Genomic DNA, 56,687 nt, shown 5'->3' with positions numbered 1-56,687 from the left:
CTGTTTGAGTTCCTGTTCGTCAGGATTTGGTTTCAATCTTGGATAAGCGGTGTCATGAATTGCTGTCATTGTGAATTTAAGGTATCTTTTGTGGCGGCCGAAAACAGTAGTTTATGGCCATGTAAAAATCAAGGCTTTCGATCCTTATATTTAAAGGGTTTTAGACGGACGAGTTTTCAGGGGTTTTTGGCCAGGTATGAAAGCAGGAATTTATGCCAGAGTTTCAACACATGATCAGCATACTTTAGATATGCAAATTGAAGCGATGAAAAAATATGCTAGAGCTCGTGATTGGCAAATTGAAATAGAAGTTGCTGAAATTGGATCAGGTGCAAAAGATTCTCGACCTCAACGTGAAGAACTTATCAACCAAGCAAAACGACGCCAGATCGATGTAATTATTGTTTGGAAGTTAGATCGCTGGGGTCGTTCAGTCAATGATCTTTTTCACACACTGAATGAATTAAACACTCTTGGTGTTGGTTTCATTTCATTAACTGAAGCCTTAGACTTAACCACCGCAACAGGCAGAGCTATGGCAGGTTTGTTAGCAATTTTTGCTGAGTTTGAAAGAGAAATCCTTCGTGAACGGGTTAAAGCAGGTATTGCACACGCAAGAACTAAAGGGAAAAATCATGGAAGACCACCTACTGCTAGTTTACTTTCTGAAAAAATTAAAGAGTTAGATCGCCAAGGAATGAGTAAATCGGAAATTGCTAGACAATTAAAAATAGGTAGGACATCTGTTAGACGAGCGCTCATGGTTAAGTGAAAAAATACACTGAAGTATTTTTATAGGATAATAATTAAGAATAAAAGGGAGAGAATGTGGAAACAAATGAGCTATATATTACAATTCCTGATGGCAAAATATATGTGAAAAAATGGACTCCTGCAACCGTTACGGAAGAAACTCCCATTATTCTATTGCATGACTCATTAGGCTCTGTTGACTTATGGCGAAATTTTCCAAAAGAATTATCTGAAAATCTTTCTCAACCAGTTATTGCATATGATCGGTTAGGTTTTGGAAAATCAGATTCAAGAGAAAAACTACCTTCTATAGAATTTATACATGAGGAAGCTTCCAAGTATTTTCCAATAATTAAAGAAAAGCTTAATATTCAAGAATACATACTTTTTGGACATAGCGTTGGTGGAGCAATGTCTATATGTATTGCAGCACTAGATCGATATTGTAAAGGAGTGATTACTGTTGCTGCACAGGCATTTGTAGAGGACAAAACGATAGACGGAATAAAAAAAGCTAAAGAGTTTTTTGAATCAAGTGGGCAATTACAAAAATTAGAAAAATGGCATGGAGAAAAAGCTTTATGGGTACTTCGTGCATGGACAGATATTTGGTTATCCTCCGAGTTTTCTTCTTGGAGTCTGCAAAACTGTATACAGCATGTTAAATGTCCGGTGTTGGCGATTCACGGTGAAGATGATGAGTATGGTTCGATCGCTTTTCCTGAGTTTATTGCTAAAAATACAGGTGGAGTGGGTCAGTTATCAATAATTAAAAATTGCAAACATATGCCTCACAAGGAGCAATCGGAAAAAGTAATAAATCTTACAAAACACTTTATACAAAAGCATATCCTTTCTTCAAAATGAACTTTAATTACAGACAACTGTCTGATAAAAAATTACACATGACCCTTTTTTACCAGGATCCCGGCCGAGGGTCTTTTAATGGTGAAGCCGCTAATTGAATTTCTCCGTTCACCCCAGACATCATAAACCATTGTCGTGACCATGTTGCATAAAGAGAATAACTAGCCGAAGCAATAAAGGGTGAAAACAGGAGGACAAGAATGCCTAATTTAATTCCTACCATGTTTGTATTTTTTTCGGTAAGTAATGAAAAAAGTACCAGCCAAGTTATGACAATCCCCAGTAGAATAATTAGGCTATTCGTAATAGTTAATTCCATGATTCTTTATTCATATTGATTAATGTGCTAAATATTATAACTTACGGAACAAATAACATCATCTGAAATCCTTCTGTATTAGCTGTTTGGGTTTTATTTCGTTTATTATCATATAGTAGATTACAGTTTTCGCAGTAGCGCATCGCATTATAAAACGCTAACTTTTTGTTATATACAGCCTGTATGTTTTTATTTTCTCTTTCAATTTGGTTATCTTTTTCACGATTATCTTTGATTAAATCAAAGAGGAATGAAATAAATCCAGCAAGAAAAATAACAGGCATCATTGTCGGGGAATAGTAGTGTTGTAAATTAAAAATTATTTTTTCCAGCGGATTAAAGAGAGTATTTGAACTTGGATTTGAAGTTACAGTTGTTAACCATATGAGAATACATAGCGCAAAGCAGCTCCGTGTGAGCGGACCTATCGACACCCCTTCACTTATTTGCGTAGGTGCGTCAGGTTCGGCAAAAACCAATGCTCTTTTTGTAGCTTGAGTACCCTTATCCTCATATGTTCCGGAAGCAATTCCAACACCCAAGCCAATTATTAGGCCTGCGCTTGCTCCTGAAAATTTTCCATGGTTTTCTGAAATACTATACTCTTTGTTGTGCAAGGCAGCAACGGAATAACCTTTATCCAAACAAAGAGGGCAGTCGTTATCTACATCTTTAGTGATGGACATGCTGCTCTTTCCCATTATGCTATTCACTCCATATTCTTGTTTGTATTACATATTAGTAGTTTATATTTCATATATGAAATATATATAGTTTATAGGTCACTGTCAATTCGAAGTTTGACGTTCACATGTCTCTTTTATAGAATAATGAAAAGCGTTAGAGACCAACTAAAGTGAAATGTAATATAGACTGGCATAGGCGAGCAGTTAACTTACTTAAATCCGAATTAATAAGAAAAGGTATGTCTTATGATGACTTAAGTCATGCACTGCTTGGTTTAGGGGTCAAAGCAACGCCAAATAGCATTAATGTTAAAATTAATCGTGGAACATTTTCTTTTGTATTTTTCCTTCAGTGCGCCGAAGCAATGAATCTTGATTCAATACGTTTAAATGATTTGTCCAGGTAAATTTGAACCTGCTACCTGGATTCAGAGAAACATGCCTCCGCCATGTTAGGCAGCGCACTTTAATTTTAGCGCTCTTATTGGTTGCGATAGGACGAAAGTTACCCTCAGGTATTACTACGTGTGTAGCTACTACGTTATTAGGCGTTGGTTATTGCTCCTCAGATGCGTCATTTTGAATATTTAAATTCCTAGTAAACATTCTATCTAGTGCCTAGTTTGTTAGCACATGGAGATTAAAGAGACCGATACTTTTGTTACCCATCAAAATCCACCGCTTCATGCTTTAAGACCAGGTAGTTGGAAGATAAAAAGCAATTTCAAAACACTCGTGTCGAACTCTAGGGAACAAAGAAATTGAGTACTATGACTGGAAATATTAGGCAATATATTTAAATTTTTTAATGCTAAATTGTAAGTATCATAAAACGGTCGTTTTTTGAGACATGAGTCTCTAATAATGTCGAGCTTTATAAAATAAGCTTCGTAATGTATTGTAAACCCATCTAATTAACATATAATCAAAAACTTATTAATATTGAATATTTATGAGATGACAGACCATATTGGCCGACTAATCGGTTATGCACGCGTAAGTACCTTAGAGCAGAATCTGAATTTACAGATCGATGCCTTAATAAAAGCAGGATGCATTCGGAAGAATATTTTTATAGATAAGGTATCGGGCATAAAAGCAGAACGGCCAGGACTTAAGGAATGTCTGGAAAATCTTAAAACAGGAGATGTGTTGATTGTTTGGCGATTAGATAGACTAGGACGTTCAATGGTTCATTTAGTCTCTTTAATAGAAACATTGAAAGAGAAGAAAGTAGGGTTTCGCTCTTTATGTGATGGTGCTATCGATACTACGACAGCCTCCGGTGAATTAGTGTTCAATATCTTCTCCTCTATGGCCCAATTTGAGAGGCGCTTAATCCAGGAGCGTACACTGGCAGGATTAACAGCCGCTCGAGCTCGCGGAAGAAAAGGAGGGCGGCCAAAAATCAGTGCAGATCACCCCAAAGTAATTGCGGCCAAAAGAATGCATCAGGATAAACATATTTCAATCGATGAAATATGTAGTGCTTTAAAGATATCCCGGCCTAGCTTGTATCGATACCTGAATATGTAGAGATTAAAATGACAAAACCATTAATAAATAGCTATGAAAATGACTTCGATGAGATCCATCGAATGATAATATTGGCCAAATCGAAAGTTTGGCAGCAAGTGAATAGTGCATTGATTTTACTCTATTGGGATATTGGTGCTTACATTAGCCAAAAAACTATAACAGGCAGTTGGGGGCAGGGTATTGTTGAGGAGTTAGCACTTTTTATAGCCTCAAAGAATCCTTCAATTCAGGGTTTCTCAGCCAGAAATATTTGGAGAATGAAGAAATTTTATGAAACATATTCGCCTCACCCAAAACTGTCAACACTGTTGACAGAAATTGGATGGTCCAATCATCTTCATATTCTTTCAAAAACAAAGACGATTGAAGAAAAGGAATACTATCTAATGCTTGCGGCAAAATGTAATTATTCTGCTCGTGATCTTGCCAGGCTAATAGATAGCTCAACATTCGAGCGTACAGTATTGGCGAATCAAAAACTGTCAACAGTGTTGGCAGAATTCCCAGAAAATACTGCCGGTGTTTTTAAGGACAGCTATGTTTTTGAATTTTTAAATTTATCCGAAGATCATCTGGAAGGTGATTTAAGGCGTGCTTTAGTGAAAAATCTAAGAAAATTTCTGCTTGAGTTAGGTCCTGATTTTACCTTGATGGGAGAGGAATATCCAATCCAAGTTGGAAATAAGGACTTCAGAATAGATTTACTCATGTTCCATCGCGGATTGAACGCCATGTGTGCGTTAGAGTTGAAAATTTCAGAGTTTCACCCATCACATGTAGGACAACTACAATTTTATTTAGAAGCCTTGGATCGCGATATTAAAAAACCACATGAGAATCCCAGTATTGGGATCCTCATCTGTAAAAGTAAGGACGATGAAGTTGTTAAATATGCGATGAGTCGTAGTATGTCTCCGACTATGATTGCTGAATATGAAACAAAACTCATCGATAAAAGGCTCTTACAAGAAAAGCTACACGAGATTTCTTTAGCTTTTGAGAACTTTAATGAGGAGGACTAAATATGAATGTCATGGAGTTATTAGATCTTTGTAATTATTCACATAATGAGAAATTAATTTAGCTGGCTTGATTCATTTAAATGGCAATCTTATATTTGAAATAATGCGCGACAGTTTTTTTGTATTTAGGATTTAGTCAAAAACTATTTATTAAAAAAATTACAGAAAAAACACCTGCATGGTGGTGCTGTATAGTTTTTAACATCATTATATAAATTCTCAAAATGCTCATAGAACTTATTATCATTTGTTTCAGACCGCCTCATTTCAATAAATGGTTTAAATATATCAAAATAATAAATAATTGAGTTTCCTAATAACTCTCTAGCTTCAATTAAATCAATTGCCTGGGTTGAGTTTAAGTACCCTGTAAACCTCCCCTTATTAGTGCCAACCGAAACTAGAGTTTTCCGACTTATTTTTAATCAATCTATAATCAAATGGTGACAGATCTCCCAGTGATTCATGCGGTCTTTCTTCGTTATATTCTTTCATCCATTTCCCGGTTATTTCCCGAACTTCATTGAGATTTCTGAACAAATAAAAATCCAGTATTTCATTGCGATAAGTTCGATTAAACCGTTCAATAAATGAATTTTGAGTAGGTTTTCCGGGTTGAATAAACTCAAGAGTAACTCCGTGTTTTTCAGCCCAGTCAGCCAATACCAGAGAGATAAACTCAGGCCCATTATCAAGACGCAGTTTTGCCGGATATCCTCGACTGGCAGCAATGCTGTCAAGCACCCGGGTAACCCGTCGGGCAGGCAGGCTCAGATCCACTTCAATGGCCAGTGCTTCCCGGTTGAAATCATCAACCACATTAAATGTCCTGAATCGTCTGCCACAGTTCAATGCGTCGCTCATAAAATCAGCAGACCAAGTATGGTTAACTGTAGCGGGAACCGCAAGAGGCTCTGGGTTGCGTGTAGGCAATCTCCGCTTTCCTTTACGGCGGATATTCAACTGCAATTCACAGTAAACCCGGTAAACCCTTTTGTGATTCCATGTAAACCCCGCCTGCCTCAGTTTGACAAACACTTTCCTGAAGCCATAACGCGGATAGCGTTCGGTAACTTCCATCAGCTCTTTAATCACCGTCTCATCCTTATTTACTGCCGGCTGATAATAGTAACCTGTGCGACTCAGGCTTAAGGCGGCACAGCTCTGTCTAAGACTCATGCCGTATTCATTTACCAGATAATCAGCCATTTCCCTTTTCTCTGCCGGCTTTAAAGCTTTTTTTCTATCACATCCTTCAACGCACGGTTTTCCAGCGACAAATCAGCGAACATCCGTTTCAGCTTTGCATTTTCTTCCTCAAGTTGCTTCATTCGTTTAATATCTGAGGCCTCCATCCCGCCATATTTAGCTTTCCAGTTGTAATACGTGGCATCGGATATTCCATGCTCACGGCAGACATCCTTTACCAGACGGCCATTCTCTACATATTTTAAAATATTTAATATTTGATGCTCTGTAAATCGGCTGCGTTTCATCGTTTCTCCTCCTCTTGCCTATTATGCCGGAGAAACTCTATTTTTGAATGGTGCTATTTTACGGGAGGGTTACAACCCAATTGTTTCGAGAAAATCCAAAAAGTTAAGGAGCTTGATAAAATTGGGTACTTGATCTTCATTTTTATGGAGGTATTTTATTCCTTCCCCAATTATTTCTCTCCATTGTTTGTTGTGTTTTGGATCAGGATATATTTTTCTAGCATCTAAATATAAGCAATGGATCACCTCCCTTGCTGCAATTATTTCACAACTTCCCCAGCGCTCATCAATCCTTAATAGATTTTGTGTTTTGGCCTGTCGATTTGCTTCGTCGAATTTAATATAACCAATAATAAGAAAAACTGATGACACAAAAATCCCTAAAACATAATTCAGAAGTGATGCTTCTAGGGATTGCGAGTTTTTTTCGATAATTAAAAAATTATGGTTGAGTATAAACAGGACAATTATTAGGATTAAAATCGTGATAATTGATAAAATAGGATGTTTTTTAAATAATTTCATTTTGGAAATCCGTTTTTTTAAGATTATAGTGCAACTCAAAAAATGATAGAAGCCAAACGCCTCTGGCGATTGAATGATGATGGATGCCAATTCACAACGGCGATTTTGCTGATTACCAATTGGAGTTGTAGCATGTCTTTCGAGTATGATTACAAAACTCATTGATAAAGGGCCTTACAAGAAAGCTGCACGAGATTTCTTTAGCACTGGAGAACTTAAATGAAAAGGTTTTCTTATCTAGAATATAGATTTCTCGCAATTAACACATTTTGTGGTTATTTTGCAACTCCTTCTTTAAGGGATCAAACAAGAGGCCTTGTAAGTCAAAGTGGTTTTCACCATTGACATGCATAGTTAAGGACTAACTCATCCGTTTTGATAAGTATTCTTCTTTGGAAGTATATTACTATACTTAGGATATTGTAGGGATTACTGGCTATTCAAAATGGACGAATGGGAAAATCGGATATTTTTTGATAGAAGACGTGAATCAAAAGTTAGATGTGAATTTAATCGCGATAGGGCACGAGTTGTACATTCTGCAGCTTTTAGACGTTTGCAAGGTAAAACTCAAATTTTTGGTTTAGGGGAAAGTGATTTTTACCGCACTAGGTTAACTCATTCTATGGAAGTGGCTCAAATTTCCTCAGGTATTGTTGACCGACTAAATCATACTTATCAAGATAAAGAGGATCTCTGTAATATACTTCCTTCTAAAGATCTAATTGAGTGTATCGGCTTGGCTCATGATATAGGTCATCCCCCATTTGGTCATGGTGGTGAAAAGGCACTAAATTATTGCCTACATAAAATGGGCTCAGGTTTTGAAGGAAATGCTCAAAGCTACAGAGTTTGCACGGTACTGGGAGAGCACAGTGAAGAGCATGGATTTAATCTTACAAGACGGGCAATATTAGGGATAATTAAATATCCAGTAGAGTTAAATGCAGCTCAGAACCTAAGTATTTACAAACTAAACGAAGCACCATTAAGAATGAAAAGCTTTAAACCGCCTAAATGTATTTATGAAAAAGATAGGACTTTTAAATGGGCTACGGATTTATTTAGTGAACAAGATCAAAAAATATTTTCTTTCTCAGAACAACAAATTTATGATCATAATAAGCCAAAATATAAAAGCTTCGATTGCAGCATAATGGAATTAGCGGATGATATCTCATACGGCATACACGATTTAGAGGACGCAATAGCACTAGGGTTTATCGAAGAAAAAATATTCAAAAGTGATGTTTTAGACAAACTGAATGGAGTGCAGTCTGACTTAAAAAAAATGTTACAATTATCCAATTGCATTAATGATTTGTTTTCCAATTCAAGTGTTAAACGCAAACGGGTTATAAGCGATTTAATACACTATTTTATTAAAAATGTGCGCATTGTGAAACAATTGGTATTTGATCATTGGATATTGGATCATAAGGCCATGTTACCTGAGCATGTTACAAAGGAATTATCAATATTTAAGGATTTAATAGTAAAATATGTTATTAATAATAAAAATGTACAAATGATGGAGTACTGCGGAGAACAAATAATCATAAAGCTATTTGAGGCAATTTGCTCAAATCCAGACCGACTTCTACCAGATGATTCTTACGTTGAATATGTTAAAAATAACGACATTCGTATTATTTCTGATTATGTTTCTGGAATGACTGATTCACATGCAATTAGAATCTATGATCAAATTTTTTCCCCAGAGAAAGGATCGATGTTTCGAAAGATTTAATTTAAAATCGTAAATTTCGCAAAGAATGTTTGACCATGTCATTAAGTGCAGTACTTCACACGCTAACTGGGTTGAAAATAAGCTTGGGAATACGCATTAGTTTTACTTAAAAAAATTATTTCCATGTATCTGGTTCAAAGAGGTAGAAAAAGGAAGAAAACCTTGTTCAATTAAAATTGTTCGTTCTAGCCCGTGGGGCAGTGGACGAGATTTACACGTGTCCATGAAGAGTTAAAAGATGTTGGAAAAAGGATGGGACTTAAATGTCGTTGTGTCGACGATATTTGGGAGAATCCAGCTGTAATTCAAGATGTGGTATCTCTCATCGACCGCTCCAGAGTGGTCATTTGCGACTGCACTACCCGTAATCCGAATGTATTTTACGAGATTGGAATTGCACATACAATCGGTCGAGAAGTGATTCTTATTACTCAATCAGCTGAAGACATACCTTTTGATTTGAGGCATCTTCGTTATGTATCTTACCTCAACAACGGTGAAGGTCTTGAGATATTGGGCAACATTATTCAGGCCCGATTGGAAACTTTGGTTTAAACAGCGCATATAGCTAACTCTTATACTAATGTAAATTTATTATCACAGATATGCCATATTCGGAAGATGATATTAAGCACTGGTAGCCTGTTTGTGTAATGCCCCCCAAATAAACCGGTCCACCTAGTTTTAAATTAACAACTAGGAATAGGACTAGTAATATGACTATAACAACAATAGAATGTAACGAAATAATTCACTCCAGTCGTAAGCGAAAACGTTGGACAGCTTACGAAAAACAACAAATAGTTCATGAAACCTACCAAACAGGCGTAACAGTATCCTTTATTGCACGCAAACACGGTATTCCTCCCAGTCAACTATTTTACTGGCGAAAAATAATGGAGAACGGTGCATTGACCAGCGTTAAAACAGAAGAAGAAGTCATCCCTGAAAGCGAAGCCAAAGCGTTGAAAAAACGCATTAAGCAACTTGAGCAAGTTCTTGGACAAAAGACATTGGAAAATGAGATCTTGCGTGAAGCAGTTAAGTTGGGTCGAGAAAAAAAACTGATCTCGCGACAACCCTTGTATGGGATAAGCGATTTCGAATAAGAGCAGTTGCCAGGGCACTGCAGGTTTCGCGCTCCCACTTAATGCAGAGGTTGAAAAATATGGAACACCCCAGAAAACAAACGGTTAAAATACGTGATCAGGAACTACTGCCTTACATTCGTGAAATAACGGATAAACGCAGTAGCTATGGCTATCGCAGGGTTACAACGCTTCTTAATCATGAATTAAAAAAGAGAGGTCTTACCTGCGTAAATCATAAACGTGTATATCGTATTATGAAGCAAAATCAATTATTACTGCCGGCGTATGGCAAAAAACAAACACGAGTACATGATGGGAAAGTAATTACATTGCATAGTAATACTCGCTGGTGTTCAGACTGTTTTACCATACAGTGCGCTAACGGTGATAGAGTTCATGTCGCCTTTGCAATGGATACTTGTGACAGAGAAGTATTAGGCTATATCGCCTCGACAGTGGGCATTGACGGACAGGCAATCAGGGATTTATTGCTAGAAAGTGTAGAATACCGATTTGGTGCAGCAGAACACATGCCCAAACAGATACAATGGTTAACTGACAATGGCCCTTGTTATGTAGCCAGGGACACTGTTTCTTTTGCAAGAAACCTGGGCTTTGATGTGAGGACAACACCAGCATATAGTCCTGAAAGCAATGGTATGGCAGAAGCGTTTGTTAAAACGTTTAAACGAGATTATGTCGCTTTTTTTGATCTTGATGATGCGCAAACGGTTATGAAGAAGCTTCCTGAATGGTTTGACGATTACAACGAAGTTGCGCCTCATAAAGGCTTAAAAATGATGGCTCCCAGAGAATATATCAGGAGCTTATTAGCGGTGAGTTAGGTGGTTCGGTTTTATAGGGGCAACTCCAGTTTGTACAGTACTCTTTGTCAAATATTATAATTACTCTTGGATAGATAGTTTTTTGGAAACAGCAATGCCTAGCCTAGGTTAATTAGTGCAGCAATATACACCTGATAATGAGCTTTTTGCAGCTTCTATAATAGATTGTATTTCTGCAACGCAATTACTCAACTCAATGTTAACGATCTCGAAATCATATCGATTACTTTGTGACATAGTCATTTCATAAGTGGTTAATCGAAGAGCAATAGAACTCCTGTTATCGCCCCTGTGCAAAAGTCGCTCTTGTAGTTGTGTAATAGACGGAGGCTTAATAAAAATAGTAACGCAGCTTGGGAAGAAAGTTTTTAAACCCGTTAACGCCGTATAATCGAGATCAGCTATAACATCATAACCGGCAGTTAAAGTAGATAATAATTCTTTTTTATCATACCCGTAAAAGTTAGAATCGAATTCTGAGTGTTGAAGAAAATCTCCTCGAGCCAATTTCTCATTAAATTCATCTTTTGCAATGTAGTAATAAGTATGGCCTTCAATTTCGCCAGGCCTCATGGGTCGTGTGGTGTATGAAACCAATTTTTTTAGATTTGCATTGTTACTTAGCAAAATATTGATAATAGATGTCTTACCTACTCCTGAGGGGCCAGAGATGAGGTATATGTTTCCGGATGCTGTAGATGATTTAAAAAACTGAGGTTCAAATTTATTGCGCATATTATAACCAAGCAGAATCTGGTACCAATATTATCAAATAGGGCCTTTTTTTTAAATTGAATAGCATGCTCTTTTAACTATTCTAATAGTAAGAAAAATGGGGGTTTATTTAACCGAAATAAAGAAGCGATGGCAAAGCGGTAAAATATGGGCCCACCTCCGTTAAGTAACTTAATTAAGTTATCTATGTTAACTTTTGATGATATTATACGGGTTGTTTAACTAATTGAGTTTATAAATGTTAATCGGTTATGCCAGGGTTTCAACGGATGATCAAAATTTGCACCTTCAAGAGGATGCGCTTCAAAAATAGGTTGCGAGAAAATTTTCTCTGACTAATTGAGCGGCGCCAAATTCGAACGTCCCTGTCTGCAACAGGCTCTTGAGTTTGCTCGAAGCGGTGACGTATTAGCCGTATGGCGCCTAGATAGGTTAAGCCGCTCTTTGAAGGATTTAATTGATGTTGTCAATAAACTGAAGGCGAAAGGGATAGAGCTCCAGAGGATTCATGAATCTATTAACACTACTACCAATTCAGGCAAATTGATGTTTCATATTTTTGGTACTCTGGCCGAGTTTGAGCGAAACCTTATTCGTGAGCGTACGCAAACAGGACTGGTTTCTGCCCGAGCTCGTGGTCGATCAGGGAGGCGGCCAAAGAGCTTAAATGCTGAAAAACAGGCATTGGCCAAATCAAGCCTAACCCTGACAGTTGCTATTTTAAAAATGACAAATGATTGGTTTGTTATCTGAACATCAGAGGCAGCTTAATGTATAATATTTGACAAACAAATAAAGTATTATACAAATCCAGAAAACACAGATGCTTTCCATTATGATTGATTCAGTATTATTAAACCAAATCGCCCAAAATGACCCAGGCTTAACGTGGGTTAATTTGCCACATAGCAATTTAAATGCGACTGACGCCCAACATTTGGCGGACGCATTAAAAACTAATACCACCATAATTGGCATTGAACTTAGCGAAAACCAGATTGGTAATACTGCTATTCTAATGATAAATGCCCTAGTAAACAGAAATAAGCAAATCAATAAGGCCTTTATAGAAGCAAAAAAGTATATTGCCATTTTTAAGCAAGAAGCTCGAAAGGCAAGCGAATTTCAGGCTTTGGAAGTGAACAATCTTTTCGATACGCTTAATAGCCTCGAGGACAAAATTGAATCATGTTTATCCAGGATTCATGCCCTTCATCCGACTTGCAGTCAATTTCATACCTTGCAAGCGTTGTGGTTTAATTTTAAATTCTCGCAGCCTGAATACTTTAATTCGTTTGAAACCATGCATGAATTCAAAATCCTTATTCAAGCTAACGCGCGTGTATCCGCATACCAAGAGGTGCTGGCGGTCGCTATTACTCGCTATTATGGCGACGCCCTAAATGCAGCTGAAAACCCTGAACCGAATCAACCTCTGAATAGCTATTACCACGACTTGATTGCATTATGCTTAGTAGCCGAGACTCCCAATGAAGCGATATTTGCCCATTCTTTGGTCAAGTATTTTATGCTTAATATAAGCACAACAATTATGCCTAATTTAAAGGAAGTGATAGAGGCGCTGCGTGAATCACCACGAGCGCATATTGAACAACAAGCATTGCGTCAGCAAGTATTACAGGCGTACCCCGCTAAACCGGCCAACTTCACCTCCCAAGACCGCTTCTTTACTCCCATAACCGCATCAAAGCTTGCGAATGGTCCCTTAGATGTCGGCGTCCGCAATCAGATAAGTTAACTTAGAGTGCTTTTTTTTGAAGTGTCTCCTAATTTATAAATTAATAGACATTCTAATCTCTATGTAATAATATGTCTATTAAATCGTATTTAACCCTATTGATAGACAATTGTTCTATTAATCGATTTCGGAGACATTTTTAACTTATGCGACTCTTTGGGTATGCTCGAGTTTCCACCAGCCAACAATCTTTGGACATTCAAATTAATGCACTCAAGAATGCCGGTGTGAAAGCAAATCGTATATTTACGGATAAAGCCACTGGTAGTCATTGTGAACGCTCTGGTTTAAAAACCCTTCTTCTTAAAGTCGAAGAGGGTGACCTTATCTTGGTTAAAAAACTGGACCGTTTAGGACGTGATACTGCCGATATGATTCAATTAATTAAAGAGTTTGATGATATGGGTGTATCTATTCGATTTCTTGACGATGGAATTAGTACTGAAGGTCCTATGGGAAAAATGGTAGTAACCATTTTAGCTGCAGTAGCTCAAGCAGAGAGGCATCGTATTCTTGAAAGAACGAATGAGGGTCGAATAGAAGCGAAGCTAAAAGGAATAAGTTTCGGACGAAAACGTACTATTGATAGAGAAAAAATTATTACACTGTATGAATCTGGCGTAGGAGCCACTGAAATTGCCCGAAAAACAGGGATTGGGCGATCAACCGTTTATAAATTACTTCAAGAGGCTTCAAAGTGACTGAACATAATGGTACTACTCAAAAGCATGTGCTTATTTACCAAGCTGATGATGGTAGTTTTCAAACAGAAGTTCATTTACAAGATGAAACTGTTTGGTTGAGTCAGAAGCAAATGTCCGATTTATTTGATACATCCACCGATAATATTGGGTTGCATTTAAAAAATATATACTTTGAGGGCGAACTCTCTGAAGAAGCAACTACCGAGGATTACTCGGTAGTTCGACTGGAGGGAAAAAGGAACGTTAGGCGATTGATTAAACATTATAATCTAGATGCCATCATCTCTGTTGGCTATCGAGTGAATTCAAAAAAAGGTACACAATTCAGGGTTTGGGCTAATAGAATACTCAAAAAATATTTATTAGATGGATATGCTTTAAACGAGTCCAGGTTAAAACAGCACCTAAAATCAATCGAGAAGCTTAAGAAAAGCCTAGATTTGATTCAAAATGTTCAAACAGAGTCATTGAATCAAGATGAAACAAAAGGCTTATTAACAGTGTTAACTGAGTACACTCATAGTTTTATTTTATTAAATCAATATGACACAGGAAAATTTCCAAAGGGCGGACTGAATGAAGGATTAACAGAAGAAATTGACGTCAAAGAAGCTATGCATGCCATTAATAGTTTAAAGAAAAGACTTATTTTACAGGAAGAGGCAACCTCTCTATTTGGTAATTCAAAAAATGATGCCTTCGCAGGAATATTGGGGAATATAGTTCAAAGCTTTAATGGGAAGTATCTTTATCCAAGCATTGAAGAACAGGCGGCTCATTTACTTTATTTTATAATAAAAAATCATCCTTTCGTTGATGGAAACAAACGCATTGGTGCTTTTATGTTTATTTGGTTTTTACAAAAAAACAAGCATCATTTGAAAAACAATGGCAAAGAAAAAATTAATGATAACACTTTAGTTGCTCTTGCACTTCTGGTCGCTCAAAGCCTACCAGACCAAAAAGATATTATGATTGAATTGATTATCAATTTAATCAAGGATAACGATGAACCTCGTCTTTAAAGCTCTTTGCGAAGGATTGTAGCTCCTCCTGAAATGGTTAGAGAACTTAATGTTTTGATCTATTGCGCTACTCGCTCTGATGAAAGAGCGGATTTAAAAGCCATAACGCAGCCTGATACCAATGATCTTTATTACTTCGAGAAAATTTTGGACAGACTAAGCTAAAAATCTTAGCGTAAGTTTTCGTATCATTTATGATGAATATTTAATGATATTGGATTCAATGAGGAAGCATGAAAAAACTGGATAATTATCAGAACCTTTGTACTGAAGTGTATGAATTGAGTAAACCTAACGCACCACAAGCTGAATATTTGTTCTATCGAAGCTATGCTGTGGAAGCTAAAGGCTCGATTTTAGAACCCATGTGTGGCACAGGTCGATTTTTATTGCCTTTAGTTGCAGAAGGATTTGATGTTCATGGATTTGATGCCAGTCTGCCGATGTTAGAACGATTGCATGTAAAAGCGAGTAGCAAAAATCTTGAACTTAAAGTCTGGCATGGTTTTATGGAAGAATTAGATCAATCCGATAAATACTCTTTGATTTTTATACCTAGTGGTTCATTCGGTCTCATCACAGAAAAGGAGGATATTCAAAAAGCCCTAAAAATCATTTATGAGCACTTGGAAGAAGAAGGACTATTTGTATTTGAAGTAGAAACTCGCCATGCGGTTCCTAGGGAGTTAGGTATTTGGCGAGGCACAAGATGGCCGAAAGAAGATGGAACCCTCATCGTACTTAGTCAATTGGCTGTGCTTGATGAAGACGTTTGTTACTCAATTGGCAAATATGAATTGGTTGATAACAACCGTGTGATTCAAACAGAGGTTGAGGAATACAAAATTCGCATTTACCAGGATACCTCTTTCTTGTTTAATTTGCTTGCTGAGATTGGTTTTAGCGATGTACGAATGGTTAAAGCTTTTGATCGACTGGCCTCGCCTAAGGAAGCAGATAAAAGCATTGTTTTTGAATGCATAAAATAATTGAGGTGATGAATGAAATGCAAGAAATACCTAAAGAATATCAATATACTTCACCAGCAGGAGCTGAAACTCGATTGCTGATGAGTAATCATTTAGATGGAATGCTCACTCAAGTTCAATGATTTTCAGTTGGCTTGTTGAGATACTACTTGTAGATATAATACCTCAAGATTAGCTGTTTGTTTTCCTTAAGGACCTATTGATGTCTACCCTTGAAATGCAGTTATTAAACGATTTGAAACAAAAAGGTTATGCTAATTTCCCATTTCCACTTCCTCCCCAACAACTGAAGCGAGCAATAACCGCTTTTTTTAAATTTTTAGATGAACCGGAGGCTATTAAAGAACATATCAATTTTTCTATAGCCCCGAATCATCGTCGTGGTGATGTGGGTTATAAGCATCGAAGTGCCGAGGATCATCTATATAACGATAACAAGGATTTTTTTCATTTTCATCCGGCGATCTTTGATCGCTAGGATGACTTCCTACTTAATCATAAAGTAGTTGCTGATTTGATGGATGAGGCATTACCGATTTGGCAAATGGCCTATAACACGGTCCGAACTATACTCCAGATGTTGGAACCCTTTTATCCAGGGGCATTGGATAAGGTTTTCGCCACAGAGACGCCGCATATACAGTTGCGTTTTCTAAGATATTATTGGCAAAAGTCTGGTAAGTATCTTGCCAAGCCTCATTTTGATGCAGGCTCTTTCACCTTAGCTATCGCCGAGAGCAGCCCAGGGTTACGCATAGGACGAGATCCGGAAACTCTTGACGAAGTAATTCGTAAAGAAGGTCATGCAATATTCATGGTTTCCTCTAACTATAAAAATATCATCAATAGTGATGAATTATTTCCCGGTTGGCATGATGTCATTCAAGTTCATGATGAAACGATAGGGCAACCTTTTGCGCGTTGGGCCCTTGTAGTATTCATAGAGGCGCACGGCGTTAAAGCATTGCCACGAACAGAAACGCATAGATGGTATACTTCAGCCGAATGATTTTTAATAACGCTTTGATAGTCCCTCAGTCGTGAATCTGAGTAAATAAATGGAAGTTTGTAAAACCGTTGGGCACTGAAACTGATGATACACTAAGTAACGGAATGATTCCCTCTAATCGGATATCCGAGGTTTGATCGAAGGATTGACCCGAATATAGCTAATATTTTCCTGATGAAGCAAATTGAAACCCCTGATTAAATTTGTCAGGTTAACGTCTAATAGTTGACTAGATAGCGTCAGATAATGAGGATTTTACACCCTTATCTGACATTTTATTTCAGTTGATGCAGTGTCAAGTTAGCGTATACTTCATACTGACGGATATAGGATGCAGAACAACTAATGTTTTCATTAAAATAATCATTAGCCACTATATTAATAGAAAGTGTCTAGGCACTCTGATGTAACGATACAGGAGCGTTACCGTTACGTTACTCCGCTTCTTTCTTCTTCATTTGTTTTTTAATTTCATCTAATCTGGCTTTCGCTTCTACGGCCGAAATTTCTGCATCATGCTTTGCTTTATTGGCTTCACCCAGCTTTTTATGCAGCATCTCCTTTTCATTTTTCAAATAGCTTATTTCGGCTTCCAGGATGGCAAGCTTTTTGTCAGATTCAATCTTATGCTGCTCGTAATGTTTATTGGTTTCAGCAATTTTTATTTCCAGATTGAAGTTTTTCCCATTCAATTCTTTTATTTCTTTTAGAGCATCTTCCAAATCGGCAGTTTTTTCTTCCAGAGCAACATGCATTGAACTTTGCACTTCTTTGGCTATACGAACAAATTCTGACTGGATAACATCCTGCAGCTCTTTAGATATCTCAAATTCGGATGTACCAGCCAAGCTTTGTTCCTCTCTCCATTGGCGTAAGTATTCATTAATAGTGGTGAAAGATCCCCCTAAAACTGCCCTTAGCTTTCTAACCGAAGGTTTTTCGCCAAGAAGCTGTAACCTATTACATTGCTGCGCCACATCATAGAAGCTAATTTTAGCCATTTAAATCTCGCCACGTAACATTATTGTAACTAAACTCAATGTTACAACAGTGGAATTGTAGCGTCAATTATAAGGAATCCAACAAGGGTCCTTTTGATCTCATTCCTCCCTCAGAAAAGAAATAGATTGGCTCAGTGAAATTTTAAAAGAGTCACTCAGATGGAATTAATTAATATTTGTAACGAAACAGTATCGTTACATTTTAGATATAGATCGAATCCAAGTAGAAAAATTTTTCTGCTATGAATCAATATGCACTGAGGAGAATATGAACAAGATACATTTGCCAGTTAGATATTTTAAAGTTTGAGGAAACACTTTAGCCTACTAGTTGAATAAAACCACAAATTTTCTATGTTATGAAATCGCACTATCGATGGGCACCAGGGTAAACGCGCCAATTGATAGCAGTGTAATATCGGACATATCAATTGTCTCAAATTACCTGGCATGATCCGACTTGGTTTTCAGCTAATCTATCGAAAAACAAGAAATCATCTGCTCAACATCCATTTTTTTTATCTCTTCGATAGCATCAGATACAGTGAGTTTCTGGAGTTCTATCAAATCTTGAAGAGCATTAACTATCTGTTCATAAAAATCAGCTTCTGGATATAATGTGCGAAAATGATTTTTCAACTCCCGTATGTTTTCCCCTCTTAAGCCACTTGAATACAAGAGGCGCACACCCCATGCTTCATAGGTATTCAAGGAATTTATTTCAACAATGGATTGTTGAGCGGATACTCCCTGCTCACGTAAATAAATCAAAACGTCAATATGCCTTTCAAGCATACGTCTAGGCGAATTATATGGAGGATGCCATTGATTTAATATTGACCGATTAAATCCGAATGCGATTAATTTATCATATAACGATTGTTCTATTTCTACCTGAGGCATAGAAAATAACTTGTATTTATCTAAAATTTGACTGGTAAAGTGGTCCGGCATTGGTTCTCTCCAAAGCAAATCATCTATAGCGCTATTGATAAATTTTATTGAAACTTGAAATTATGATCGTTAAGGCCTAGGCTACGGCCCTGTCGATGTTATTAGGGCTATCACTATAGGAGCTAATATTAAGAACAATATTGCATTTCCCAAATAGGATGATATAAAGATGATTTTTTCTCTTTTTCCAAGCGTATTCTCAAATAGGCACCTCTTGATCCAGTAATCACACCTAATTGGCCGTTAGCGATAACTTTTTGGCCTCTTTTTGCAGGTACTTTATAATATCTGCGAATATACTGCATGCTCATTAGCACAACTCCAGATTATGATACAAATGCGTGTTACCATCCCCGCTTATTTGAATAGATTATGACTGTTTATGACATAAGGAATAATTTCCAATGAACTATCTTATTGAATTAACTGTACTAAATACAAGAGAGGAGTGGCATCGTTTTCTTTGATTCTCAGAAGAAATCATGACATTACGAAGGCGTAGGTATTTATAAAAAGTTGCTCGGGTTATTGCTAGTTGCTCACAAATTTCCGAGACACTGAGTCTTCCCTCTTTATATAAAAGCTCCGCCGAATGCGCAGTGGCTAATGCTTTTTTGGATAGTCCCTTTGGTCGTCCACCTTTTTTGCCTCTGGCTCTTGCTGCTTCAAGACCTGCTATCGTTCTTTCTTTAATAAGCTCTCTTTCAAATTCAGCTAAAGACCCGAATATATTGAATATCAAACGACCTTGAGGCGTGGTAGTGTCTATTGGATCATTCAGGCTTTTTATTCCAACACCTTTTTCAAGAAGGGTGTTCACTAAATCAATTAAATCCTTAAATGATCGTCCTAATCTGTCGAGTTTCCAAATAATCAGGACGTCTCCTTTACGAATTTCTTTTAACAGAAGTTCGAGAGCAGGGCGGTTTATTAGAGAGCCACTAATCTGGTCTTGAAATATTTTTTCACAGCCCGCTTTTTGCAGGGCATCAATTTGCAGATCTAAATTTTGACTGCTGGTTGAAATTCGAGCATAGCCAATTAGCATTTGAGATCAGTTCAATAAAAGGTTAAAGCAGTATAAATTAAACAATAATTAATTGAAACAGTTATTTGAACTCTTTAAGACCCGCAAAATCAGCTTGCGGGATAAATTTTGAAGAGTTTACAAAAACGGTGGTTTTATTGAACTTAGGCACATTGAAATATCCAATGCAAAAAAGTCACATGTAGGCATTATTTTTCATTTCCACATAGAAAAGTACACTTTTAAGGTGTACAATTATAGCAAATAGTCAATGGGGGTGTTTAGATTTGAAGCCGTGTCAGATTGAACTTACAAAAGCAGCTGAAAAAGACCTTAATAAAGTTCCACTATATATTAAAGAAAAGCTACTGCTTTGGGTTGATTCTGTTGAGCGCTCTGGTATTCAAGCGATAAGGACTATCCCTGGTTTTCATGATGAGCCTTTAAAGGGAGATAGACAGGGACAGCGTTCAATAAGATTGAATAAGGCTTATAGAGCAATTTATATTGAGAATGAGCAAAAAGAAATTATTATAATTTCGATAATCGAGGTAAATAAACATGAGTACTAATGCAAAAGAGTATTTGGAGAAGCTAGTAGGGCGCATGTCATTAGGTAAAGCTATTCGCGCAATTCGCCAAGGGGAAGGTGCAAATCAAATTAGTTTTGCTATGCGTTTAGGCGTTTCTAAGCAATATTTGTGTGATTTAGAGCATAATAGAAAAATTGTAAGCCCGAAGAAGGCAAAGCAATTTGCTGAAAAGCTAGGGTATTCGTCAGAGCAATTTATCGCATTAGCGCTTCAAGATTCTCTTGAACACGATGGTATCCATATGACAGTTGAAGTAAAGACACAATATCAGTCAGTCATTACTGCCAACTAATTGCGAACCTCTTTTAACTAGCTGAAATCTTTAAATTTAAAAATTATGAAGGTCAATTTCCTATGAATGATGTAAAACGATTTAGTACGTTATTAGACCTACTGAATTATAAAGAAAATATTCCTAGTTATCATCGTGGCAATTTAATTCATGCCATAATGGACTTTGCCGCCAGTACTGGAGATGTGGAATTAGAAGAATCTTGTCAACGGGAAATAGAACGCATTAAGGCTAAAAACAGCAGCTATTCACAGGACTAAAATTACTGATATTTTGTTTATAGCACACACCAGAGCTTCTTAATCTTTAACTAACAATTTAGCTGGTCAAACAAAATTAATAGTGTGAAGGAGTATCACCCGTTGGGATGTTGTTCTGCACATACAAGGATCATGCATTAGCTGAATATGCATTAGCAGGCATGGACAATCAAACGGTTTGTTTCCAAGTACTTATTAGAACTTCCCAATAAAGAGAAAATTCAAGAATTTTTGCAAAGCAGATTTACGAAGTAACAGAAGTAATAGCAAGATAGGGTAGAGGATAAACAAGCGCCTGGGCAAATTAAAACACTAAGCCTGATTAATCGTAGTATCAGACATTATAAAGAGCAGTATTCCACGGTTGCTAAAGGTGGCTTTACTCAAATATAACTTTCATTAAGGCGTTAGCTATTTCCTTATTACAGTTCGCAAGCAGGATTATCCTTTGTTAGAGAGATACCCTTATTGTTCTTATAAGTCCATTGCTTGCCAAAAAGTACTGGAAAATGGAACCAGCCCAATGCATATTTGGCGCTTATCATTTCTCTGCTACATATTTACTTCGAAGACAAGCTGAATCTGGAGCTTAGATAGTCATTGAGCTGAAACAGTTTGATGAACACTCGCCCTCTGCCTGCCTCGATCTTGACTCTTGGCGCTTAACTTGACGGCTATGGGGAAGCGCCCGACCTGTCTTAATATTTTGCAGGCATAAAGCGCTGCATATAGTCATACAGCGGTGGATTCCGCTTGGGTGTGGAGACAAATTTGCCGCGAAAGTGGAGTAGAAATTTAAGGCGCAGGAGAAAAGTCCTGCTGCTCATCAACTACTTGCTGATAAAAACCGCTTAGTGTATACGAAGTTCCACCTGTATTCCAAAAAGAATGAGGATTATTTGATGTCCAGTGTGTGGGTTCGTTCCTCCCATGCAGCACCTGCTGAATCTGTCCAGGAGCGGGAGTGCCTGTTCGGTATTCATTCATTATCCTGTCCTGAAGGTTTTTTATCACTTCAACCGCTTGATTAGCATCAGTGCATCGTGATAACTCATTTTCCAGTTGTCTTAATTGTTCCATTCTGGAGCCTGAACTGAACAGTTTAAAGCGAGTGACAGTTTTTCTGATTTTCTGTAAAGGATCATCAGCTAGTGAACTACGAATAGCGGCCAACTCTTCTTCTGAACAATTCAAATCACTGGCTTTGAAGCGTCTTAAAACTTTCTGCTTGTGTTCATCTTTGTTCAGGAAATTCAGTAAAAGCTGCAGATTTTCGATAGTCTTGATAAATGTTTTCAGATTAACTCTATCCAGGAAATCAGAACGGTGAAATGGAGAGATTTTCTGCCAGTATGTTTGAAACGATGCCCAGGAGGATATCACTTTCGCATTGTTGAAAATGGGCACCCAGCTCTTGACAGGCATCTTTTCTAATAATAGGTCCAGATCTTCCTCTGTCATAACCCAGTTTGCCAACTTGCTGGCATTGACTGTATTGAAGTCTAAAATTAAATCTGGATGTCGGGACCATTTATCCAATAGCGCTAGATATTCTGTGAATGAATTAACTTCTTCGCTCCAAACCCTTGCCAGGCTCATCAAAGGTAAATCCAGGAAATCCTGATATTCATTAAAATTGTCAGGGGAAAGCCATTGGCTTAAAGAGTCTAAAAACAGTTCTGCTAAACAATTTTGTGAGGTCGAATGCAACTGCTTGTATAGGCCTAGAAAAGAATCCACATTACCGTTAAAAAAGTTGCCAAGAAAGGTTTGTAATTCCTCAAATAATATGGGAATTATCAGAGTAGATGAAAACTGGTTGGCGATTCTCACTACACACGAGACATCATGAACTTCTTTTATAAGCTCCTTAACAAAACCCGTTTTGAACTTCTCCTGGAGATTGGGGGCTAATGCAAAATAAATATTGGTAAACTTACTGTGGGATGAAATATGTTTATAAATGTGAGGAAAAAGTTCTTCAGTCAGGAGCAACTGTTGCACTTGCTCTGTCATTTTCTCTAAAAGTTTGAATAGCTTATCCGAATCTTTAAATTGCTGAGTCCGCTGTCGAATCAAAGGAATCAGCCCTTTAAATAAATCTTTCGATAAATCAATGACGTCAATTAAATCCTGAAAGCTGGAAACACAATAGGCAATAATTCTCACCGCCATAAATGTGTCATTACCCTGATTTAAATAAACGGAGAAAGCAAATTCTTTGAATAAATTAGGCTCCTGGACTTCAAGCGTTTGTCCTCGTTTTTCCAGTGCTTCCAAACAATGACTGAGCAAGTCTGAAAGTGGTTCAACCCTTTGCTGAGTGTTCGCAGCGTGGGTTTTGAGGGGATTTGGGATGTTGAACAAACGGGGATGCTGTGTTAGAAACTCCTCAAGCGTGTTCGCAATGATGTGCGCACAATTAAGGATCTGGGCGCCTTTATAAGAAGAAAACTCTGCTTTTGTGAGAGGGCAATCCAATAGTCTGACAAATAATGCAAAGAAATAAAGGGGTAATGGCCTTGGACTGCCATAGTGTTCCAGTTTCATCTGAAACAGTTCTTTTTTAGTCTCTCTGGAAAGTGCCCGCCAGATTGCATAAAACTGTCTGATCGCCTCTTCAAGCAATTTCATCTCGGCGACCGTTTCGGTTCCCGCATCCTCTTTTGAAGCTTTATAAGCATGCCGAGCCAGGTTCTTGATGGCAAAGCCCAGTGTGCTGTCATCATACTGCTGTTTATGGAATCGAAATAGCTCGTCCATCAGTCTGATACTGGAATTTCCGGCTGCCTGTTTCACATTCCACAACTCAATACTTTTTAGTAAATATTGTATTTCTGCAGTTGACTCCTGAAAGTCAGGAAAAATGCTGTTCGTGTTGGCAACCCCTGCTGAATAAATATCTTCAAGAGAGAGCAGCTCCCCCTCTGAGGCGGCCAGGAGGTATTTATGGACAGGAAAGTGGCCATCTTCCTCTGTTTCATCTTTAAAAGAGAAGGGCGATACTGCCTTGCGATTGATTTTGCGGGTACCTGGCATAAGAATTTGGCACACCGCTTCATCCTTACCTGCAATTTGCTCAGCAAGCTGAAGGCAAAGCTGGTTAGCCGGAAGAAACGGATGTCGGGTATAAGCCCAATTGGTTTTTTTTATAAACTCCCAGCGCCGGTTTAGAAAATACCTGATTTGAGTAATTGCTTCTTGTTGGTCCAATCCCCGCGCTAATTCCACTGTGATGCTTTTAAAGTAAAGAAGGGTTGATGTCGATTCCGCCTTCATGATTTTTTTAGTCTCAGGATTTAAATCGGGGTGGGCGATTACGGGAGATCGTGCATGATTTGAAAAGTATTGCAGCAATTGGGAGGAAGTTAGCATATTTCGATGAATCTTTAAGGCGAATTGTTTAATATTAACACATGGTGCTGCGCTATCAAACCCTTGAAGCGACTTCCGGCGTGTGTCACAAGGCACACATCAGGGTTTTAGTTTTATAAATAGCAATTTTCCCAGATTTCGACACTCGAGAAACGGATTGCGTTGTTAACCCTGGCTTTGGTTGTATTGTGCTAAGTAATTATCGTTTTCTTTGCTGAAGAGTTTGGCGATGTTTATAGGAAATTTTTTGATAAATGAAAAAGAGGAGACTAATGACTCGGTTCAAATTTGAATTAGAAAGTGAAATGGCCACTTATAGAGGCTTCAGTCAATAGCCATGCCCTGGATTGGCAGCAAGTTTATTGGGTACTTGTGCGGTCAAGACCCGCAGAATTACTCATAAGGTATGGAGCTTATTTCAACTATAAAAATAAAGAAAATTATATTTCTCTTACGTTTTGCCTGTGAAAATGGGAACGATGAACTGTTGAGAGATTACTAAACTGCAACGGCATAGACATTAATTAGGGAGCAGAGTCATAAGACTATCCGCCCTTAGTCATCGCCGTATGTTACGTCATGCAACGATTGTAAGGCGTTTACTTAATAAAGGAGCAGATTATAGAACCCGTATGTCCTTAAGGTATTTTAACATTCGCCATCATTAATCCAGATGTTTTGAAAGTATTTAATGAGTATGGAGGTCAGTCTTACGCTAAAACAGGCTAGGAACCACGCTTTTACATCAAGATTTGATTTTCATCAATCATGCAATATAAACAAGCACATGTTTTGCCAAGAGAATTTAACAACAAATGGCTTTTTCAAAGAACCTAGAAATGATGAGAGGTCTCCTTAATTAAGAAAAGTTCAAAAATATGCGCTTTAAGTGAATAACTAGAGTTGTTAATTCGACGGCACGAAAGAAAATAGAGCAGGATGGTACATCGCCAGGTCAAAACAGGGTGCTAAGTCTGATTACTGCGATAATCAGACTTAACGCTTAAAACTTAAAGGTGGTTTCCACAAGCTAATGCAATGGCCTTTTCATCATCAACTGCCTGCGGTAAAAATAACATGCTGGTGTTTTAAGGCCTAATGTTTTTCTAGGTCTGTCATTCAATTTTTCCATGACATTTGCAAGTGTTCATATGTTATGGATTCAAAGCCTGCGCCTTTTCTTAAGTATGGGCATTCCAGACCATTGGTATTTTCATTAAGTCCGCGTTGCCATACTTCATATTGGTTGTTTCCTGGCTTTAAAGTCAGTGCATGTATTAATTCAGTTAATCAAAACCTAGATTTGCATGCACAATTGGTTGTTTAGAAATAGTAAAAGCTCTTTAATAGAAAAGATTATCTAATTCTGTGATTTAATTTGTGACTTGATTTCTAATAATCCTTGCTCTGCTTCGACAATACCTTCTTCCTCCTCACAACTGTATACTTGGGCATGTCTTAAGGCATTAATGGCATTATCGAGTTCATATTTAGAAAAAGCATCCTCGGAGATCCTTAATGCGGCGCTCTCTGTATGTGATTTAGCTGAACTTAATTCATATTGGCATTTATTAGTAGTTTGTACTTCTGCAATTGCCACTAGCTTGTTGTAGATTGCATAACATTTTTTTGCGAGAGGAACGTCAAATAAAATAGATGCGTTCGCTGAATTTATAAGTATTGCAGAAGCTGCAATAGCAATATACGCTTTTTTTTTCATAATCTTCCCCTTTAATTGTTAAAATGACTGACCACTAGAGTAGGGTGTATTTGCAGTTTTCCATTCTGCCGCCCAGTAGAATGGCGTTCCAAAAGGTCTCAATGACGAAATTGCTCCGTGTTTACGTGCAGCTTCCAATTTCACCATTGGGTAGAATTGCATTGCATATTGAGCTGAGTGACTTAAGTTGCTCTTGGGTGATTTTTGCATTGTATAAAATAGCACCAGAGAAACTAGCACCTGATAAATTAGCGCCAGAAAAATCTGAAGAGGTAAAATTGCTATGACTCATTCTTGCGTTTGTTAAATTTGCGAAGCTAAAGTTGCTATAAGAAAAGTCAGCGGTTCCTAGGGAAAACTCAACTGCCATTATCCGATTAAAGCTTGAGAATTGACGATTACCAGAGATATTCAAACTAGAACGAATTAAATTGCTGTTGTTGAGAGTGATAGCACCACTCTTTTCTGTACTATGAAAATAATCACCACTGAGATCGCAACTTTCGCAAATTCCTGTCTTTTTAAATTGCTCAATATGAGATGGATTAGAATATTGTTCTGAATAAATAACTGTAGATAGTGAAACTAATGATAAAAATAAATAACGTCTCATAACATCCTCGTTCAATGACTTCGCAATCCCTGCCATTGGATCGCATTTTACTTCATTAATTCAAAGAATTACACTGTTTTAGATAATTTTTACTTTAGACCCTTGCCTATTTTACTGTGCTTATATTGTGCAACCCGGAAAGCATAATGACATTGCCATTGGGTTATCAGATTTTGATTGGGTGTAATATGCTCTAGTTCTTTTTCATAAAAAACAAGAAATCCATGTGCAATGGCTTTCTTTTCAAGCATTTTCTTAGTAAAAAAGTATGTAAACATGCAATCAATATAATGATTGATAGTTTGTGCCCCAGAACGTAGAGCAAAAATCTTCAATATAAGCATTATTCCCAACATAATAAACATTAATACACTCATAGTTTCTGAACTCACAGTAATTTCTCCTTTTAACTTGCTGGTTATAGCCCTAACTTGGGCAACTAGGAATTTTGCTATCGAGTTTGTCCTGCCATTTTTTGCAAAAACTGCTGATAAATAGCGACTGTCATTTTTATGCGGCTCAAGAATATCACCCAATATCAAAGTAATTTCTTTTAACATGATAACGCGCTGCTTTTTGCCTGTTCTGTGCACGATCCATCATCCTGTGCCCCTCTCTAATCAGTGAATTAATCAGCTCCCAGGAAACTTTTAAATCATCAGGCCTATATAATTCTGAAATAGTCTTATAATTAATATCCCAATTACCAAAATTGCTAAAAATTACAGCATTAAAATATTATCTAAGCATTACATGCGCCCTATATTTCAGCGCCTATGTTCAAATTTATGATGAGACCTAGCTGAATAACAGAAAACGAATAACACCCCTGATCCCACAACAAAACAATGGAGCATAAAATGGAAACTAGCATGGGTATTGGTATGCAGTATCATTTTTAAAAAGTACAACAGCAAGTCTAAGTACACAAACCAGCGGATAAAGGGCCAAAATAGAATTAATACAGTTTGAATAAAAGTTAAAATAAAGTGAACGAAGGCCCCTACCCTACCCCGCTGTCTTGATTTTTGAACAGATAAGTCTCCTACCCTATTCTGTTCAATTTTTTCTGGAAATCGAATAATGTTTGTCATTTCGCTATCATCCCTGTCGTCCGTTTTTGGTTAAAGCCCCATTAACAATATGAAAATGCAGCTACAAATAATAATGAAAATAGGACGACACCTGCCGCAATGAGAGCCATCCGCGAATAACTTCTCGTTCTTCGTTCAATGTTTTTTAGCTCTGTTAAGGTGTGATTCATAATAGTTTGAATCGCGACAACTGCTTGCTCAGTACTTTGCTGTATCAACTTAGCCATCACCTCTTTGCTAGAGCTAAGTGCCGCATTCAAAATCTTCTCTGCTTTTTCCTTGGCATCATCCTGCCACTGAGCCGAAATTGCCTCTATTTCCCCTTTGAAATTCAGTAACATTTCTTCATGGGCTTTTTTACTATCCTCAATAAGCCGTTCATTGACAGTCTGCAGCATTAAAATGGGATCGTCTTCTCCAAGCAGTACGCCATGCTTTCTGGCAATATTTTGAATTAAATGATTCATTTTCTCAGACATCAGATCACCACGGCGTTATTTAATTGATCGAATAATTGGTCTCGAATAATCTTCAAGCGTTGCCTGGTCATGATGTTATTATGAGCATCATTCAATGCTTCATTAAATGTTATTCTCTTTTGCAGCATGTCCGTTAAATCACGGCCATAGGTCTCTTCTTTTAAGGCCGGAATATGTATGAGGGATGCAATACGCTCTTTATGGTCACGATAGACTTTCATTTGTTCAAAGTCTTTCCCGTCATAGGTAACAGCCCCCCAATAAGGGTTTAACCACACTACAAAATGGATTTCTTTTGAAAACTGATGAATTAATTGCGAAAAACCATGCACGGTATCTAAGAGCGCTTGTCCACCGGTAATGACTGTATGGATAACGAGATCGTGGCCCAGTTCTTTGAGCAAGGAGGGTACCTGATTACTAATCAGGTAATGGGACAATGGTACAAAGGAGCTTGCGCCATTGTCGATGACCACATCCTCTTTCGTTGGCGCAATACGTTCGATTAATAGGTCAAAATGACGGGAGTTGATTTCATCCCCTTCCATGATTTCAAGTCGCTGCACATTCAGGGCTTTAAATCCATGAAAAGTGGCATTAATGGGATCGGTATCGATACATAGTGGATTTTGTCCTTTCTGAATTTTGTATTGAGCAGTAATGGCGGATACAAATGACTTGCCTACGCCGCCTTTGCCTTGCATCGTGATGTGTATTTTCATAAGAGCTCTTCCGGATTGGGTGTAGGGTGAAAAGTAAACCCAGGTATTCCTGGTACAGTACTTTTCTGTTTTGTTCCATCCTTGGCGTTCTTAATGTCTGGTGTCACACCATCCTGTTTATCGGTTGACTTGATAAGGCGAGATACAAAAATTCTAAATGTTTTGTAACCAAACGTGATTTTGCCCTCTTCTGATAACGTTTCCCATATGACTTTCATAGACCAACCCGCTTCCAATGCGTTTTCAATGTCATTTTGCAAAGCGATAAAAGCGACCTTGTTCTTGGAGGGACTGCTTTTCTCTTTCTGAAATTCGCGACAGGCAATACGCTCGCTTAGTGATTGTTCCATAAATGAATTTAGCGTCCAGCTCCTTGGGATTGATAGTACTCAGTGTATTGTGTCCTGGTGTTAATCGCAATAATCAAAGAAAAATAATAGGTTCTTTTACGTCCCTTTTAGGATTTTTTACTTCCGTTATCTGAACTTTTTGGACTATTAACGATTATTGTTGTACGTTCTCCTTACAGCAGCCTAAAAAGAACCTAAAAAGGCCTTTATGGACTATAAAAGAACCTAATGGTATCCTCTTAAAGGGCTTCAAAAAGCAGGGCAAGATAGGTGAAGTTAGCTAACCAGTACACTGGTTATCCACTTCACAGGGCTTATTCGCACCTTCGGTGCTCAACGCCAATCTTGCTCTGACGAGACCTTCCACCACTTCATAAGGGATTGCAAACCGCTTGAAAAAGAGGGAGCTTTCCTATGCGCTCAGAAAAAAATTGTGCCACCCGAAAACACGGCAAACATTTGCGCGTGCCTGTCCTTCCCTCTGAGGAATCTGAAATTAAATCCAATGCAGGAAAAGCAGGCCTGTCTGTTGCTGACTATTTACGCCGACTTGGGATGGGGTATCGAATTGAAAGCGTTTTAGATCAAGAACATATTCTTACACTTGCGAAAATTAACGCTGACCTCGGGCGATTAGGGGGTCTATTAAAGCTATGGCTGACCAATGACGAGCGACTGTCTCGCTTTAGTCCCGCAATGATTCACGCCTTACTGCATCGCCTTGAAAATACCCAGGAGGCGTTGTTATCGGTGGTGAAAAAAATATGATCATTCGCCACATTCCAATGGATTCTATCAAGAAGAGTAAGTTTACTAACCTGGTGCGTTATATTACCAATGGGCAAGGTAAACAGGAGCGAGTGGGGAAAATCAGGATCTCAAACTGCAGTAGTGTAGATCCTCATTGGGCTGCTTTAGAAGTGGAAGCCACCCAAAGTAGAAACAAAAGAGCGCAAGGCGATAAATCCTATCACCTCTTGATTTCATTCGCTAAGGGGGAATGCCCTGAATCCGAAGTACTGAGGACCATTGAAGAGAAGGTAGTCGGATCCATTGGCTTTTCCGCCCATCAACGGATCAGCACGGTGCACCATGATACGGATAACCTCCACATTCATGTAGCCATTAACAAAATTCATCCCATCCACTTCACGATGAAAGAGCCCTATCAAGCCTATAAACAGTTTTCTAAAGTGGCTATCCAACTAGAAGATGAGTTTTCTCTAATAAAAACTAACCATCAAGGCAAAAAATCGAGAGCTGAAAATCGTGCGGATGATATGGAGCATCATGCAGGAATTGAAAGCCTGATTAATTGGGTAAAGCGCCATTGCTTAGATACGCTTCGCGAGTGTCGGGATTGGGCTTCATTACACGACACCTTGGCGGCTCATGACTTAGCGCTTCGCTTACGTGGGAATGGGTTAATTGTAGAAAGTGGTTTTGGAATTTCCATTAAAGCCAGCTCACTATCCAGAGAATTTTCCAAAAAAAAACTTGAAGACCGCTTAGGACCGTTTCAACCTCTTCATAGGGAAATATCAATAAATCAATCCTATGCCCTAAGACCACTACAGCAAGGAATCAAAGCAAACTCACTATACAAGAAATACCTGGTTGAAAAAGAAACCCATTATAAGCTGATGCGAGATAAACTAGTCGTCCTTCGAGACAAAAAAAATCGATTAATTGAGCAAGCAAAGACTAAAGGCAAGTTAAAGCGTGCCACAGTGAAGCTAGTGAACGGCAGTCGTGAAGAAAAAAAGCTCCTCTATGAATCCATTCATCAGTCGCTAAAGAATGACATCCGGCAGGTGATGAAACACTATCGCCAGGATTGTAAATACGAGGTGGAGCGGTATAAAAGCTGCACCTGGGCCGACTGGCTTCAGAAAAAAGCGGAAAAAGGGGATGAGGATGCACTCACTCTAATGAGGTACAACCCGCAAACTCATGCCCGGCAATACGCCTTATCAGGTCATACCAAGAATTCCACAATCAGCCTATCCAAAACCATCGACAGTGTGACAAAAGAAGGAACCGTTATACATAAAATCAAGACCTGCACCATTCGGGATACTGGACGTGAAATCAGTATCTCTAAAGGGGCATCGCCAGAGGGTCTCAAAGAAGCCTTGCTGCTGGCAAAAAAGCGATTCGGTAATTGTATTGCCGTTAATGGTTCAGCACTTTTTAAGCAAGCCATACTGATGGTAGCGGTTCGCTATGAATTGGATATCAAGTTTGATGATTACGGTTTAGAGCTGCAGCGCCAACATTTACTTTCAATAGCAGGAGATAGAAATGAACAATCAAGAAGAGCTGGACTTATCCATGGAAGAGGAACTGGAAGAAGCAATGAAATTGTTGCAACAACCCCTGGATCAAAGCGACACCGAATCAAACCAGTCTACAGCCTCCCTGCCACTACCCGAACAAGGACTAAGTCCAACGTTGGCCGCACTGGACAATGCCCGCCGCCCGAAAATAACAACCGCTTGCGAGTCCTGTCCGAACTCCCTGTGGTTCAGCTCACCGGAGGAAGTAAAATGTTATTGCAGACTCATGTACATGATCAGCTGGAGCGCAAAAGAACCCAACCTGATAACTCGCTGCGACGGCCAATTCCTCATTTGAGTTCGACGAAAGAAAGGAAAAAACGATAACATCCCTCTGTTAAAACAGAGGGGCTCATTTACCTTGGGTATAATCACCATAAAGCAAAACCGACTGATAATAAGCACGACCCGATTGAAAAGGAGCCTTATAGCAGCTTATTTTTTATTGCCCTCCTCTAATCAGGTACCACCTATTCGCTTTAGCGCTTTCGACCTCTTTTATTTAGAGGGGTTACGGTATTTTGCGGGATTTCTTGCCCTACTTTACGCTCCACTTTTCTAGGTTCAACGCGCTCTAACTGCCTGTCATTTAACTGAATGACGGATTGAATAGCTTGTTTAAAACCTGGCTTGTCAGGTTGATAAACCATTTGTTCCAAGAAAAAATTCCAATGGTCTTCCCATTTCTTTTCGTTCTGAAGTTGAAAAAGCGCGGTCTTTGCTTTGCCGTGGCTATCCGTCATACTATCAAACAGGGTTTGCTCTTTTTGTATGACGCGTTCAAGTACGGCGTAATACTGCTCTGATAAACAGTTTTGTTGGTGGAGCTGATGGAGATCATACAAGTGTCTCACCAAGTGTTTATCTGACTCTCTCGAAGTTTCATTGGCATCCGAAACCCTTCGAGCGAGAGCGACCCATTTTTCGGCAGCCGTTTCATCGAGTGCCACACAAGGGACTGGAAAGTACTGATGATCACAGGCATCGTCTCCCAGTGTCATTTTAACCATTGAAGAAATCGGTTTGACTTCCGGTGTTAATTCAATAGTCCCCAGAAAACAATCAATCGCAATGTGAGGTTTTAAGTACATAATCTGCTTCCCGCCATCAAACGCTGCGCGAATACTCATATACCGCCCTTCATAAAACACCTTGACGTCTTCGGCAGGTACTGTAAATCCTGCATTGATTAAGGTCTCCACTAACGTATGGCGGAAATGCCGCAACTCACGCCTTTTCGCATCTTTTCCAAGGGGTAAGCAAGAAGGTTTAGAAATGACGCGAAAGTCAACGTCTTCCGATAATCGACTGATAATTCCATATCCTTTTGAAAGGCTCGTGCCACCCTGAAAGACCAGTTCAAAATACTCGTTTTGTACTTCGGTTAATAATCGAATGGCTTTCGTAACAAAGTAATCTTTACGAATAAAATCTGCTGGAAGACCCAAGAGGATAGCAGTTTGTTTTATTTGTTGTTCATTTAACTCACCTGGCATTTACATTTCCCTCAAAAACAAGCGTTTGGTTTTGTGCATGGATTGCACCTCGGAAACGGCTCTTTAAGCGGACACTAAACACGGCAGGCACCTGAGTGGTCCTTCCCTCGTTATAGTCCCGGATGGCACGTCCAAGCTCCCATTGAACACCCAGTTTATCAAGCGCCTCAATGGCAATGGTTTCAAAGGATTCGGTAAGAACCGGACGAATGGTTTGATCAGGAAAGCGCATCGGTTCAGCCTTAGCAAATAAACCGTGTGCGATTTTAATGATAAAGCCTTCATCCATGAAAGCTCGCAAAGCGCGATTTAAACGCAGTTGCGTTTTGTTGGAGTGATCTTGAATAAGATCACTCCGCGAAAAAACGTGGGATTCCATTTCCGTAATTTTAGCTCTTAATGCGTCTCGAAACGCATTGCTGTAGTGGGTTTTATCATGCATAAGTCGTCTCTCATTCTAACGCCACAAATAGTCATTTTACTATTATAGCACAACCTTCGTCACAAATAGTCATTTTCAAGCCAAGACTTCACAAAGCCTGTACGTGTTTATGCGTTCTATTTGGTTTGGTTGTGCGTGATTTGGAAATAATTTCCTTAATTATGCCTTGGGTCTGGCGTTTTACGCCCTCTAACCCAAGCCGGCTGTTATTTGCTAAATCATTAAAATCACTGAATTGTCGAGGATTATCCAATTGCTCACCCGGTGCAAAAACAGGCACAATCATTTGACCATTGACTGCAATAGCCGCTTCTAATGCCTTTTCTTTCCCAGGATTAATACGCTTAGACGTCGTTAGCTCAAGGTGTTTGTCATCATCTGCAGCTATTAGAATTGGAGTATGGGGATAGCGTTCGTTTAAACGCTCGGCCACCGCCTTTAAATTGCCCGCGTCAAATGCCACGACGACCGGTAAATCAAGCGCCTTTTTTAATGTGGCAGCCGTAGCATAGCCTTCGGCAATGATCATAACTGAAGCTGAAGCTAGGCTTTCCATGCCGCCAATGACATGACAACATCCCTCCTTTCGGCTGTTTTTCGCAAAACGTTTTGTACCGTCTTCTCGAATGTATTGCATTGTCCAAATCTCACCGTTTTGATCATAAGCGGGAATGTACGTGGTCCTTTTTGCTTTATCAGTGAATACCCCAGGATAAACGTCAATGGCTTTGGATTCCAAATAAGGAGTTGGTGTTGAAAGCGCCTGCAGTCTTGATAGCTTTTGCTTTAATTTCATTGAGGTTTGTTGATGAAGGCTTTCTATTTCGGCTTCCCGATGTTTAGCTTTTTCAAGCGCCGTGGCTTTGAGCGCCGCTTTTTCGTCCTCAGATAGAATATAACCTTTACTTCGCCATTTCATTTCAAGACCTGTTCGATTATTCTTGAAATACCCGGCAGGCAAGCCGTCTAAAAACCCCACATAAAATCCCGCGGTTTCGCCCTTTTTATCGCCTTCTACCGAAAGACGGTGCTTTTTACCATTCATAATAGGATGATCGGCGGTCACAAAAAATCCCGCGCTAATTAACGCGTCTTTAAATTCCTCTCTTGGGTCACAGGCTGGTTTTTGTAGCCTCATCTTTTCATTGGGTAACCAGGCTTGAATTTTATCTAATGACACGCCAGGATTGGCATACCAGCATTTTTTGGCATGATCCCAGGCAATGCCTGGTGTGCCATCCGATAGCTTTCCAACGATGGATTTGACAGACTCTTTATGTTCATAAGGCAGCGCAAGCCATTTTTTTTCAGTGATACATCGCTCTTCGATTTTTGGCTGCTGTCGCTTAGCTTCAAGCCAGGGATGGAGCGCTTCAAGATTGGCTCCCTCTTTCGCATACCATTTTTTCGCTTCTTTATCCCATGCAATGGCAAGCTCCCCATTAGGCAGTGTTCCTGCAAGGGTTTTGGCAGTTTCTTTTTGATGGTAGGGGATGTTAAGCCAAATTGTATCAGGGATTGTGGGTTTTAAGACCATAGGTTCACTCACTACAGTGTTATCTTCCCTGAGATCTTCGTGTGGGTTTATTGTGTGTTCCTGCTGTTGTTCTAAAGAGTGCAAATAATAGGTAATTTTCTCAGCATCCGCCGCTGCTCGGAAAATTTCCATAGGATCATCCTCCAGCGCTTTAATCCACGACTTAATGTATGCGGTATGTTGGGACGGATCATGTCCAATCCCTAATTCATCACCGAGTAATAGGCTGGCTATTTCGGCCCGTAATTCCTCTTTCGCATACCCAACACTGCCAAAGGGATGGGCTAAATCCCGTTTCAATCGTGACTCATGCCCTGTCCAATGACCCAGTTCATGGAGTGCTGTGGCATAATAACGTGCTGGATCGTCAAATTGGCTTTTAAGAGGTAAATGGATCTCATCCGACGTAATGCGATAAAACGCTCTGTCCATTTCAGAATGATGAATGGCGGCACCTGACTTCGTTAAAAGCGCTTCCGCTTTTTCCAAAGGGGACCACTCCGGCGTTTTGTGAACGATTGGCGACAATCCTTCCATTTGCGAGGCATTAAACACGGTGGCATAAAATACCTGCGGCCGCTCCAGTTTTACCGTGAGGGTAATCGGCTCTCCCGCTTGATTTAAAATAGGATTTCCCTGGTCATCTTTTTGAACTTTTTCGTCTGCAAACTTCCAATACTGCACTAAGGTTCCCTTTTCACCTTTTCTGACCTGGGCGCCTATGGATTGTGCTTGCTTGTAGGTCAGCCATCGGTTATCTGCATGACCCATCTGCATCAAGATCAGGGTATTAATCCCCTTGTAGCGTTTTCCCGTGACCGGATTCATAGGGAGTTGACTGCCAGGCGTTCCTGGGTTCCATGGCTTTAGCCAGGGCGCGGTTCCTTCTTTCAATTGTTCGATAATCTTAATGGCTACTTTGTGATGATAAGGAATATTATCCATTGTTTGCCTCCAGGGCTGCTTCTTCGCTGAGCGCATCTTCCACGAAGGCTCCAAAGCCATCAGCTTCCTCTGGGGTAAGTTCTGCAATAAATCCTGGGATCATAAGATCGTCTAGCTTGTCTTCCAGTGCAGTGCTAGTAAGTGTTTGTTTAGGCATGAGTCGTCTCCTTTTTAAGTGTGTATTGTGGTTTTCCCTTCAGATCAGAATACGTTTGTTTGCAGGTCGGATAAGCTGAGCAAGCCCACCAATAGCCGTTCTTCCCCTTGCGTTTGATTAGTTTTTGATGACAACAATGGCACTCAAACAGGCTTAACTCAGCACCATTTTTGGCTCCCTGTAAACGGATCACTTGCTGGTTTGCGAGATGAACCTGCTCTTTGACAAAAGCCGTTTGCTTTTCCATAAAGGAGGTGAAATGAGCGGACTCCTGTTCAATTGTTTTTAAAATACGTTCAAACATAGCGGTCAGAATGGGGCTTTTCACCATCTCTGGAAGGGAGTCCACAATACTTTGACCTAGAGCCGTGCTCACAATATTTTTACCCTGTGGTTCAATAAAGCCTCTATTTTTCAATTCCTTGAGAATGGATCCTCGGGTTGCCGGTGTGCCAATCCCATCGCCGTCGCGAAGCATTTTTTTATGTTCATTATCAGCAATGAATTGGTGGATGTTTTCCATGGCGCGGATTAATGTGCCTTCGGTAAAGCGGGCCGGTGGTTTTGTTTTCGTATCAGTGCGACTGGCCTTCATGCACTGAACCGGGCTTCCCTCTGATAAGAGAGGAAGTCGCTGGACTTCCTCCTCTAGTTCACTTTCTTCACTGATTCTTGGATAAACGTCAAGCCAGCCGTTTTGAACAATAGTCTTTCCTTTTGCTATAAAATGCAAAAAGTCCACTTCAATATTGATCAAGGTGCTTTCGAACTCATGCAATGGATAGAATTGAGCGATATAACGCTTAACGATTAGCTTATACAGTGTTTTTTCACGTGGTGTTAAACCCTCGGTAGAGCCCGGGTGCATCGTCGGAATGATCCCAAAATGCACCGTCACTTTTTTATCATTCCAGGTCTTTGACTTAACGGATGGGTTTGCTTTTTCAATCAATGGAAGCAGTTCCGGATTAACGCGACCCAGAATATCCAAGATGGTGCTTGCATCGTTAAATTGCGATTCGGGTAAGTAACCGCAGTCAGTTCGAGGATAAGTGGTTAACTTGTGGGTTTCGTACAGGGCTTGGACCACTTCCAGCACCTCTGCAGCAGAATAACCATAGCGATTTGAGCCCTCCAATGTCAAATCGGATAATGAATAGGCCCGAGGATGCTGCTTGACTTGGAATTCGTTTTGATATGACGTCACAGTCCCTGGTCGATTGCTCACTCGCTCCACTAAGGAGTTGGCAATAGATAGGTCGATTAAGCGGTTGTCTTCATCCAGTCCTGGTTGAGACGCATTCGGTTTGAATTCAGCGAGAAAGGTTTGCCCCTGATCACTAAATACTGCTTGGATGGTATAAAACGGTTTGGATTGAAAAGCAGTGATTTGCCTGTCTCTATCCACAACAAGTTTTAAAGTAGGCGTTTGAACCCGCCCGACTGTCACTAGCGCGCGGGCTCCATTTTTTGAGGCGTTAAGCGTATAGGCGCGACTCAAATTCATACCGATGAGCCAATCCGCCTGGCTTCTTGCCAATGCGGCTTGACCAAGGCCGAAATAGACCTGATTATCTTTCAGGGATGCAAGGCCGCGTTGAAGAGAAATGGCGTCATGTGCGGCCACCCAAAAACGTTGCACGGGCTTTTGGTTGTTAAAATACCTTAGAACCTCATCAATCAAAAGCTGCCCCTCTCGATCTGCATCGCCTGCATTAATGATCAGAGTCGCTTCTTTAAGGAGAGCGCCTATAAGGTTTAGCTGTTTTTTGGTATCCGCTTTGGGCTCAATGATCCATTGCTCAGGGATAATCGGGAGATCTTCTGCTCGCCATAATTTTTTACCGGTTTTTGAGCTTTTGGGAATGTCCTCTGAAAGATAGCGATCGGGTTCTGCAAGCTCCAGCAAATGGCCAAAACACCAGGTGATTTTATCCTGTCCGCAAATAATATACCCCTCCTCCTTCGCCGTTACCCCAAGCTCATCGGCAATGGCCCTTGCGACCGACGGTTTTTCTGCAATAAATAGCCTCATGGTTCCTCCACTTAGTCAATGTCACCAAATTACAATGGGTGTGATGATCCCTTTAATTTGTTTCATTTGGATTAATCCGTAATAACGAGCGTCAAAAGACAATGGACTTTGATTGGTCATGGTTAATACTTCTTCGGATTTAAGTCGGTATTGTGTGACCTGCCATCGTCTCATCGGACGATGCAGCCCGTCATGAGATTGGGGTTTACTAAAGGGGAGCAAAAACTGATTGACATAGACACCGTTTAAAGTAGTTGACACCCTATCACCCGCCACGGCAGCAACTTGTTTCATCAAGTAGCCGTAATGACCTTTGCAAAACCCCCGCTCGAGGTAGCCTCTCCTTCTCCCTTCGCGAAATGCGTCTCTATCATCAGGGCAAAACAGGATAAGGCTGTTTTTCTTTACACTGCCTGAATCTAATCGATAAAGCCCTTTAGGAATGGAGTCACTGGTATTGAGTCTAAATCCGGCAATCAATAAAAAGATCAGGAGAGATAATAGTCCTATACAAGAAAAGCAAAGGAGGCGAATACACTGCTTCATAATGTGATTTCCTCTTCCCTGGTGAGGTTATGCCGAAGGACGTCCGAACAACGGGGGGCTTCAACGGCGGCACGCGCAACAAACACTGGATCTTTAAAGTACAGCGGTTGCTTGCCATAAATTGCAGGAAACCCCGCTGCATAAATCACCATATCTCCTGCCTCTGTAATCAAGCCATTCGGGTCTTTTTTGGGACCAGGAATTCTCCGGCACTCCTCAGCCGTTAACAGTGGTCGTGAGACTTCCTGAGTCGTTTTGGATATTTGGGTTAAAAAAGAGGATATTCTTTTGCCACTGATGGTGACGTGCTCTTTCACAATGGTGGTGGTTCCAGTCAATTTTGATAAATGCTCTGCAGTTTCCAGCCGATTAGGCGGATAGGCATTCTGAATGTGACAATTAGAAGTAATCGTTTCATCGGGACCATAGCCACGCTCGCGACTTTTCAATTGATTAATGTCCTGACAAATCAGGTAGAACTTCAGGCCATAGCCTGCAACAAACGCCAACGACTCTTGCAAGATGTCCAACTTACCAAGGCTTGGAAACTCATCAATCATGCATAGCAGTCGGTGCTTATAGGTTTTTTTGGTTTGCACAAAAGACAATCCGTTGCTATCGGTAACCCGTTCAAATTCCATTTTGTCAGCCAACAGCCGGACTATCATATTAATCAACACCCGAATTAGTGGCTGAAGTCGTGCTTTATCATTGGGTTGTGTCACAATATAAAGACTGACAGGCGACTCATGGTTCATTAAGTCTTTAATGCAAAAATCTGACGCCGATACATTATGCGCGACCACCGGATCACGATATAAGGATAAATAAGACTTAAGGGTGGATAATACAGAGCCGGCTTCGTCCTCTGGTCTATCGATCATATCTCGCGCACTGGCACTAATGACCGGATGAGTTTTGCCATCACAGTGTGGATATTGCGTCATTTCAATCAGTAAATCCGCTATATTAATGTTTGGATCAACCATCATGCGATCAATAGTGGGCAGCGAGGCAGGTTCGCCTAAGTCTTTTAGTTTATACAGACAATGCAGGATGAGGCCCACCAGCAAGGCTTGGGAAGTTTTCTGCCAGTGCGATTCAAGGCCTTTACCATCCGGATCGACCACCAGAGTTGCAAAGTTTTGCACATCCCCTACTTCAGCCTCCGTTCCAAGCCTTATCTCATCCATTGGATTCCATCGTGCACAGCCGGTGCGGGTTGCTGGTTCAAACCGGATCACCTTATTATGGGCATGTTGTTTTCGCCATCCAGCCGTTAATGCCCAGAGTTCCCCTTTTAAATCGGTAATCACAGCAGATTGTTTCCATGACAAAAGAGTTGGTATGACAAGACCCACGCCCTTTCCTGAACGCGTTGGAGCATACGTCAGAACGTGTTCTGGTCCATTGTGACGTAAATAGTGGAGCACCCCTTTTTCTTCGATTGCACCGATATAAACGCCTTCGTTATGCCCCATCAATCCGGCTTGCTTTATATCATCCTGATTGGCCCAGCGGGCTGAGCCATGCAGGTGTTCACTCAGTTTATTGTTCTTAGAAGCCTGGTTTATCAATAGGATAACGATGAAAAAAAAGGAGGTTGACATCGTAAATAAACCAAAGGCTATCGAGAAATCAGCAGGGTAATAGGTCCGCCACTTAACCCACCAAACAATAATTTGCCAGGGTGCATACCAATGAGAGAAAGCCTCCCCCAATAAGGGATCATAATGTAACTTATACGCGATGAATTGAGTGGCCCCCTGCATACTCAACAAAACAGCACTCAAAACAAGTCCCAAGGTCAGTCGATTGATTTTAGTTCTAGCGGGTTTCTTTATCAGAAGCCCAATGCCCTTATTCATTTTCATGTGAGCTCACCCATCCTTTCTGGCGCGAAGACAGACGCTAACGCCCGCTCGGCTTCCTTATTGTGATAGCTACTGCTCACTCGACGTGGTGTTGGAAGTTCACGCTTGACTTGCACTGCATCGTGATAGAGGACTTGGCGTGTTTGTTGAATAGTAACCGGCGACGCAGCGGGACTATTGACTCCATGCGTATTAAAATATTGATTGAGCCATTGCTGCCATTTCATTGCTTTTTTAATAAGATCAGCACGGTAAATCTGATTGTAGTGTGGGGTTTTGGAATGATAGTTCGCCGCTCGCGTCCAAATGTCTTGACTGTCATGCAATAAATGCTTTCTAACGCGCCAGGCGGCCAAATCATAGGCATAACAACCCGGTCTTGCAACATCGGATGGCTTGATACCATACTTTGCGAGATCGCGAAGATAAACGGTATTGAGCTGCATGCTGCCTACATCATACGTGCCATTCCTGTTTTTTGACCACTGATTAGGTCTTCCGCCTTCTTTCTCAGCAAGCGCTAATAAAATATTGGTAGGTACCTGATATTTAATGGATGCCATAATAGAACAGGCAATACGCTCTTGATGAATGATTGAAAAATCGACAGGGATTGGCATAGTAACTCCGGCTTAAGATTTATTAACAAATTGACTGACTTCATCATGCGTCTCAGGGCTTGGATTCTGCTGCCCCGCGGTTAAACTGCCCTCACTCGCCGATGGCAACCCATCCGGTTGATCACCTGCAACACTTTGTGATTTTTCATTGATGGACTGGGCAACCTGTCCGCCCGGGGTTTGCGCAATGCGTGAAGTCATGGCCGTTTTTACCGAATCCATTTTTTGGCGCATCACGTCTGCAGTCCCAGCTGCGAGATGAGCTCCCATGGAGGACACGAAGTGTCCGGCTTTCCCCATAGAAGCAGCTAAACCGCTTCCTGATGCACTGGCAGCCCTCGACTGCGACGCTGCTTTAAAGGCTTCAGACAAAGCCGAGCCTGCCCCGGCAATATTGGCGACAGCTGATGTTGCCATGGAAACACCACCAGCGACGGCCGCTCCAGCCATGCTTGCAGCACCCATGGCCGTACTCAGCCCAACGCCAGGCCCCCCATTAAAGCCACCACCCGAAACAATGCCCGACAACATCGGAGGGATCTTGTTGATAATGGATAATAAAATGATTGAGACGACCAGCATCACAAGCAATTCTTTGATCGATATTTCGGTGGACATGGCCGTGTAATATTGATCTACAAAGGAATGACCAATGCCCACAATCAGCACCATCGCGAAGGCCTGAACAGCAATCCCCAAAACGGTTTTGTAATAATTAATTGCAATATCCTGCGTCCAACGGCCGCCACCAAACCCTAGTAAAAAAATGCCGCCATACGTAATGATCCAGGCTGAAATGAGGATGAGTAACATATTGACGGCGACTAATGCTAAAACGACTAAAATAACCGCGGCGACGATCAACCCAACCGTTGTCGTGGCCGGTGACCAGATGGAGGAATTATCGACCACCTTGGACGCAATATCAAAACCTACATCCATTATTCCGGAAGGCGAGACCGACTGCTTCAACCCTGAAGCGTCTGCTGCAATCTGTCTTAAAGAGGCGATGAAAGCGTTGGCAATGGCAGGGCCATGGATTAATAACCAATTGAAAAACCCAGTGACAATTAAAAAGCGCATGGTTTCAGCCAGAAACTCCTGGATCTCGGCTCGCTTTAAAGCCAATAAGCTGTACGTCCAAATCATACTGAGCAGTACTAAACTCCAAAATAGCCAGCTGGCATAGGCCGTAATTTTGGTTTCCCAGGTTGCGGAAGTACTTTGAAAACGATTTAAAATGCTGTCAAAAATATTCGCACCACTGATTCCAGATCCCGCATAGAGGCTTGATGCGCAAAGCATAAGCCCCAACAGGATACACATTTTAGCCACGGTACTTTTCATAGGTTCACCAGGATTGAGGCGTGCTTTTTTGAAAACTGCCCTTTCTAAAACAGGCATCCCCAATGGCTTGCAACTCTTCTTGACTGCGCCCTTCTCTTGGACTGTCGCAGGTTAATTGAGCCAGTTGCTTCGCCTTGCTCTCGGCTTTCGCCTGGTCATTTTCACAGCCCACCAGGAAAAAAACAGCTATTCCCACTAGCATCAAAAATCGATTCATAAATACTCCTTGATTGTGATTAAACGGTTTACCAGGACATCGGCTTACTCTTTTGAAATTTTCCAGCTCGAAACCGCTCATCGCCCGCCGCAAGGATGGCCTCCTTATTGACTTCAGAAGCGGCTCGTGTGGCATTGGCATTGTGTTCGGCAATCATTAGACTTCTAATTTGCAATAATTGATGATTCTCGGCACTGGCTAATTGGGATGCTGCTTGAATCGCTTGCTTTTGGCCTTCGGCGTTTTGTGCATGGGCTTGCAATGTCTTTAGTTTCGCCGCATCAGACTTTAAGTTTTTTTGCTGGCTATCAATCCCGCGCAGCAGCGCATCATTGGCGCGTTTTTGAGCGACGGAGGCAGACAATTGGTTTTGTTTTAGACGTGCAATTTCTGCCTCACTAAACTTGCTGTTGCTGTAATATTCCTCACTTTGATACCGGTTCAGATATGCATCCAGACTGCCAGCTTCCTGTTTGTAATAGTCAATCGTGTCTGTGGTATTGATTAAATGAGAAATGACGCTGTTAGCATCATCCCATTGATATGAGGTCAACGATTTGGTGTTCTCAAGCATCGTGTTATACTGTTCCAGTTGATTTTTATACGCTTGCACCTGATTGGCTATCATTTTGAGATTTTGAGCCCAGTTGGTCGCATCAAAGACGGGTGTACCCGAAGCCGATGCAGCAAAAACCAGCCCCCATAGAATCATTAATTTCACTTTCATCATCTCTTCCTCATTTATTTCAGTAATCAAAGACGCGATACGGTTTTTTAAAGACCAAATCTTTAGTCACGATAATGTTAAATTCATACCCGGAGCCAATCTTGATATCGGGTGCGATATTTAAATTTTTGGCAATCAACTGTGCCGTAACTTCCCCAAGCTGCTGTCCAAGAGCCTGGCTTAAAACGCTGCCTGCCGTGGGTTGGGAATAGGCGCCATTATTTGCATGGTTTAGGCTCTGGCTGTAGGTAATGCCACCGACTATTCCCGACATCAGCATGGCAGAGCCAAAAATTCTAAGGTAATGATGGTCCACCTGGTCACGAAATCCGGCCATGCCGGCGCTATCGGTTCCTGGCATCGAGCCAATATCCAGCACTCTGCCATCGGGAAAGGTCAATCGTTGCCAAGCCACTAATAAGGTATCCTGACCATAGGCCACCTCACTGGAATAAAGGCCAAACAGTTTAGTGCCCTGCGGAATGAGAAGGTTGCGTCCAGTTGCCGTGTCATAAACAGACTCGGATACCTGACCAATGATTTGGCCAGGTAACTCCGAACGAACCCCACTTATCATCACCCCTGGAATGACACTTCCTGTTCGCAGTTCATAAGGTGTACTTGGATTGCTAAGTGACGCGTTTAGCGCCCAGCGCGCCTCGTTTTCGCTACCCCCTAGGGTTTTTGGCAGTGCGTTTCGGCTAGGTTGTCCTGCCTGAAGAACAACCAATGATTCCTGACTTGGTAGAGATGGACTTATCAATTCACGCTCTGAAATTCCCTCTTTCGCTGGTGCACCCAAACTGTCCTTATCCAGGGCAATGAGTGTCCTGGCCTTAACCGCTTCTTCAAATTGCTGGGTTTTATCTTGGCGAATTCGCTCAATTTCGGCATCGGGAATGCGCTCATCCTGATAGGGCTTGGGAGGGCTGTCTGAATCATCGACTATTGCCACGGGTAAGCTGACTGTTTGTGTTGTTTGAATGGTTTGAACTGTAGAGGGGATTATCCCTGGACTCTGTTTTCCGACCACCTCTTTTGCCAAACTGATACTGCTTTGTCCGGCCGTTTCCCTGGTGTTTACAAAAGATGCGACGTGGTTTTGGGCGTTCGCTCGTTTAACCGTCACCATCACAATTAAAAGAACGAAAACGGTCACTATGCCAATCCCAATCAGTAATGGCCTATTATTAACTCGTTTAACTCCTGCACTATTTAACTGGTCAGGTGAAGTGTCCGCTGACAATAAATCCTTCCCTTCGCTCATAATGACTCCTGAACCGTCCAGCCGCTCACTGGAACCAGCTCGCCATGATAGAGACGATACGCGCGGCTTAATGAGCGCTCGCCTACAAAAACACTCACTCGATATAAATGCGAAGCAATGGGGGCATCCACCACATAGGAAAAGTTGGCTTCCCGTGAGGAGGTTGTTTTTTCCATCACCGCAAATCCTTTTTGGCGTAACCCCTCAATTAATTGAAGCCCAAAGGGATCGGCAATCGATTGGGAAAGGCACAATCGATTTTTAGCTGGCGGATACACATGGCTAAGTTCTAAAGCCGTATCGCGGGCCATCCGCTCAACCCCATGAGGGGGTAATTGGGTAAAGTTGCCATAGCGAAGACTGGTGCAGCTGGCTAAACAACTAATACACAATAAAAGAAGGAATGGTTTCATGGTCTAGCATCTCGTAATGGTGATTTTTTGTTGCGCCCGTCCGCTGCCGACTATCAAAATGGCTTTATCAAACACACTGTCCACGATATAGCGGCACCCCTGAATCCGGTAATTGACCATAATTGATTCCGGTTTTTTGAACACGCCTCTGTTTCGAAGCACCAACAGTGCCGGGGCTTGCCCTTGAGAGAGAGTCCCAGGCATTTCAATAATGGTTTTAACCCCATCGTTATAAACCCGCAGAGGCTTAAAGCGCGCACTGCCCTGAATGCGATAATTAAAATGCAAATTCCCCAAATACTCCCTGGTTTCAGGAATCGTATTGCGCTCTGTCGTTTCTTTCTGAATTTGCTGAATCATCCGCCACTTCGCCTGTGCTTCATCAGGATAAATAAACGACACATAAGGCATGAATTCATGACGTGTTGATTTAAGCCTGAAGTGATAGGTTCTTTTGTCGGTAGTGACTACCAGGGAAGTGTCCAGCCCCACATCAAGTGCCTTAATCAATAAATGAAGCGTCTGATTAGGCGCCCTACCCGTCACCGAGGGCTCCACAGTAAATCGAGGGTCGCCAACATTTAAGTTATTAATCTGCTCACCAGGCTGAAGGGCGACATCACACACTTGAAGAACCGCACAAACCACCCGGGTTTGGCCCGAGCCAAACACAAAACTTATCGATCCATCGGCTGCGGCCACGGGCTTACTAGTCGCACTACCGGTCTGCCATTTTTTACCAATCGCAATCGCCTGACGCTCCTGAAAGGATAATTGCGCAACTCTTTTGGAAAAATACCGCTCCGCCATGTCATCCTCTCCATGGGCCACACTTAAAAGCGGGAACACCAAACAAAGACTAAGCAGTAACCCTCTCATGCGTGCTCTCCTGTAGTGATGTCACGGGACCAGTTAAAATCACGAATGTAAAGAAAATGGGGGTTTTTCAATAAGACCTCACTCGATACTCCCTTTAAGTCCAAGGCTTGATACAAGGTCACAATGGCTTTCATAGCAAAGGGTTTTTCCTTAATGGCTCCATCACGCCCTCTGACGGTTTCAATCCAGTCCACCTGCCAGGAGCTTTCTGTTTCCTGAAGAACCGATTTGATTTCGATACTCACCATTTCATGCGTCGCTCTATCGAAAGGGTTGGTATTTTGCTTACCACTGTAAAATTCCTGTACTTTTGTGAGTGCGGCATCATTATTATTGAGGTAGGAATACACTTGAAAAACTGCCTTTTTTTGTAAGTCAGCGTCTGCACTGACTAAGCGCAGGCTTTCGATAAAATGAGCCGCTGCCGCTCGATAATCGTCCAAACTGGCCTCTGATACCAAGTCTCCTCGAGTCACTGATAAGGTGTTGCCATTGGCGTCTTGCTGAAAAACTAAGGGAATGAATTTAGATTGGCTTCCAATTGAAATCACCCCACCTACAGCAGCCAGAGCAATTAAAAGACTACCAATGGCAACCACTTGCCATACTTGAAGCGATTTCATTAACCCGGCGGTATGCACATTCCAGGCGCGTCTTGCGTTTAAATAAGGATTGCTCACGTTCCTTTCCTGTTCATTGGCAAGCCCCCCTGCCTTGAATACCCCTTTTTGTTTACTCATGCTGCTACTCCGTAATGTTCTGCCGTATAGTCATCCAGATTTATTCCTTTTTCATGAAGCCAAACCGATGGCCAGGATGCGCCATGCGTGGCTTCAAGCGTTCTAATACGGTCAATTGAATCGAGATCCGTTGCACCGACAAATGAAAGCGCTAACGGTCCTAATGCCAATTGATACAAACGCTGCCCTTTCTCGCTCATATAGTAGTAATCCCGCTTAGGCTGTGCATTCGCCACAATCTCAATCTGTCTTGGATTAAGCCCCATACGCGCATACACTGAGGCCACTTCGGGATCCCGTGCATTAAGGTTTGGCAAGAAAATTTTCGTGGCCGTGGATTCCACAATCGTGTCCAAAATTCCGGACTGGGTGGCATGCGATAAATGCTGGGTCGCCATAAACACGGTGCAATTCTTTTTAGCCATCGAATCAAGCCATTCGGCGATTTTTTTGCGAAATACAGGATGGGCAAGCATTAACCAAACCTCATCCAATGAAATCAGTGTGGGTCTGCCATCTAAGGAAGTCTCAATACGTCGGAATAAATACAAAAGCACGGGCAGGGCAAATTTCTCGCCTAAGCGCATCAACTGCTCAATTTCGAAAGTCATGAAGGATGACCACCCAAGGCCATCGCTTTCGGCATCCAGTAAATGGCCCATCAGTCCATCAATGGTGTATTGTTTTAAGGTCTCGCGAATGGCCTCATCCTGAATCGTCATGACAAATTCAGACATCGTTTTTGAGCCACTCTGGTGCATATTGAGGATGGCATAGCCTATTTCATTGCGCTGATGAGGCGTGGTATTTAAGCCATTGAGTGCAAGAATCGTATCTATCCACTCCATGGCCCACGCCCTATCTTCCCGGGTGTCCAAAAATTGCAGGGGGGCAAACGCTAAGCGGGACTCTTTAGCACCGATGATATAATGTTCACCGCCTACGGCTTTACAGGTGGGATACATCGATAAGCCCTTATCAAATGCAAACACCCGTGCATTCTTATAACGACGCCAGGACAAGGCGATTAATCCCAAATGAGTAGACTTCCCGGAGCGCGTCGGACCAAACATAATGCCATGCCCTAAGTCCCTGACATGTAAATTAAGCCTAAACGGGGAATTGCCATTCGTGACGCAGTGCATTAGAGGCGGTGAGTTCGGTGGAAACAAAGGGCAGGGGGCTTTATTTTCACCCGTCCAGAGGCTGGAAGTGGGCAGCAAGTCTGCCAAATTCATGGTGTTAATTAATGGCCGTCTGACATTTTCCACCCCATGCCCAGGCAAACTCCCCATGAAGGCATCCAGGGTATTTACGGTTTCCGTTCGCGCAGTAAATCCAAGGGCATTGATATTTTTTTCAATATAACGTGCAGCCTCTTCTACTAGCACCCTATCTTCATCCATTAAGACGACCACCGATGTGTAATAGCCCTGCCCGACCATACCGGAATTTGTTTCAGCAATCGCAGCGGCCGCATCTTCGACCATGGATAAGGCGTCCTCATCAATCACACCAGAACTTGTGTTAAAAACCTGGTCGAAAAACCCTCTTATCTTTTGTTTCCACTTTTTACGATACTTTGTGAAATGCGCGACCGCTTCATGAGGATCCATGAAAATAAACCGCGAACTCCAACGGTAGGCAACGGGCAATTGCGTTAAGCGGGTTAAAATGCCGGGATAAGACTCCAAAGGAAAGCCTTCAATCGCCACGCACTGGATGAATTGCCTGCCAATTTTAGGGGTTACACCGGAAAGGAGCTCCTGCCCCCCAATCAGTGCATCCAAATAAATCGGGTGGTTCGGTAAATTAATCGGATGGTTTAATCCTGTGGCGCAAAATTGAAGGTGTTTTAAAAAGTTTTCCTGTGTGACTACTTTCCCTGCTTCGTCGGTTACCTCCTCTGACTGAAGACGCTCGAGCGTTAAAGCTGCGCTCATCCGTGATTCAAAATGGACACAGGCCTGTTTAAACTGTTCAATGAGTGCTTTGGTTTGCGCTTTTTTGGTAACTGCAGCCTTGTCATCATCAAACATCAACGCCACAAACTTTCGCTCGGCTAAAATAGGCGGTAACCAGGTTAAGGTGATAACGAAATAGCCTTCATACAATGTTCCCAACTGTTCAAAGAGCCGTCTTCGTTCCTCATCCACTGCCAATGAAATGCGATCAGGAAATGCCGATTGGCCAGGGGCGCTATAGGAAGGCGCTTCCCCTCGTATAGCATCCACGTGAATCATCCAGCCAGAGCCCATGGCTGACAGCGCCTGGTTTAACCGGAAAGACACCATTTCAGAGACTTCTTCCGTTTGATTGGCGCTATCCTCAGCGCGATACATCCAGGCGGCCATAAAGGCACCGTTTTTCCCCACAATCACGCCCTCATCCACCACAGCGGCATAATTTAATAAATCGACAAATCCCTCGCGTTGATCCCGATGGTTCTTTAAACGATACACGCGACTTTCCTGCCTCACCTGGGCAAACAAAAGACCCAGCAATGTGAGACCTGTCAGTGCAATGAGTAATGTCATCCCCTGAATCATCAATATCCCCTGGAATTGGACCTAAATGGTGTGGAGCGCGCCGGATAATAACGCTTGTAACTGCGCTGCCTTAAATACACTGCTCTCATGCCTGGGTCTGATTTAGCCATTAATCGCAACACTTTCAACGAGAAAAACCACAACGCGATCCCTACGCCAATGGACAACCAATCCTGAGCGGCAAAGATTAAAATGCCGCTGAGCAATCCTGAAAACATGACTAGCTCTCGATCACCACCCATAAAAAGGCTTGGTCTGTTACCGGAACGTCGAATCGGAATGGTCCTAAGCGCCATGGGCATTCTCATTCATTAAGGATTGAACGACAGGGGCAGTGATTTCAGCCCCTTTTCCAGTAATGGCACTGAGAGTATTTTTAGCGGCAATGACGAAAGAAAGGACCAGGACCATCACCAGTAAGGTTCTTAAAAACCCATTCATTTCCCCGCCAAAAATCAGTGCAGTACCGGCACCAACCATGGCTACAATCGATACCGCATACGCCACGGGTCCAGATACTGAATTGACAATTTTGTTAAGCCAACTTTCGTAAGGAAGATTACCGCCCGCAGTGGAGGCTAAGGCTGGATGGCACAGCAAACACAGTGAGAGGACCGCAAATACCAAAAGCCATACCTTTTTTTGATTGATTAGTGAATTGCTCATTATTTTCTCCTTAATTTGATGCCATCTGTTTAATCACATACTGGCCATTGACAAACCCATCGAGCGCAATCACCTCTTGAACGACACGCCCCTGCGGTGTTCTTGCGATATGCACGACACAGTGCACCGCCTCTCCAATTAATGGCTCAATTTCAGAGGGCGCTCGTGGGTTTCTGGTAATTAATGATTTCAGTCGCGTAAGGCCTGCCAAAGAATGGTTCGCGTGAAGGGTTGCAGCGCCGCCTTCATGCCCGGTATTCCAGGCATCCAATAAATCCAATGCTTCTTCGCCCCTAACCTCCCCGACCAGAATCCGGTCCGGCCGCATGCGAAGGGTGGTTTTAAGCAGCATCGTCATACTGACATCCATGCTGGTGTGATACTGGACCGAATTCTCGGCAGCACACTGGATTTCTCCGGTATCCTCAAGGATAAAAATACGTTCAGACGAATCATGAAGGACCATTTGATGGATAATGGCGTTCACTAAGGTCGTTTTGCCGGAACCCGTGCCGCCAATCACAAGAATATTGCGGTGAGTCGACACGGCCTCTTTGATGGCCTCACATTGAGCGGCGGTCATGATATGGGCGCTCACATACTCATCCAGGCTAAATACCGCGATCGCCTTTTTGCGAATGGCAAAGGTTGGGGATGAAACAACCGGCGGCAGCTGGCCTGCAAAACGGGAGCCATCCAGCGGCAACTCGCCTTCCACCATGGGTTTGTATCGTGTGACTTCCTTGCCATGAAATCCTGCAACGGTTTTGATGATGGATTCCGCACGCCCCGAAGACACATGGCCGATACACGTCATTTTTTCGCCCAAACGCTCCTGCCAGAGTTTCCCATCCGCATTAAGCATCAGCTCCACCGTTTTTGGATCAGCCAGCGCGTTCTCAATCAATGGGCCCATATCACGGCGAAGCTTTTCGCGGGCTCTGTCTTTAACGGTAATTAGCCTCTCTTCCTGCTCCAACATGGCTCTTTCCTTAAACACTTAATGGCATTTTTTGGGGTTGTTGCTTAAATTGATTAATGAGCCGCTCCAACACGTCTTCCTGCTCGGGGTCGAAGTTATCCGAACCCTTATTTTTTTGACTTTCCCACCAGATCCGGCGTTGAATTTCGTCGCGGTGAATCGGCATAATCCTTGGGGCATCAATAGCTAACTTCACCACGTCCGCGTTAATTCCCATGACGGTGCAATACACCACATCGCCGATGACCACGGATTCCCCTATTTTTCTTGTTAAAATCAACATCTCTAACTCCTTTTTAAGGCTAAAAAAATCCCGCCTGGCCGGTTAAAGGCCATCATTCAATCATTCTTTAATTCGGGTTAACGGTAAAACGTTGTCCAGACCTACCTACTGTTCAGAACAAAATGGATACTCCTATCAGTAACGAATCCTGGCCCGGAATATGATCAAGGTGGCCCCGTTCAGTCAGTGAATCGACCTGATAATTAATATCGTGACCAAAGAGATGCTGGTAGCCTACAAACAGATAACTGTTATCGCTAAATCCATAGCCAATGCCTACTTGCAACTCAGGCGTTGTTTCTGACACATCATTCACCTCATTTCTGTCCACCTGCAGTTGCCTGAAGGCAATCCCTCCTTTCGCATAGCCAAAGAAACTTGACTCAAAAGGGGTTAATTTCAGGGTAGCTAATAGGTCAATGCTGGGTTTGATAGTGGCGTGAATGGGCTCGCCTGCCAGTATATCGAGCAGAGGCTTTGGAATGGCCAGGCGCATGCGAACGCCGTTTTGTAAACCAGACTCCAGGCCCAAATGAATATTGTCATTCACAGCATACTGCGCTTCGAAAGCCAATCGACCTAAGGCACTTTTCCCATCATTTGCGTAGCTATTCTGATAAATGGTGCCACCAAAACTACCGGAAATTCCCCAGTAAAAAGGGGCACAATCAAAGCAATCCCTGGCATGCAAAGAAGTACAGAAACACGCTAGCCAAAGTAAAACCCACCCTTTCTTCATCGATTGCCTCCCTTAAAATCGCGCAATGGCGCGCACTTGCCCGACGGTATTGGATTTACTACTGGCCATGAGCTCACCTGTCGAAAAGTTGATTAACCAGGCCTCAGCACTACTTCGCTCAGTCGAGCTCCAGTAAAAAGTTGGCGCAAAACGCGTGAGATTGTTTTCATGCAAATTGGTATATAAGAGCTGTAACTCATAAGCAGAAGGCAAATACCAGGCACTATGGCAATGCACACCACTTGCGATGGGTGTCTGACACGGGGTTATTCCATCTTCCAGAACCTGGAATTGTGAGGCGACCAAAGCCGCAAATTGCCCCTTCTGATTGTCAATTGTTTGCTGCGCAATAATTAAACGCGTATTGGTTTCACCAGCGCCTATTCCATCGCCTTTGGCGTTGGTAATTTTGTTACCTGAAGGACCGTTTCGCCATTGAACGCCTGCATCGGTTACATCGATTTTGCTGGCTGTTAAGCCATGCTGACCTGATTTATCCACATAAAAAACAATGCCCCCCAGGTACTCTTCGCCGACTCGGTGTTTCACCATCTGGTTTTCTCTCATCATTTCGATGGATTGGCTAAGGGCGTCAATCTGCTGTTTCAAGCCACTTAAAACTTGTTTAATGGTTTGAACATCCTGGACTAGCCGGTTGACTACTGGCTGAAGAGCACTCACTTCTTGCTGTACTCCACCAAGCCCTTGTTTCACGGTGCTAGTGTCTTGCTGTAACTGTGCAATTTGTATTACTGCAAAATCAGCTTGCTGATGCAATTTCGTCAAGTGCTCCCATAATTCAGCCTCATCCACCGCATAGCTATTCATCGATATCAAACTGCCTATTAGTGCTGCCAAAACATTTCGATTCATGCTCAGTTTCCTAAAATGCGTGAATGGGACGAATTTTGGCGAGACTGGATTTTTGAGCGACTTGTAACTGTCCGTCTCCAAAATCCAGTTGCCAGGCTTCTGAAACACTGTGCTCGGTTGAACTCCAATAAGGCGCATTGGTAAAGCCTCCAAGACCATTTAAATGCAAAGTGGTTCTTAAGAGCGATAATTCGAAAGCCGAGGGAAGGTACCAATTGCCATAACAACGATGCGTCTCATCGCAAGCGGTCATGCCGTCTTCTCTAGTTGAAAAATGATGTGCCGCTAACGCGGCAAAGACACCGTTTTGGTCATCAATTGTTTGTTCCGCAATGATTAATTGGGTATTGGAAAAGCCCGCAAAAAGTCCATTTCCTTTCGCATTAATGGTTTTTTCACCACTCTCTCCATTTTGCCATTCCAAAGAAGCCCCCTCATTGACATCCATTTTGGCAGCGACCAGTCCATGCTGACCCGACTCATCCACATAAAAGATGATCCCTCCTTGATAAGCCTCACCTACTGCATGCTGTAACTTATTAATCCGTGCTTCAATGACTTGCGTTTGCCCCACTTGCTGATTTAATGCGGCATCAATGAGTTGGTTGTGCAAGGCCAATTGATGAATTTCATTCTGCAAACCTGTTAGCATCCCTCTAAGCTGATTGATTTGACCATCGACATATTCTTTTGAGGTAGGACTACACCAGACGGTCTGGCTCACAAGCAGTAATAGGCAAGCCCCTGTTATGGGGGGGAATGAGCGTCTTGGGAAAAATCGATGATTTGTTTTCATAACTGATTATTTCACCATTAAATTTTTTAAACGGGCCAAATGGTTGGCATCACAGTGTGCTTCTCGAATTTCAACAGCAACCTGTTCAGGAATTTCTATTCCTAACCGGACTTGTTTGGCGGTCATTCCTAACACGGTAATGAAAATGTCTCGGGCGATAACCACACTCTCGCCTATCTGCTTCGTTAAAATCAGCATGCAATGGTTTCCTGCATTAACGCATTGGTTATTAATCTCATGTCAGGTATTATTTCCAATTCCATTGACCGTGTAATGTCCTCTCGCGAGAGGACTTGATATTGATAGAAAATTATGATAGAGAAACACCCATTTCCTCACGAGTTTAGCTGGACTAACGAGGTACGTGCCCATGAACTCGATGCACAGGGCATTGTGAACAACGCCCATTACTTTTGTTACTTTGACCATGTGAGAACTCTGCAGATGCAAGCCCTGGGCTTTGATTGGGTGCAGTTAAGTCATAGAGGATTTAACCTGGTGCTTGCAAAGGCCAGCATTGATTTTCTTAAGTCGCTTTCTGCCTTCGATGCATTCTCGATCGTTTCGCGACTGGAACCTGAAGGCCGTCTTAAACTTATCTTTAATCAAACGCTTTTCAATAATCAGCGAGAACCGGTTTGTCGGGGAATTAACACCGTGGTCTGTGTCGATAAAAGCAGAGGAAAACCAATCACCATCGACAAGCTACTTGCTGAGTTAAGACACCTTAAGCGCCCTGCCCTGCTCGAGATTGAGTAGTGAAACAGGTCTTATTACCCGTTGTTCAAAACTATTCATTCGGCCAATAAGACCTCGATGAATACACTCCAGTAAGATATCCGCCAGTTTTAGACCACCAAACTGCTTCCGGATACGGGTTAAGTAGACCTTTACCGTGACAGGACTAATCGACAACAGCTTTCCTATCTCTTTAAAGGAACGCCCTTGAGTGGCGTACCACAAACACTCTTGCTCACGCTCGGACAAATAAATTTCCTTTTCATACCCTTGGCTAATCACTGCATGGCGGAGTGCCTGATTGGTTAACAGGAATGAAAATTTGTACTTGGGATTCGCTTCAAGAATTAAATCCAGGAAGTGATCGACGAACACCTTGCAAAACGCTTCAAAGGGCTTTTCAGTGCGCTTAAAAAATAAAGCTGCGTCTTCTGGCGGTCTTTTGGTAATGGCACTGAAGACAAATGTGCATTCGGAATGTGCTCGGACTAAATTGTACACTGGATGAAGAGAGTATTTATGCGCAAATAAATCCAATAATCGAGTCGATAAGGAACCTTCATCGCCGCAAAAATAATGGCCTGATTCATTAGGTACTAAGAGCTTTGGAGTAAATGTAAAGTCTTCAGTATACAAGCGCTCCTGATAATAGGTTTTTAGAATGGGAAAGACGTTGGATAAAATAAACACCCCTCCATCATTAAAAATCAAATACATGACAAAACTGTCAATTTGAATGGATTCAAGCTGCTTACATACCGCCTCAATTTGAGGCTTATAGGCAAGGCTAGTTATGTAGGGGATATCTTTCATTGAACTTCCTTTTCTCAATCAAGCAACTAAAACGCCGCCTGGTTATTCAATTTGGCTTGAAGTAATAACTGTCCTAATTTCAGGATTTTTTCTTCTGCTCCTCGTATCAACTGATTCAAGCTGGTGCGTTGGTTGGGAGCAGCTGAAGACAGCAATTTTTTAAAATGATTCGCTTCGGCATGCGCCTCACATAAATTCTGCTCAAGCGCTTGCGTGGTGGAATCTAATGTTTGCTTTTTCTCTGATATCAGTTCGACTGGTGTTTGCCAATGTCCTTTAGCAATCACTGTTTGGATTGCATTTAGCTTTCTAGAAAAATCGAGGCCGCATGCAGAAAAGTGTTTTTTGCTTAAAAGGCAGTAGCTTATTTCTTCCAAAAGCCCTGCTTTGTCATCCATCTGGATTCCGGATATCAACTGCTCTACGCGTAAAATCTGGTTTTGTGTGAGCTTATCGCTAATCATGGCATCTTTTGAGCTTAGCCTTGTGGTCTCTTTAGGACGATTAACCGCTCTTAAATCAAAAAATTCAACAGCAGCAGCAGCCTGTGACTTTGTGCTTTTCCTGTAGGGACCAGTCGATAAGTTGATCTCTGCTGCTGTTTTTTTAATTAATCCTTGGTTATATGGATCCTTAGTATACTTATTATTTATTAGCGTCGTCTTTTCCAGCCCCGGATTCTCCAGAGACGGATTTTCAGGCGCCGGATAGCTAGGGCCTGGATTCTTTGAGAGCCCTTCCTTAACGGGGGGCAATAATTCATCATTTGTGATAACTGGAATTTCTAGCACCAAATACTCTATGCCACCAAACCGCCCATTTTCTTCATGTCGGCAGATTGACTTCTGAATATAACCAGTTTCTTCTAGCTCTTTGATCAAATTTCGCACAGCGTCCCTGCCATTCGTAGCCCTCTCTTTTAGGTCGGTAACTCGAACCCTCCAATCATCGGGCAAAGACATTAGGTAAGTGTGCAGGCCTTTTGCCCCCCATGATAAGGACATATCATTGAGGCAGGTTTTATCGAGAATTAGAAAATTTTGTTGTTTTTTATGAATGCGTAGTACAGCCAT

At 41.5% G+C, this 56,687-nt stretch carries 67 protein-coding genes (1 of these 67 running past the window's edge); 23 read left to right on the top strand and 44 right to left on the bottom strand.

The features are described from left to right. Positions 1-69 carry the 5' end (the start) of a Tn3 family transposase gene (locus DYH42_RS15670; RefSeq protein WP_058522412.1) on the bottom strand. Its footprint begins 2,934 nt before the window's first position, so the window shows 69 of its 3,003 coding nt (coding positions 1-69); its start codon is at positions 67-69; its stop codon lies off the left edge, out of view. Between the two features lie 127 nt (positions 70-196). Between DYH42_RS15670 and DYH42_RS15665 the strand changes: the two genes are divergently transcribed. Then, positions 197-772 carry a recombinase family protein gene (locus tag DYH42_RS15665; protein WP_058522411.1) on the top strand — a complete coding sequence of 192 codons (576 nt, stop codon included), beginning with the start codon at positions 197-199 and terminating at the stop codon, positions 770-772. 56 nt (positions 773-828) lie between these two features. Continuing rightward, on the top strand, positions 829-1,620 hold the full coding sequence (locus DYH42_RS15660; protein ID WP_058522410.1) for an alpha/beta fold hydrolase: 792 nt from the start codon (positions 829-831) through the stop codon (positions 1,618-1,620). Positions 1,621-1,980: 360 nt separating this feature from the next. Here DYH42_RS15660 and DYH42_RS15650 read toward each other — a convergent pair whose 3' ends face one another. Continuing rightward, on the bottom strand, positions 1,981-2,625 hold the full coding sequence (locus DYH42_RS15650) for a hypothetical protein (RefSeq protein WP_131793068.1): 645 nt from the start codon (positions 2,623-2,625) through the stop codon (positions 1,981-1,983). 170 nt (positions 2,626-2,795) lie between these two features. Between DYH42_RS15650 and DYH42_RS16680 the strand changes: the two genes are divergently transcribed. The 3 genes from DYH42_RS16680 to DYH42_RS15640 all read left to right on the top strand — a co-directional run bounded on the left by DYH42_RS16680 (position 2,796) and on the right by DYH42_RS15640 (position 5,186). Next, positions 2,796-3,032: a DUF6471 domain-containing protein gene (locus DYH42_RS16680; protein ID WP_272946876.1), complete on the top strand. Its 237-nt coding sequence runs from the start codon at positions 2,796-2,798 to the stop codon at positions 3,030-3,032. A gap of 550 nt (positions 3,033-3,582) precedes the next feature. Then, positions 3,583-4,161, top strand: coding sequence for a recombinase family protein (locus DYH42_RS15645; RefSeq protein WP_058523944.1), 579 nt, complete (start codon positions 3,583-3,585; stop codon positions 4,159-4,161). An 8-nt stretch (positions 4,162-4,169) separates the two neighbouring features. After that, positions 4,170-5,186, top strand: a complete 1,017-nt coding sequence (locus DYH42_RS15640) for a PDDEXK nuclease domain-containing protein (protein WP_058523943.1) — start codon at positions 4,170-4,172, stop codon at positions 5,184-5,186. Between the two features lie 143 nt (positions 5,187-5,329). On the opposite strand, the gene DYH42_RS16945 is transcribed toward DYH42_RS15640, so the two are convergent. The 3 genes from DYH42_RS16945 to DYH42_RS15630 all read right to left on the bottom strand — a co-directional run bounded on the left by DYH42_RS16945 (position 5,330) and on the right by DYH42_RS15630 (position 7,369). Next, positions 5,330-5,521 (bottom strand): DUF4760 domain-containing protein, encoded by a 192-nt coding sequence (locus DYH42_RS16945; RefSeq protein ID WP_420324126.1) that lies wholly within the window; start codon positions 5,519-5,521, stop codon positions 5,330-5,332. A gap of 49 nt (positions 5,522-5,570) precedes the next feature. After that, a protein-coding gene (locus tag DYH42_RS15635) for an IS3 family transposase (RefSeq protein WP_115316899.1) occupies positions 5,571-6,682 on the bottom strand; the annotation gives its coding sequence in 2 pieces (ribosomal slippage) (positions 5,571-6,430 and positions 6,430-6,682; 1,113 coding nt in all). 69 nt (positions 6,683-6,751) lie between these two features. Next, entirely contained in the window at positions 6,752-7,369 is a 618-nt protein-coding gene (locus tag DYH42_RS15630) for a hypothetical protein (RefSeq protein WP_058523788.1), read from the bottom strand. A gap of 283 nt (positions 7,370-7,652) precedes the next feature. On the opposite strand from DYH42_RS15630, the gene DYH42_RS15625 reads away from it, so the two are divergent. From DYH42_RS15625 to DYH42_RS15615, 3 genes are all read left to right on the top strand, one after another. Beyond that, entirely contained in the window at positions 7,653-8,957 is a 1,305-nt protein-coding gene (locus DYH42_RS15625) for an anti-phage deoxyguanosine triphosphatase (RefSeq protein ID WP_058523787.1), read from the top strand. A 252-nt stretch (positions 8,958-9,209) separates the two neighbouring features. Beyond that, on the top strand, positions 9,210-9,512 hold the full coding sequence (locus DYH42_RS15620; RefSeq protein ID WP_202814593.1) for a hypothetical protein: 303 nt from the start codon (positions 9,210-9,212) through the stop codon (positions 9,510-9,512). Between the two features lie 161 nt (positions 9,513-9,673). Beyond that, positions 9,674-10,893 (top strand): IS3 family transposase gene (locus tag DYH42_RS15615; protein ID WP_420324124.1). Its coding sequence is split into 2 segments (ribosomal slippage): positions 9,674-10,016 and positions 10,016-10,893, totalling 1,221 coding nucleotides; the frame shifts between segments, so codons are not numbered across the junction. A gap of 108 nt (positions 10,894-11,001) precedes the next feature. Here the strand turns inward: DYH42_RS15615 and gmk are convergent. Beyond that, on the bottom strand, positions 11,002-11,628 hold the full coding sequence (gene gmk / locus DYH42_RS15610) for a guanylate kinase (protein WP_058523783.1): 627 nt from the start codon (positions 11,626-11,628) through the stop codon (positions 11,002-11,004). 238 nt (positions 11,629-11,866) lie between these two features. On the opposite strand from gmk, the gene DYH42_RS16940 reads away from it, so the two are divergent. From DYH42_RS16940 to DYH42_RS15575, 9 genes are all read left to right on the top strand, one after another. Beyond that, entirely contained in the window at positions 11,867-11,941 is a 75-nt protein-coding gene (locus tag DYH42_RS16940) for a recombinase family protein (RefSeq protein ID WP_272946873.1), read from the top strand. A 26-nt stretch (positions 11,942-11,967) separates the two neighbouring features. Further along, positions 11,968-12,381: a recombinase family protein gene (locus DYH42_RS15605; RefSeq protein WP_272946872.1), complete on the top strand. Its 414-nt coding sequence runs from the start codon at positions 11,968-11,970 to the stop codon at positions 12,379-12,381. Between the two features lie 82 nt (positions 12,382-12,463). Beyond that, a complete protein-coding gene (locus DYH42_RS15600) occupies positions 12,464-13,387 on the top strand; it encodes a hypothetical protein (protein ID WP_131793061.1) in 924 nt (307 codons plus the stop codon). A gap of 146 nt (positions 13,388-13,533) precedes the next feature. Then, positions 13,534-14,088 (top strand): recombinase family protein, encoded by a 555-nt coding sequence (locus DYH42_RS15595; protein WP_058523781.1) that lies wholly within the window; start codon positions 13,534-13,536, stop codon positions 14,086-14,088. Then, positions 14,085-15,116: a virulence RhuM family protein/type II toxin-antitoxin system death-on-curing family toxin gene (locus DYH42_RS15590; RefSeq protein WP_058523780.1), complete on the top strand. Its 1,032-nt coding sequence runs from the start codon at positions 14,085-14,087 to the stop codon at positions 15,114-15,116. Before DYH42_RS15595 ends, DYH42_RS15590 begins: the two co-directional genes overlap by 4 nt. Positions 15,117-15,349: 233 nt before the next feature. Continuing rightward, positions 15,350-16,105 (top strand): class I SAM-dependent DNA methyltransferase, encoded by a 756-nt coding sequence (locus DYH42_RS15585; protein WP_058523779.1) that lies wholly within the window; start codon positions 15,350-15,352, stop codon positions 16,103-16,105. Next, positions 16,093-16,227, top strand: coding sequence for a hypothetical protein (locus DYH42_RS16870; protein WP_272946871.1), 135 nt, complete (start codon positions 16,093-16,095; stop codon positions 16,225-16,227). The genes DYH42_RS15585 and DYH42_RS16870 overlap by 13 nt, the downstream gene beginning before the upstream one ends. 80 nt (positions 16,228-16,307) lie before the next feature. Beyond that, positions 16,308-16,583, top strand: coding sequence for a hypothetical protein (locus DYH42_RS15580; protein WP_058523778.1), 276 nt, complete (start codon positions 16,308-16,310; stop codon positions 16,581-16,583). Between the two features lie 36 nt (positions 16,584-16,619). Continuing rightward, positions 16,620-17,114, top strand: coding sequence for a hypothetical protein (locus DYH42_RS15575; protein ID WP_157062393.1), 495 nt, complete (start codon positions 16,620-16,622; stop codon positions 17,112-17,114). 434 nt (positions 17,115-17,548) lie between these two features. Here DYH42_RS15575 and DYH42_RS15570 read toward each other — a convergent pair whose 3' ends face one another. From DYH42_RS15570 to DYH42_RS15555, 4 genes are all read right to left on the bottom strand, one after another. Beyond that, positions 17,549-18,115, bottom strand: coding sequence for a DNA-binding protein (locus DYH42_RS15570; protein ID WP_058508222.1), 567 nt, complete (start codon positions 18,113-18,115; stop codon positions 17,549-17,551). Between the two features lie 471 nt (positions 18,116-18,586). Continuing rightward, a complete protein-coding gene (locus tag DYH42_RS15565) occupies positions 18,587-19,069 on the bottom strand; it encodes a hypothetical protein (RefSeq protein ID WP_058508221.1) in 483 nt (160 codons plus the stop codon). Positions 19,070-19,197: 128 nt separating this feature from the next. Beyond that, a complete protein-coding gene (locus tag DYH42_RS15560) occupies positions 19,198-19,380 on the bottom strand; it encodes a hypothetical protein (RefSeq protein ID WP_058508220.1) in 183 nt (60 codons plus the stop codon). 98 nt (positions 19,381-19,478) lie between these two features. After that, entirely contained in the window at positions 19,479-20,117 is a 639-nt protein-coding gene (locus DYH42_RS15555; protein WP_058508219.1) for a recombinase family protein, read from the bottom strand. Between the two features lie 266 nt (positions 20,118-20,383). On the opposite strand from DYH42_RS15555, the gene DYH42_RS15550 reads away from it, so the two are divergent. From DYH42_RS15550 to DYH42_RS15540, 3 genes are all read left to right on the top strand, one after another. Next, on the top strand, positions 20,384-20,668 hold the full coding sequence (locus DYH42_RS15550) for a hypothetical protein (RefSeq protein ID WP_058523776.1): 285 nt from the start codon (positions 20,384-20,386) through the stop codon (positions 20,666-20,668). Then, on the top strand, positions 20,658-20,981 hold the full coding sequence (locus tag DYH42_RS15545) for a helix-turn-helix domain-containing protein (protein ID WP_058523775.1): 324 nt from the start codon (positions 20,658-20,660) through the stop codon (positions 20,979-20,981). Before DYH42_RS15550 ends, DYH42_RS15545 begins: the two co-directional genes overlap by 11 nt. 62 nt (positions 20,982-21,043) lie before the next feature. Further along, complete coding sequence (locus DYH42_RS15540) at positions 21,044-21,241, top strand: hypothetical protein (protein ID WP_058523774.1); 198 nt, start codon at positions 21,044-21,046, stop codon at positions 21,239-21,241. Positions 21,242-22,036: 795 nt separating this feature from the next. On the opposite strand, the gene DYH42_RS15535 is transcribed toward DYH42_RS15540, so the two are convergent. The 8 genes from DYH42_RS15535 to DYH42_RS15505 all read right to left on the bottom strand — a co-directional run bounded on the left by DYH42_RS15535 (position 22,037) and on the right by DYH42_RS15505 (position 29,594). After that, positions 22,037-24,616, bottom strand: coding sequence for a hypothetical protein (locus DYH42_RS15535; RefSeq protein WP_115317184.1), 2,580 nt, complete (start codon positions 24,614-24,616; stop codon positions 22,037-22,039). Between the two features lie 1,360 nt (positions 24,617-25,976). Continuing rightward, entirely contained in the window at positions 25,977-26,336 is a 360-nt protein-coding gene (locus DYH42_RS15530) for a hypothetical protein (RefSeq protein ID WP_058523489.1), read from the bottom strand. A 121-nt stretch (positions 26,337-26,457) separates the two neighbouring features. Further along, positions 26,458-26,949 (bottom strand): pentapeptide repeat-containing protein, encoded by a 492-nt coding sequence (locus DYH42_RS15525; protein ID WP_162263090.1) that lies wholly within the window; start codon positions 26,947-26,949, stop codon positions 26,458-26,460. Between the two features lie 89 nt (positions 26,950-27,038). Beyond that, positions 27,039-27,509, bottom strand: coding sequence for a hypothetical protein (locus DYH42_RS15520; protein WP_131793042.1), 471 nt, complete (start codon positions 27,507-27,509; stop codon positions 27,039-27,041). 207 nt (positions 27,510-27,716) lie between these two features. Beyond that, positions 27,717-28,043: a KleE stable inheritance protein gene (gene kleE / locus DYH42_RS16935; protein ID WP_162263091.1), complete on the bottom strand. Its 327-nt coding sequence runs from the start codon at positions 28,041-28,043 to the stop codon at positions 27,717-27,719. Positions 28,044-28,084: 41 nt separating this feature from the next. After that, on the bottom strand, positions 28,085-28,522 hold the full coding sequence (locus DYH42_RS15515) for a conjugal transfer protein TraM (RefSeq protein ID WP_058523492.1): 438 nt from the start codon (positions 28,520-28,522) through the stop codon (positions 28,085-28,087). Continuing rightward, a complete protein-coding gene (locus DYH42_RS15510) occupies positions 28,522-29,244 on the bottom strand; it encodes an ArsA-related P-loop ATPase (protein WP_058523493.1) in 723 nt (240 codons plus the stop codon). The genes DYH42_RS15515 and DYH42_RS15510 overlap by 1 nt, the downstream gene beginning before the upstream one ends. Then, on the bottom strand, positions 29,241-29,594 hold the full coding sequence (locus DYH42_RS15505; protein ID WP_058523494.1) for a TraK family protein: 354 nt from the start codon (positions 29,592-29,594) through the stop codon (positions 29,241-29,243). The genes DYH42_RS15510 and DYH42_RS15505 overlap by 4 nt, the downstream gene beginning before the upstream one ends. Before the next feature lie 414 nt (positions 29,595-30,008). On the opposite strand from DYH42_RS15505, the gene traJ reads away from it, so the two are divergent. Together traJ and traI are read left to right on the top strand one after the other, a co-directional pair. Next, on the top strand, positions 30,009-30,362 hold the full coding sequence (traJ, locus tag DYH42_RS15500; protein ID WP_058523495.1) for a conjugal transfer transcriptional regulator TraJ: 354 nt from the start codon (positions 30,009-30,011) through the stop codon (positions 30,360-30,362). Continuing rightward, positions 30,359-32,260, top strand: coding sequence for a TraI/MobA(P) family conjugative relaxase (gene traI, locus DYH42_RS15495; protein ID WP_058523496.1), 1,902 nt, complete (start codon positions 30,359-30,361; stop codon positions 32,258-32,260). The genes traJ and traI overlap by 4 nt, the downstream gene beginning before the upstream one ends. Positions 32,261-32,412: 152 nt before the next feature. Here traI and DYH42_RS15490 read toward each other — a convergent pair whose 3' ends face one another. From DYH42_RS15490 to DYH42_RS15380, 24 genes are all read right to left on the bottom strand, one after another. Beyond that, a complete protein-coding gene (locus tag DYH42_RS15490) occupies positions 32,413-33,429 on the bottom strand; it encodes a nucleotidyl transferase AbiEii/AbiGii toxin family protein (RefSeq protein WP_083503109.1) in 1,017 nt (338 codons plus the stop codon). Further along, positions 33,419-33,871: a hypothetical protein gene (locus tag DYH42_RS15485; RefSeq protein WP_058523497.1), complete on the bottom strand. Its 453-nt coding sequence runs from the start codon at positions 33,869-33,871 to the stop codon at positions 33,419-33,421. The genes DYH42_RS15490 and DYH42_RS15485 overlap by 11 nt, the downstream gene beginning before the upstream one ends. Before the next feature lie 88 nt (positions 33,872-33,959). Continuing rightward, entirely contained in the window at positions 33,960-36,353 is a 2,394-nt protein-coding gene (locus tag DYH42_RS16735) for a zincin-like metallopeptidase domain-containing protein (RefSeq protein ID WP_058523498.1), read from the bottom strand. Next, the gene (locus DYH42_RS16670) at positions 36,346-36,510 is read right to left on the bottom strand and encodes a hypothetical protein (RefSeq protein WP_165483350.1); all 165 of its coding nucleotides are present in this window, start codon (positions 36,508-36,510) and stop codon (positions 36,346-36,348) included. Before DYH42_RS16670 ends, DYH42_RS16735 begins: the two co-directional genes overlap by 8 nt. Further along, positions 36,503-38,545, bottom strand: coding sequence for a DNA topoisomerase 3 (locus DYH42_RS15475; RefSeq protein ID WP_058523499.1), 2,043 nt, complete (start codon positions 38,543-38,545; stop codon positions 36,503-36,505). Before DYH42_RS15475 ends, DYH42_RS16670 begins: the two co-directional genes overlap by 8 nt. Positions 38,546-38,566: 21 nt before the next feature. Continuing rightward, positions 38,567-39,091, bottom strand: a complete 525-nt coding sequence (gene traF / locus DYH42_RS15470) for a conjugative transfer signal peptidase TraF (RefSeq protein ID WP_058523500.1) — start codon at positions 39,089-39,091, stop codon at positions 38,567-38,569. Beyond that, a complete protein-coding gene (locus DYH42_RS15465) occupies positions 39,088-40,965 on the bottom strand; it encodes a type IV secretory system conjugative DNA transfer family protein (RefSeq protein WP_058523501.1) in 1,878 nt (625 codons plus the stop codon). Before DYH42_RS15465 ends, traF begins: the two co-directional genes overlap by 4 nt. After that, positions 40,962-41,585, bottom strand: a complete 624-nt coding sequence (locus tag DYH42_RS15460) for a lysozyme family protein (protein ID WP_058523502.1) — start codon at positions 41,583-41,585, stop codon at positions 40,962-40,964. The genes DYH42_RS15465 and DYH42_RS15460 overlap by 4 nt, the downstream gene beginning before the upstream one ends. 12 nt (positions 41,586-41,597) lie before the next feature. Next, complete coding sequence (trbL, locus tag DYH42_RS15455; RefSeq protein WP_058523503.1) at positions 41,598-42,932, bottom strand: P-type conjugative transfer protein TrbL; 1,335 nt, start codon at positions 42,930-42,932, stop codon at positions 41,598-41,600. Between the two features lie 4 nt (positions 42,933-42,936). Further along, a complete protein-coding gene (locus tag DYH42_RS15450) occupies positions 42,937-43,149 on the bottom strand; it encodes a hypothetical protein (RefSeq protein ID WP_058523504.1) in 213 nt (70 codons plus the stop codon). Between the two features lie 28 nt (positions 43,150-43,177). Continuing rightward, positions 43,178-43,876, bottom strand: a complete 699-nt coding sequence (trbJ, locus tag DYH42_RS15445) for a P-type conjugative transfer protein TrbJ (protein ID WP_058523532.1) — start codon at positions 43,874-43,876, stop codon at positions 43,178-43,180. A 19-nt stretch (positions 43,877-43,895) separates the two neighbouring features. Beyond that, on the bottom strand, positions 43,896-45,143 hold the full coding sequence (locus tag DYH42_RS15440; protein ID WP_058523505.1) for a TrbI/VirB10 family protein: 1,248 nt from the start codon (positions 45,141-45,143) through the stop codon (positions 43,896-43,898). Continuing rightward, the gene (locus tag DYH42_RS15435; protein WP_065232810.1) at positions 45,140-45,556 is read right to left on the bottom strand and encodes a hypothetical protein; all 417 of its coding nucleotides are present in this window, start codon (positions 45,554-45,556) and stop codon (positions 45,140-45,142) included. Before DYH42_RS15435 ends, DYH42_RS15440 begins: the two co-directional genes overlap by 4 nt. A gap of 3 nt (positions 45,557-45,559) precedes the next feature. Further along, positions 45,560-46,435 carry a P-type conjugative transfer protein TrbG gene (gene trbG, locus DYH42_RS15430; protein WP_058523507.1) on the bottom strand — a complete coding sequence of 292 codons (876 nt, stop codon included), beginning with the start codon at positions 46,433-46,435 and terminating at the stop codon, positions 45,560-45,562. Continuing rightward, on the bottom strand, positions 46,432-47,175 hold the full coding sequence (locus tag DYH42_RS15425; RefSeq protein ID WP_058523508.1) for a VirB8/TrbF family protein: 744 nt from the start codon (positions 47,173-47,175) through the stop codon (positions 46,432-46,434). The genes trbG and DYH42_RS15425 overlap by 4 nt, the downstream gene beginning before the upstream one ends. Beyond that, positions 47,172-49,724, bottom strand: coding sequence for a VirB4 family type IV secretion/conjugal transfer ATPase (locus DYH42_RS15420; RefSeq protein ID WP_058523509.1), 2,553 nt, complete (start codon positions 49,722-49,724; stop codon positions 47,172-47,174). The genes DYH42_RS15425 and DYH42_RS15420 overlap by 4 nt, the downstream gene beginning before the upstream one ends. Then, positions 49,724-50,020, bottom strand: coding sequence for a conjugal transfer protein TrbD (locus DYH42_RS15415; protein ID WP_058523510.1), 297 nt, complete (start codon positions 50,018-50,020; stop codon positions 49,724-49,726). Before DYH42_RS15415 ends, DYH42_RS15420 begins: the two co-directional genes overlap by 1 nt. Further along, a complete protein-coding gene (locus DYH42_RS15410) occupies positions 50,010-50,390 on the bottom strand; it encodes a TrbC/VirB2 family protein (RefSeq protein WP_058523511.1) in 381 nt (126 codons plus the stop codon). Before DYH42_RS15410 ends, DYH42_RS15415 begins: the two co-directional genes overlap by 11 nt. A 10-nt stretch (positions 50,391-50,400) precedes the next feature. Next, positions 50,401-51,372 (bottom strand): P-type conjugative transfer ATPase TrbB, encoded by a 972-nt coding sequence (gene trbB / locus DYH42_RS15405; RefSeq protein ID WP_058523512.1) that lies wholly within the window; start codon positions 51,370-51,372, stop codon positions 50,401-50,403. 10 nt (positions 51,373-51,382) lie between these two features. Next, on the bottom strand, positions 51,383-51,655 hold the full coding sequence (locus DYH42_RS15400; protein WP_058523513.1) for a carbon storage regulator: 273 nt from the start codon (positions 51,653-51,655) through the stop codon (positions 51,383-51,385). Positions 51,656-51,767: 112 nt separating this feature from the next. Further along, positions 51,768-52,394 carry an outer membrane beta-barrel protein gene (locus tag DYH42_RS15395; protein ID WP_058523514.1) on the bottom strand — a complete coding sequence of 209 codons (627 nt, stop codon included), beginning with the start codon at positions 52,392-52,394 and terminating at the stop codon, positions 51,768-51,770. Positions 52,395-52,406: 12 nt separating this feature from the next. Beyond that, a complete protein-coding gene (locus tag DYH42_RS16705) occupies positions 52,407-53,267 on the bottom strand; it encodes an Lcl C-terminal domain-containing protein (RefSeq protein WP_058523515.1) in 861 nt (286 codons plus the stop codon). A 10-nt stretch (positions 53,268-53,277) separates the two neighbouring features. Next, positions 53,278-54,063: an Lcl C-terminal domain-containing protein gene (locus tag DYH42_RS15385; RefSeq protein WP_115317180.1), complete on the bottom strand. Its 786-nt coding sequence runs from the start codon at positions 54,061-54,063 to the stop codon at positions 53,278-53,280. A gap of 6 nt (positions 54,064-54,069) precedes the next feature. Beyond that, a complete protein-coding gene (locus tag DYH42_RS15380) occupies positions 54,070-54,261 on the bottom strand; it encodes a carbon storage regulator (RefSeq protein WP_058523517.1) in 192 nt (63 codons plus the stop codon). A gap of 114 nt (positions 54,262-54,375) precedes the next feature. Between DYH42_RS15380 and DYH42_RS15375 the strand changes: the two genes are divergently transcribed. Beyond that, positions 54,376-54,822, top strand: a complete 447-nt coding sequence (locus DYH42_RS15375; protein ID WP_083503110.1) for an acyl-CoA thioesterase — start codon at positions 54,376-54,378, stop codon at positions 54,820-54,822. On the opposite strand, the gene DYH42_RS15370 is transcribed toward DYH42_RS15375, so the two are convergent. Together DYH42_RS15370 and DYH42_RS15365 are read right to left on the bottom strand one after the other, a co-directional pair. Then, positions 54,781-55,614: a helix-turn-helix transcriptional regulator gene (locus tag DYH42_RS15370; protein ID WP_058523518.1), complete on the bottom strand. Its 834-nt coding sequence runs from the start codon at positions 55,612-55,614 to the stop codon at positions 54,781-54,783. The genes DYH42_RS15375 and DYH42_RS15370 overlap by 42 nt on opposite strands. 26 nt (positions 55,615-55,640) lie before the next feature. Next, positions 55,641-56,687, bottom strand: a 1,047-nt coding sequence (locus tag DYH42_RS15365; RefSeq protein ID WP_058523519.1) for a hypothetical protein, incomplete at its 5' end; no start/stop codon positions are given.

The sequence above is a fragment of the Legionella birminghamensis genome, from assembly GCF_900452515.1.
Taxonomy (GTDB): Bacteria; Pseudomonadota; Gammaproteobacteria; order Legionellales; family Legionellaceae; genus Legionella_C; species Legionella_C birminghamensis.
Note: the sequence above shows the minus strand (reverse complement) of the source record. Positions and strands in the feature narration are given on the sequence as shown.

Coding starts and splice junctions, on each gene's coding strand:
- DYH42_RS15400 (WP_058523513.1), bottom strand. CDS start 51,655: ATGTTGATTTTAACAAGAAAAATAGGGGAATCCGTGGTCATCGGCGAT.
- trbL (WP_058523503.1), bottom strand. CDS start 42,932: ATGAAAAGTACCGTGGCTAAAATGTGTATCCTGTTGGGGCTTATGCTT.
- DYH42_RS15510 (WP_058523493.1), bottom strand. CDS start 29,244: ATGAAAATACACATCACGATGCAAGGCAAAGGCGGCGTAGGCAAGTCA.
- DYH42_RS15420 (WP_058523509.1), bottom strand. CDS start 49,724: ATGATTCAGGGGATGACATTACTCATTGCACTGACAGGTCTCACATTG.
- trbB (WP_058523512.1), bottom strand. CDS start 51,372: ATGTTGGAGCAGGAAGAGAGGCTAATTACCGTTAAAGACAGAGCCCGC.
- DYH42_RS15580 (WP_058523778.1), top strand. CDS start 16,308: ATGTCTACCCTTGAAATGCAGTTATTAAACGATTTGAAACAAAAAGGT.
- DYH42_RS15395 (WP_058523514.1), bottom strand. CDS start 52,394: ATGAAGAAAGGGTGGGTTTTACTTTGGCTAGCGTGTTTCTGTACTTCT.
- DYH42_RS15440 (WP_058523505.1), bottom strand. CDS start 45,143: ATGAGCGAAGGGAAGGATTTATTGTCAGCGGACACTTCACCTGACCAG.
- DYH42_RS15435 (WP_065232810.1), bottom strand. CDS start 45,556: ATGAAACCATTCCTTCTTTTATTGTGTATTAGTTGTTTAGCCAGCTGC.
- kleE (WP_162263091.1), bottom strand. CDS start 28,043: ATGACAAACATTATTCGATTTCCAGAAAAAATTGAACAGAATAGGGTA.
- DYH42_RS15515 (WP_058523492.1), bottom strand. CDS start 28,522: ATGTCTGAGAAAATGAATCATTTAATTCAAAATATTGCCAGAAAGCAT.
- DYH42_RS15665 (WP_058522411.1), top strand. CDS start 197: ATGAAAGCAGGAATTTATGCCAGAGTTTCAACACATGATCAGCATACT.
- DYH42_RS15555 (WP_058508219.1), bottom strand. CDS start 20,117: ATGCTAATTGGCTATGCTCGAATTTCAACCAGCAGTCAAAATTTAGAT.
- DYH42_RS15625 (WP_058523787.1), top strand. CDS start 7,653: ATGGACGAATGGGAAAATCGGATATTTTTTGATAGAAGACGTGAATCA.
- DYH42_RS15460 (WP_058523502.1), bottom strand. CDS start 41,585: ATGCCAATCCCTGTCGATTTTTCAATCATTCATCAAGAGCGTATTGCC.
- trbJ (WP_058523532.1), bottom strand. CDS start 43,876: ATGAAAGTGAAATTAATGATTCTATGGGGGCTGGTTTTTGCTGCATCG.
- traJ (WP_058523495.1), top strand. CDS start 30,009: ATGCGCTCAGAAAAAAATTGTGCCACCCGAAAACACGGCAAACATTTG.
- DYH42_RS15490 (WP_083503109.1), bottom strand. CDS start 33,429: ATGCCAGGTGAGTTAAATGAACAACAAATAAAACAAACTGCTATCCTC.
- gmk (WP_058523783.1), bottom strand. CDS start 11,628: ATGCGCAATAAATTTGAACCTCAGTTTTTTAAATCATCTACAGCATCC.
- DYH42_RS15370 (WP_058523518.1), bottom strand. CDS start 55,614: ATGAAAGATATCCCCTACATAACTAGCCTTGCCTATAAGCCTCAAATT.
- DYH42_RS15485 (WP_058523497.1), bottom strand. CDS start 33,871: ATGCATGATAAAACCCACTACAGCAATGCGTTTCGAGACGCATTAAGA.
- traI (WP_058523496.1), top strand. CDS start 30,359: ATGATCATTCGCCACATTCCAATGGATTCTATCAAGAAGAGTAAGTTT.
- DYH42_RS15565 (WP_058508221.1), bottom strand. CDS start 19,069: ATGCCGGACCACTTTACCAGTCAAATTTTAGATAAATACAAGTTATTT.
- DYH42_RS15650 (WP_131793068.1), bottom strand. CDS start 2,625: ATGTCCATCACTAAAGATGTAGATAACGACTGCCCTCTTTGTTTGGAT.
- DYH42_RS15415 (WP_058523510.1), bottom strand. CDS start 50,020: ATGGCGCTTAGGACCATTCCGATTCGACGTTCCGGTAACAGACCAAGC.
- DYH42_RS16670 (WP_165483350.1), bottom strand. CDS start 36,510: ATGCCTAAACAAACACTTACTAGCACTGCACTGGAAGACAAGCTAGAC.
- DYH42_RS15535 (WP_115317184.1), bottom strand. CDS start 24,616: ATGCTAACTTCCTCCCAATTGCTGCAATACTTTTCAAATCATGCACGA.
- DYH42_RS15620 (WP_202814593.1), top strand. CDS start 9,210: ATGGGACTTAAATGTCGTTGTGTCGACGATATTTGGGAGAATCCAGCT.
- DYH42_RS15630 (WP_058523788.1), bottom strand. CDS start 7,369: ATGAGTTTTGTAATCATACTCGAAAGACATGCTACAACTCCAATTGGT.
- DYH42_RS15585 (WP_058523779.1), top strand. CDS start 15,350: ATGAAAAAACTGGATAATTATCAGAACCTTTGTACTGAAGTGTATGAA.
- DYH42_RS15520 (WP_131793042.1), bottom strand. CDS start 27,509: ATGTTAAAAGAAATTACTTTGATATTGGGTGATATTCTTGAGCCGCAT.
- DYH42_RS15595 (WP_058523781.1), top strand. CDS start 13,534: ATGCGACTCTTTGGGTATGCTCGAGTTTCCACCAGCCAACAATCTTTG.
- DYH42_RS15560 (WP_058508220.1), bottom strand. CDS start 19,380: ATGAGCATGCAGTATATTCGCAGATATTATAAAGTACCTGCAAAAAGA.
- DYH42_RS16735 (WP_058523498.1), bottom strand. CDS start 36,353: ATGGATAATATTCCTTATCATCACAAAGTAGCCATTAAGATTATCGAA.
- DYH42_RS16870 (WP_272946871.1), top strand. CDS start 16,093: ATGCATAAAATAATTGAGGTGATGAATGAAATGCAAGAAATACCTAAA.
- DYH42_RS15380 (WP_058523517.1), bottom strand. CDS start 54,261: ATGCTGATTTTAACGAAGCAGATAGGCGAGAGTGTGGTTATCGCCCGA.
- DYH42_RS15600 (WP_131793061.1), top strand. CDS start 12,464: ATGATTGATTCAGTATTATTAAACCAAATCGCCCAAAATGACCCAGGC.
- DYH42_RS15425 (WP_058523508.1), bottom strand. CDS start 47,175: ATGAGTAAACAAAAAGGGGTATTCAAGGCAGGGGGGCTTGCCAATGAA.
- traF (WP_058523500.1), bottom strand. CDS start 39,091: ATGAAGCAGTGTATTCGCCTCCTTTGCTTTTCTTGTATAGGACTATTA.
- DYH42_RS15525 (WP_162263090.1), bottom strand. CDS start 26,949: ATGAGACGTTATTTATTTTTATCATTAGTTTCACTATCTACAGTTATT.
- DYH42_RS15570 (WP_058508222.1), bottom strand. CDS start 18,115: ATGGCTAAAATTAGCTTCTATGATGTGGCGCAGCAATGTAATAGGTTA.
- DYH42_RS15375 (WP_083503110.1), top strand. CDS start 54,376: ATGATAGAGAAACACCCATTTCCTCACGAGTTTAGCTGGACTAACGAG.
- DYH42_RS15540 (WP_058523774.1), top strand. CDS start 21,044: ATGAATGATGTAAAACGATTTAGTACGTTATTAGACCTACTGAATTAT.
- DYH42_RS15475 (WP_058523499.1), bottom strand. CDS start 38,545: ATGAGGCTATTTATTGCAGAAAAACCGTCGGTCGCAAGGGCCATTGCC.
- DYH42_RS15410 (WP_058523511.1), bottom strand. CDS start 50,390: ATGAGCAATTCACTAATCAATCAAAAAAAGGTATGGCTTTTGGTATTT.
- trbG (WP_058523507.1), bottom strand. CDS start 46,435: ATGAGAGGGTTACTGCTTAGTCTTTGTTTGGTGTTCCCGCTTTTAAGT.
- DYH42_RS15450 (WP_058523504.1), bottom strand. CDS start 43,149: ATGAATCGATTTTTGATGCTAGTGGGAATAGCTGTTTTTTTCCTGGTG.
- DYH42_RS15640 (WP_058523943.1), top strand. CDS start 4,170: ATGACAAAACCATTAATAAATAGCTATGAAAATGACTTCGATGAGATC.
- DYH42_RS15530 (WP_058523489.1), bottom strand. CDS start 26,336: ATGAAAAAAAAAGCGTATATTGCTATTGCAGCTTCTGCAATACTTATA.
- DYH42_RS16705 (WP_058523515.1), bottom strand. CDS start 53,267: ATGAATCGAAATGTTTTGGCAGCACTAATAGGCAGTTTGATATCGATG.
- DYH42_RS15645 (WP_058523944.1), top strand. CDS start 3,583: ATGACAGACCATATTGGCCGACTAATCGGTTATGCACGCGTAAGTACC.
- DYH42_RS15465 (WP_058523501.1), bottom strand. CDS start 40,965: ATGAAAATGAATAAGGGCATTGGGCTTCTGATAAAGAAACCCGCTAGA.
- DYH42_RS15545 (WP_058523775.1), top strand. CDS start 20,658: ATGAGTACTAATGCAAAAGAGTATTTGGAGAAGCTAGTAGGGCGCATG.
- DYH42_RS15385 (WP_115317180.1), bottom strand. CDS start 54,063: ATGAAAACAAATCATCGATTTTTCCCAAGACGCTCATTCCCCCCCATA.
- DYH42_RS15505 (WP_058523494.1), bottom strand. CDS start 29,594: ATGGAACAATCACTAAGCGAGCGTATTGCCTGTCGCGAATTTCAGAAA.